The 57,063-nt window shown below is 71.6% G+C and carries 46 protein-coding genes; 21 read left to right on the top strand and 25 right to left on the bottom strand.

Going from position 1 to position 57,063, the window contains the following annotated elements; translation table 11 throughout:
- The first annotated feature begins 551 nt into the window (after positions 1-551).
- The gene (locus tag ACZ5PB_RS19445) at positions 552-1,094 is read left to right on the top strand and encodes a hypothetical protein (RefSeq protein WP_468692650.1); all 543 of its coding nucleotides are present in this window, start codon (positions 552-554) and stop codon (positions 1,092-1,094) included.
- Between the two features lie 12 nt (positions 1,095-1,106).
- Here ACZ5PB_RS19445 and ACZ5PB_RS19440 read toward each other — a convergent pair whose 3' ends face one another.
- The gene (locus tag ACZ5PB_RS19440; RefSeq protein WP_468692649.1) at positions 1,107-2,051 is read right to left on the bottom strand and encodes a TIGR01777 family oxidoreductase; all 945 of its coding nucleotides are present in this window, start codon (positions 2,049-2,051) and stop codon (positions 1,107-1,109) included.
- Between the two features lie 290 nt (positions 2,052-2,341).
- Here ACZ5PB_RS19440 and ACZ5PB_RS19435 point away from each other — a divergent pair, with 290 nt between their 5' ends.
- Positions 2,342-4,423, top strand: coding sequence for a phosphocholine-specific phospholipase C (locus tag ACZ5PB_RS19435; protein WP_468692647.1), 2,082 nt, complete (start codon positions 2,342-2,344; stop codon positions 4,421-4,423).
- Here ACZ5PB_RS19435 and ACZ5PB_RS19430 read toward each other — a convergent pair.
- Positions 4,420-5,196, bottom strand: a complete 777-nt coding sequence (locus ACZ5PB_RS19430; RefSeq protein WP_468692646.1) for a GNAT family N-acetyltransferase — start codon at positions 5,194-5,196, stop codon at positions 4,420-4,422. The genes ACZ5PB_RS19435 and ACZ5PB_RS19430 overlap by 4 nt on opposite strands.
- A 211-nt stretch (positions 5,197-5,407) precedes the next feature.
- Between ACZ5PB_RS19430 and ACZ5PB_RS19425 the strand changes: the two genes are divergently transcribed.
- From ACZ5PB_RS19425 to ACZ5PB_RS19415, 3 genes are all read left to right on the top strand, one after another.
- Entirely contained in the window at positions 5,408-7,051 is a 1,644-nt protein-coding gene (locus tag ACZ5PB_RS19425; protein WP_468692645.1) for a metallophosphoesterase, read from the top strand.
- A gap of 187 nt (positions 7,052-7,238) precedes the next feature.
- Entirely contained in the window at positions 7,239-7,616 is a 378-nt protein-coding gene (locus tag ACZ5PB_RS19420; RefSeq protein ID WP_468692701.1) for a hypothetical protein, read from the top strand.
- Positions 7,617-7,686: 70 nt separating this feature from the next.
- On the top strand, positions 7,687-8,598 hold the full coding sequence (locus tag ACZ5PB_RS19415) for a YihY/virulence factor BrkB family protein (protein WP_468692644.1): 912 nt from the start codon (positions 7,687-7,689) through the stop codon (positions 8,596-8,598).
- On the opposite strand, the gene ACZ5PB_RS19410 is transcribed toward ACZ5PB_RS19415, so the two are convergent.
- The gene (locus ACZ5PB_RS19410) at positions 8,595-9,356 is read right to left on the bottom strand and encodes an alpha/beta hydrolase (protein ID WP_468692642.1); all 762 of its coding nucleotides are present in this window, start codon (positions 9,354-9,356) and stop codon (positions 8,595-8,597) included. The genes ACZ5PB_RS19415 and ACZ5PB_RS19410 overlap by 4 nt on opposite strands.
- Positions 9,357-9,477: 121 nt before the next feature.
- Between ACZ5PB_RS19410 and ACZ5PB_RS19405 the strand changes: the two genes are divergently transcribed.
- Both ACZ5PB_RS19405 and ACZ5PB_RS19400 read left to right on the top strand, forming a co-directional pair.
- Positions 9,478-10,389 carry a helix-turn-helix domain-containing protein gene (locus tag ACZ5PB_RS19405; RefSeq protein ID WP_468692640.1) on the top strand — a complete coding sequence of 304 codons (912 nt, stop codon included), beginning with the start codon at positions 9,478-9,480 and terminating at the stop codon, positions 10,387-10,389.
- Between the two features lie 93 nt (positions 10,390-10,482).
- Entirely contained in the window at positions 10,483-11,373 is an 891-nt protein-coding gene (locus ACZ5PB_RS19400) for a dioxygenase family protein (protein ID WP_468692639.1), read from the top strand.
- A 26-nt stretch (positions 11,374-11,399) separates the two neighbouring features.
- Here the strand turns inward: ACZ5PB_RS19400 and ACZ5PB_RS19395 are convergent, their stop codons facing one another.
- Positions 11,400-12,965 carry a PTS ascorbate transporter subunit IIC gene (locus ACZ5PB_RS19395; RefSeq protein ID WP_468692638.1) on the bottom strand — a complete coding sequence of 522 codons (1,566 nt, stop codon included), beginning with the start codon at positions 12,963-12,965 and terminating at the stop codon, positions 11,400-11,402.
- 86 nt (positions 12,966-13,051) lie between these two features.
- A complete protein-coding gene (locus ACZ5PB_RS19390; RefSeq protein ID WP_468692637.1) occupies positions 13,052-13,864 on the bottom strand; it encodes a PTS sugar transporter subunit IIAB in 813 nt (270 codons plus the stop codon).
- A gap of 122 nt (positions 13,865-13,986) precedes the next feature.
- Between ACZ5PB_RS19390 and ACZ5PB_RS19385 the strand changes: the two genes are divergently transcribed.
- The 3 genes from ACZ5PB_RS19385 to ACZ5PB_RS19375 all read left to right on the top strand — a co-directional run bounded on the left by ACZ5PB_RS19385 (position 13,987) and on the right by ACZ5PB_RS19375 (position 18,060).
- A complete protein-coding gene (locus tag ACZ5PB_RS19385) occupies positions 13,987-15,060 on the top strand; it encodes a glutamate--cysteine ligase (protein ID WP_468692635.1) in 1,074 nt (357 codons plus the stop codon).
- Positions 15,061-15,144: 84 nt separating this feature from the next.
- Entirely contained in the window at positions 15,145-16,416 is a 1,272-nt protein-coding gene (locus ACZ5PB_RS19380; protein ID WP_468692634.1) for a glycosyltransferase 87 family protein, read from the top strand.
- Between the two features lie 195 nt (positions 16,417-16,611).
- The gene (locus ACZ5PB_RS19375; protein ID WP_468692632.1) at positions 16,612-18,060 is read left to right on the top strand and encodes a PP2C family protein-serine/threonine phosphatase; all 1,449 of its coding nucleotides are present in this window, start codon (positions 16,612-16,614) and stop codon (positions 18,058-18,060) included.
- Between the two features lie 43 nt (positions 18,061-18,103).
- Here ACZ5PB_RS19375 and ACZ5PB_RS19370 read toward each other — a convergent pair whose 3' ends face one another.
- The gene (locus ACZ5PB_RS19370; RefSeq protein WP_468692630.1) at positions 18,104-19,600 is read right to left on the bottom strand and encodes a DNA-binding protein NsdB; all 1,497 of its coding nucleotides are present in this window, start codon (positions 19,598-19,600) and stop codon (positions 18,104-18,106) included.
- Positions 19,601-19,834: 234 nt separating this feature from the next.
- Here ACZ5PB_RS19370 and ACZ5PB_RS19365 point away from each other — a divergent pair, with 234 nt between their 5' ends.
- Positions 19,835-20,959, top strand: a complete 1,125-nt coding sequence (locus ACZ5PB_RS19365; protein WP_468692629.1) for an aminoglycoside phosphotransferase family protein — start codon at positions 19,835-19,837, stop codon at positions 20,957-20,959.
- 373 nt (positions 20,960-21,332) lie between these two features.
- Entirely contained in the window at positions 21,333-23,192 is a 1,860-nt protein-coding gene (locus ACZ5PB_RS19360) for an N-acetylmuramoyl-L-alanine amidase (protein WP_468692627.1), read from the top strand.
- 49 nt (positions 23,193-23,241) lie between these two features.
- Here ACZ5PB_RS19360 and ACZ5PB_RS19355 read toward each other — a convergent pair whose 3' ends face one another.
- The 6 genes from ACZ5PB_RS19355 to ACZ5PB_RS19330 form a co-directional block, all read right to left on the bottom strand.
- Entirely contained in the window at positions 23,242-23,739 is a 498-nt protein-coding gene (locus tag ACZ5PB_RS19355) for a hypothetical protein (protein WP_468692626.1), read from the bottom strand.
- A 103-nt stretch (positions 23,740-23,842) separates the two neighbouring features.
- A complete protein-coding gene (locus ACZ5PB_RS19350; protein ID WP_468692625.1) occupies positions 23,843-24,637 on the bottom strand; it encodes an alpha/beta fold hydrolase in 795 nt (264 codons plus the stop codon).
- 622 nt (positions 24,638-25,259) lie between these two features.
- A complete protein-coding gene (locus ACZ5PB_RS19345; protein ID WP_468692699.1) occupies positions 25,260-28,118 on the bottom strand; it encodes an ATP-binding protein in 2,859 nt (952 codons plus the stop codon).
- 146 nt (positions 28,119-28,264) lie between these two features.
- Positions 28,265-28,777 carry a mycothiol transferase gene (locus tag ACZ5PB_RS19340; RefSeq protein ID WP_468692623.1) on the bottom strand — a complete coding sequence of 171 codons (513 nt, stop codon included), beginning with the start codon at positions 28,775-28,777 and terminating at the stop codon, positions 28,265-28,267.
- Positions 28,778-28,846: 69 nt separating this feature from the next.
- Positions 28,847-29,083, bottom strand: coding sequence for a DUF397 domain-containing protein (locus tag ACZ5PB_RS19335; protein WP_468692622.1), 237 nt, complete (start codon positions 29,081-29,083; stop codon positions 28,847-28,849).
- Between the two features lie 88 nt (positions 29,084-29,171).
- Entirely contained in the window at positions 29,172-29,576 is a 405-nt protein-coding gene (locus tag ACZ5PB_RS19330; protein WP_468692620.1) for a DUF1801 domain-containing protein, read from the bottom strand.
- A 264-nt stretch (positions 29,577-29,840) separates the two neighbouring features.
- On the opposite strand from ACZ5PB_RS19330, the gene ACZ5PB_RS19325 reads away from it, so the two are divergent.
- Positions 29,841-30,275, top strand: coding sequence for a hypothetical protein (locus ACZ5PB_RS19325; protein WP_468692619.1), 435 nt, complete (start codon positions 29,841-29,843; stop codon positions 30,273-30,275).
- 353 nt (positions 30,276-30,628) lie between these two features.
- On the opposite strand, the gene ACZ5PB_RS19320 is transcribed toward ACZ5PB_RS19325, so the two are convergent.
- The 4 genes from ACZ5PB_RS19320 to ACZ5PB_RS19305 form a co-directional block, all read right to left on the bottom strand.
- Positions 30,629-31,813, bottom strand: coding sequence for a thiolase domain-containing protein (locus tag ACZ5PB_RS19320; RefSeq protein WP_468692618.1), 1,185 nt, complete (start codon positions 31,811-31,813; stop codon positions 30,629-30,631).
- The gene (locus tag ACZ5PB_RS19315; RefSeq protein ID WP_468692616.1) at positions 31,806-32,891 is read right to left on the bottom strand and encodes a thiolase domain-containing protein; all 1,086 of its coding nucleotides are present in this window, start codon (positions 32,889-32,891) and stop codon (positions 31,806-31,808) included. Before ACZ5PB_RS19315 ends, ACZ5PB_RS19320 begins: the two co-directional genes overlap by 8 nt.
- A gap of 1 nt (position 32,892) precedes the next feature.
- Complete coding sequence (locus ACZ5PB_RS19310; RefSeq protein WP_468692614.1) at positions 32,893-33,915, bottom strand: Zn-ribbon domain-containing OB-fold protein; 1,023 nt, start codon at positions 33,913-33,915, stop codon at positions 32,893-32,895.
- Positions 33,916-34,227: 312 nt separating this feature from the next.
- Positions 34,228-35,040, bottom strand: a complete 813-nt coding sequence (locus ACZ5PB_RS19305; RefSeq protein ID WP_468692612.1) for a crotonase/enoyl-CoA hydratase family protein — start codon at positions 35,038-35,040, stop codon at positions 34,228-34,230.
- Between the two features lie 200 nt (positions 35,041-35,240).
- Here ACZ5PB_RS19305 and ACZ5PB_RS19300 point away from each other — a divergent pair, with 200 nt between their 5' ends.
- Positions 35,241-36,857 (top strand): acyl-CoA synthetase, encoded by a 1,617-nt coding sequence (locus ACZ5PB_RS19300; protein WP_468692610.1) that lies wholly within the window; start codon positions 35,241-35,243, stop codon positions 36,855-36,857.
- A 45-nt stretch (positions 36,858-36,902) separates the two neighbouring features.
- Here the strand turns inward: ACZ5PB_RS19300 and ACZ5PB_RS19295 are convergent, their stop codons facing one another.
- Entirely contained in the window at positions 36,903-37,334 is a 432-nt protein-coding gene (locus ACZ5PB_RS19295) for an SRPBCC family protein (RefSeq protein ID WP_468692608.1), read from the bottom strand.
- Positions 37,335-37,446: 112 nt separating this feature from the next.
- Here ACZ5PB_RS19295 and ACZ5PB_RS19290 point away from each other — a divergent pair, with 112 nt between their 5' ends.
- A complete protein-coding gene (locus tag ACZ5PB_RS19290) occupies positions 37,447-37,956 on the top strand; it encodes a DUF4232 domain-containing protein (protein ID WP_468692607.1) in 510 nt (169 codons plus the stop codon).
- A gap of 113 nt (positions 37,957-38,069) precedes the next feature.
- Positions 38,070-38,276, top strand: coding sequence for a DUF4236 domain-containing protein (locus tag ACZ5PB_RS19285; protein ID WP_468692606.1), 207 nt, complete (start codon positions 38,070-38,072; stop codon positions 38,274-38,276).
- 33 nt (positions 38,277-38,309) lie between these two features.
- On the opposite strand, the gene ACZ5PB_RS19280 is transcribed toward ACZ5PB_RS19285, so the two are convergent.
- The 3 genes from ACZ5PB_RS19280 to ACZ5PB_RS19270 all read right to left on the bottom strand — a co-directional run bounded on the left by ACZ5PB_RS19280 (position 38,310) and on the right by ACZ5PB_RS19270 (position 40,546).
- Positions 38,310-38,684 carry a DoxX family protein gene (locus ACZ5PB_RS19280; protein ID WP_468692604.1) on the bottom strand — a complete coding sequence of 125 codons (375 nt, stop codon included), beginning with the start codon at positions 38,682-38,684 and terminating at the stop codon, positions 38,310-38,312.
- Positions 38,685-38,764: 80 nt separating this feature from the next.
- Positions 38,765-39,940 (bottom strand): alpha/beta fold hydrolase, encoded by a 1,176-nt coding sequence (locus tag ACZ5PB_RS19275; RefSeq protein ID WP_468692697.1) that lies wholly within the window; start codon positions 39,938-39,940, stop codon positions 38,765-38,767.
- A 90-nt stretch (positions 39,941-40,030) separates the two neighbouring features.
- Complete coding sequence (locus tag ACZ5PB_RS19270) at positions 40,031-40,546, bottom strand: hypothetical protein (RefSeq protein ID WP_468692603.1); 516 nt, start codon at positions 40,544-40,546, stop codon at positions 40,031-40,033.
- Between the two features lie 258 nt (positions 40,547-40,804).
- On the opposite strand from ACZ5PB_RS19270, the gene paaK reads away from it, so the two are divergent.
- Complete coding sequence (gene paaK, locus ACZ5PB_RS19265; RefSeq protein ID WP_468692601.1) at positions 40,805-42,091, top strand: phenylacetate--CoA ligase PaaK; 1,287 nt, start codon at positions 40,805-40,807, stop codon at positions 42,089-42,091.
- 34 nt (positions 42,092-42,125) lie between these two features.
- Here the strand turns inward: paaK and ACZ5PB_RS19260 are convergent, their stop codons facing one another.
- Positions 42,126-43,643, bottom strand: a complete 1,518-nt coding sequence (locus ACZ5PB_RS19260; RefSeq protein WP_468692599.1) for a fatty acyl-CoA synthetase — start codon at positions 43,641-43,643, stop codon at positions 42,126-42,128.
- Between the two features lie 163 nt (positions 43,644-43,806).
- Between ACZ5PB_RS19260 and ACZ5PB_RS19255 the strand changes: the two genes are divergently transcribed.
- Together ACZ5PB_RS19255 and ACZ5PB_RS19250 are read left to right on the top strand one after the other, a co-directional pair.
- Positions 43,807-46,227: a penicillin acylase family protein gene (locus ACZ5PB_RS19255; RefSeq protein WP_468692598.1), complete on the top strand. Its 2,421-nt coding sequence runs from the start codon at positions 43,807-43,809 to the stop codon at positions 46,225-46,227.
- Positions 46,228-46,416: 189 nt separating this feature from the next.
- Positions 46,417-48,726, top strand: coding sequence for a terpene synthase family protein (locus tag ACZ5PB_RS19250; RefSeq protein WP_468692596.1), 2,310 nt, complete (start codon positions 46,417-46,419; stop codon positions 48,724-48,726).
- A gap of 84 nt (positions 48,727-48,810) precedes the next feature.
- Here the strand turns inward: ACZ5PB_RS19250 and ACZ5PB_RS19245 are convergent, their stop codons facing one another.
- The gene (locus ACZ5PB_RS19245; protein WP_468692594.1) at positions 48,811-50,397 is read right to left on the bottom strand and encodes an acyl-CoA synthetase; all 1,587 of its coding nucleotides are present in this window, start codon (positions 50,395-50,397) and stop codon (positions 48,811-48,813) included.
- Positions 50,398-50,406: 9 nt separating this feature from the next.
- Positions 50,407-51,510, bottom strand: coding sequence for an NAD(P)H-dependent flavin oxidoreductase (locus ACZ5PB_RS19240; protein WP_468692592.1), 1,104 nt, complete (start codon positions 51,508-51,510; stop codon positions 50,407-50,409).
- A 121-nt stretch (positions 51,511-51,631) separates the two neighbouring features.
- On the opposite strand from ACZ5PB_RS19240, the gene ACZ5PB_RS19235 reads away from it, so the two are divergent.
- Positions 51,632-53,473 (top strand): serine hydrolase domain-containing protein, encoded by a 1,842-nt coding sequence (locus tag ACZ5PB_RS19235; RefSeq protein ID WP_468692590.1) that lies wholly within the window; start codon positions 51,632-51,634, stop codon positions 53,471-53,473.
- Between the two features lie 40 nt (positions 53,474-53,513).
- Here ACZ5PB_RS19235 and ACZ5PB_RS19230 read toward each other — a convergent pair whose 3' ends face one another.
- Complete coding sequence (locus ACZ5PB_RS19230) at positions 53,514-53,915, bottom strand: hypothetical protein (RefSeq protein ID WP_468692588.1); 402 nt, start codon at positions 53,913-53,915, stop codon at positions 53,514-53,516.
- A gap of 38 nt (positions 53,916-53,953) precedes the next feature.
- Positions 53,954-55,561: a phytoene desaturase family protein gene (locus tag ACZ5PB_RS19225; protein ID WP_468692587.1), complete on the bottom strand. Its 1,608-nt coding sequence runs from the start codon at positions 55,559-55,561 to the stop codon at positions 53,954-53,956.
- Positions 55,562-55,727: 166 nt separating this feature from the next.
- Here ACZ5PB_RS19225 and ACZ5PB_RS19220 point away from each other — a divergent pair, with 166 nt between their 5' ends.
- Entirely contained in the window at positions 55,728-56,885 is a 1,158-nt protein-coding gene (locus tag ACZ5PB_RS19220) for a copper resistance D family protein (protein WP_468692585.1), read from the top strand.
- Positions 56,886-57,063 lie beyond the last annotated feature (178 nt).

The raw sequence follows: 57,063 nt of genomic DNA, 5'->3' as shown, positions 1-57,063 counted from the left end.
GCCCAAGGAGGCGGGGCAACGGAGGGGCGGCTCCGCCGCCCAAGAGGGCTAGGAGGGCGGGGTAAGGGCGGCCCCGCTGCCTGAGAGAGCTAGGGCTTAAGGGCGGATGCACCGCTTGAGGGGGCTAGGGCGCAAGGCGGATGCACCGACTGAGGGGGCAGGGCACCGTGGGCGGTTCCGCCGCCCGAGAGGGCGGGGCACCGTGGGCGGTTCCGGCGCCCGAGAGGGTAGGGCAACGTGGGCGGTTCTGCCGCCCGGGAGGGCGGGGCCACGTGGCCGGGCCTGCCCGGCCAAGAGGGCTCGGCGGGGGCGTCGTGCTAGGGGTGGGCGGCGTCCGGACGGGCACCGCCGTGACTGGCTGTGGGCGGTCACGCCTTCGGTCCTCGTCTGGCACACACACTTGAGCCCCGCGGCCAGCGGTGAGGGGCATCCGTCCGCCGCAGGCGCACGCCCCCCGCGGACCCTTCTCCTCGTCCCGGCGCAAGCCCGCTCTGCTTGCTGTGCGACGCTCGGGTACTCCGTTCGTGCAACGACGAAAGGCCCCGACCATCATGTTGGTAACGCTGACCGGCGGTTCCGGGGCCGGGAAGACCACTCTCGCCGTCGCGCTGGCCGCCGCCGCGTCCTTCGGTCCCGTGCGGGTGCTGCATGCCGACGATTACTACTTCCAGGACCCGGGCCAGGGAGTTTGGGCGCCCGATGAGAGCGGCACGCTTCGGCTGGATGTCGGTGATCCTCGGTCCGTCGACATGGTTCGGCTCTGCCGGGATGTTGCGGAGGGCCTCGGCTCCGCCGCCGCCGTCGTCGTGGACGGTCTCTTCGCCCGGCAGGTCGTCGTACCGGAGCGTTTCCCCCGGTTCGACGTGTTCGTCGATCTCGCCGCCGATCTGCGGCTGGCCAGGAAGATCCAGCGCAAGTGTCTGCGCGACGGCTTCCCCCTCGACGTACTCCTGCGGAACTACCTCCTGCACCGGCGCGACGCCCACGAGAAGCACGTCGAGCCGGTGCGCCACGACTGCGACCTGGTCGTGGCGGGTGATGCCGATCCTGACGTAGTGGCCCGGCAGGTGTGGGCCGCGGCTCTCGGCCGCTGACGTCACGCCTGCTCAGCGTTCCGTCCGTGCCCTCCGTACGAGGTCCCCGGCCGCTTCCCGCCACCTCGGGTGCTCGAAAGTGAAGCCCTCCTCCAGAAGCCGGCCGGGGACGACCCGGCGGCTCTTGAAGAGGAGCTCGGTGTCCGTACGCAGGACGAACGCGCCGACCGACGCCATCCACCTCGTCGCAGGCAGCCCCACCGGCATGCCCACCGCCCCGCGCAGCGCCCGCATGAACTCCCGGTGCGGCAGCGGCTCCGGGGCCGCCAGGTTGACCGGGCCCTCGATGTCGTCCCGGGCGATCAGGAACTCGACCGCCCGTACGACGTCCCGGTCGTGGATCCAGGAGAGGTACTGCGCGCCGCCCGCCACCGGCCCGCCGAGCCCGAGGCGCGTCATCCGCCGCAGCACGTCGAAGACCCCGCCCCGGTCGGGGCTCATCACCATGGCCGCCCGCAGGGCGACCTTGCGGGTGTGCGGGGTGGCGGCCGTCTCCTGGGCGCGCTCCCAGTTCCTGGCGATGCGGACGCTGTACTCCCAGTAGTCCGGTACGTCCGGTTCGTTGCCGCCGATGATGCCGGTCGCCTCGTCGTGGGCCGCGTCGAAGCGGTGGGCGTAGACGGTCGCGGTGCTCATCTGGAGCCAGAGCGCCGGCGGCTTCGCGGCGGCGGCGACGGCTGCGCCGACGATCTCGGCGGAGTGCACGCGCGAGTCCATCATGGCCCGCATGTTGGCGTCGGTGTAGCGGCAGCTGACGCTGCGGCCCGCCAGGTTGATCACGACGTCGCTGCCGTCGACCGCCTCGGCCCACGGGCCGAGCGTCCGCCCGTCCCAGGCGATCTCGCCCGGTCTCGACGGGTTCCTGGTCAGTACGACGACCTCGTGGCCTGCGGCGGTGAACGCCCGGTTCAGGATCGCGCCGACCTGCCCGGTCCCCCCGGGAATGACAATCTTCATCGGGCTCTCCCTCGGTCTCGTTCTCCTGAGGGTAGACCGCCCCTGAGCAGGCCGGATCCCCGGTCCCGCGCGGCGCTGCAGGTGCTCCGCGCGGCGCTGGGCGGTGCGCTCCGCGGTGCGCGCGCCCACCTCGGGACAACTCTCGGTAAAGCCGAGGTTATTGATCGCCCAACAGTCGGTACGAAGTGGCCGCCCGGCCCGCACCGGCCCCCCGAACCCCTTCCCTACCTGCGGAACTCTTGGAACACTCCACGTGCTTCTGTCCCCCCACGACAAGGGTTCCCACACTCATGCCAGAACTCAATCGTCGCCGATTCCTCCAGATATCGGGCGCCACGGCAGGTTTCGCCGCACTGTCCGGCAGCATCGACCGGGCGGCGGCGATTCCCGCCGACCGGCGGACCGGCAGCATGAAGGACATCGACCACATCGTCGTGCTGATGCAGGAGAACCGGTCCTTCGACCACTACTTCGGCACGCTGAAGGGGGTCCGGGGCTTCGGTGACCCGCGGCCTGTGGTGCCGTACGGGATGAAGTCGGTGTTCCACCAGCGGGACGGCGCCAAGGAGGTGCTGCCGTACCACCCGGACGCCGCCGACCTGGGCATGCAGTTCATCGCGGGGCTGAACCACGACTGGGCGGGCGGCCACCGGGCGGTCAACAACGGGAAGTACGACCAGTGGATCCCCGCCAAGTCGGCGGGCACGATGGCGTACCTGACCCGGAACGACATCCCGTTCCACTACGCGCTCGCCGACGCGTTCACCGTCTGCGACGCGTACCACTGCTCGCTCATCGGGGCCACCGACCCCAACCGCTACTACATGCTCACCGGTCACACGGGCAATGACGGCAAGGGCGGCGGCCCGGTCCTCGGCAACGAGGAGGCGGGCTACGGCTGGACCACCTACCCCGAGCGGCTGGAGAAGGCGGGGGTGTCCTGGAAGGTGTACCAGGACATCGGCGACGGTCTCGACGCGAACGGCAAGTGGGGGTGGATCGAGGACGCCTACCGGGGCAACTACGGCGACAACTCGCTCCTCTACTTCAACGCGTACCGCAACGCCAAGCCCGGCGACCCGCTCTACGACAAGGCACGCACCGGCACCAACGCCAAGAACGGCGACGGGTTCTTCGACCTCCTCACCGCCGACGTCAAGGCCGGGAAGCTGCCGCAGGTCTCCTGGATCGCCGCCCCCGAGGCCTTCAGCGAGCACCCCAACTGGCCTGCGAACTACGGCGCTTGGTACATCTCCAAGGTGCTGGACGCGCTCACCTCCAACCCCGCCGTATGGGCCAGGACCGCCCTGTTCATCACGTACGACGAGAACGACGGCTACTTCGACCACGTCGTGCCGCCCTACCCGCCGGCCTCCGCCGCGCAGGGCAAGTCCACCGTGGACTCCTCGCTCGACTACTTCGGCGGCAACGCCAAGTACGGGGCGGGGGCGTACGGGCTGGGCCAGCGGGTGCCGATGCTGGTGGTCTCGCCCTGGAGCACGGGCGGCTACGTCTGTTCCGAGACCCTCGACCACACCTCGATCATCCGGTTCATGGAGCGCCGTTTCGGGGTCGCCGAGCCGAACATCTCGCCCTGGCGCAGGGCCGTCTGCGGTGATCTCACGGCCGCCTTCGACTTCTCGCTCGCCGTCCCCGGGCCGGCGAAGCTGCCCGACACCGGTGCGTACGCGCCGCCGGACAAGGAGCGGCACGACAGCTACGTGCCGAAGCCGCCGGCCACCGGGGCACTGCCCAAGCAGGAGCCGGGCGCCCGTCCTGCGCGACCGCTGCGGTACGCCCCGTACGCGGACGGAAAGGCCGACCCCGCGGCAGGCAAGTACACCCTGACCCTCAGTGGCGGCAAGGACGCGGGGGCGGGCTTCTACGTGACCTCGGGGAACCGTACGGACGGCCCGTGGACGTACACCGCCGAGGCGGGCAAGGAGATCACCGACACCTGGAACTCCAAGTACTCCAAGGGCAGTTACGACCTCTCGGTGTTCGGCCCGAACGGTTTCCTGTGCACGTTCCGGGGGACGGCAGCCACCGCGGGCCCCGAAGTGACGGTCCGTCACGACACGGCCAACGGTGGGCAGCTCCTTCTGACCGCGACCAACGCGGCCACCAGCGCGTGCCGCCTGACCATTGCCAACTCCTACGGCGGGCAGCCCGTTTCCTTCACCGTCCCGGCGGGCGGCAAGGTGACGCGCACCGTGGACGTCCGGGGCGGCCAGCACTGGTACGACCTGTCGGTGACGTCCGCGACGGACGGCACCTTCCTGCGCCGGTTCGCCGGACACGTGGAGACCGGCAAGCCGGGTGTGAGCGACCCCGCACTCGCCACGGCTCGGGCCCGCCGAGTGGACGGCTAGAGCGCGTAGTTGTACGGGGTGGTGGTGCTCAGGCGGGTGAAGCCGAGGCGTTCCAGGATCGGCCTGCTGGTGTCCATCGCGTCCACCTGGAGGTACTGGAAGCCGCGCTCCTGCGCGATGCGGGCGCGCTGGGCCACCAGGGCGCGGTAGATGCCCTTGCCGCGCCACTCCTCGACCGTGCCGCCGCCCCACAGGCTGGCGAACCGGGTGCCGGGCGGGTACTCGGCGCGGGCCGCGCTCACCGGGGTGTCCCCCGCCATGGCGACGACCGCCGAGACGGTCCCGGGGGCTTCGGTGAGCTGGGCGAGCAGCCGTGCGCCGAGCTTGGACGAGTCCTCGCCGAAGGCCAGCTCGTGGGCGCGTACGAGGAGTTCGACGCCTGCCGCGTCGGTGACCGGGACCAGGCGGATGCCGTCGGGGAGTGCGGGGCCGGCCGGGAGGTCCGCGATCGCGGCGACCATGACGGCCTCCGGCTCCTCGGGCTCGAAGCCCGCCGCGCGCAGTCGCTCCCCCAGGTCCTGGGGTGCGTCGTGGGAGTAGAGCTTCCACTCGAAGGCGAGGCCCCGGGCGCGGTAGTGCGCCACCTGCTCGGCGATGGCGGCGTCGGCGGTCTCCTCGGTGAGCCCCGACCAGAGGATGCCGTTCCAGTCGTTGGCGCCGCCGGTCTGCCGGACGACCGCGCCGGTGCGTTCCAGGTCGATGCCGGGGCGGTCCTTGGGCACCTCGCGGCGCATTTCCGTGTCGAAGACTTCTCGTACCTCTGCAAGATTCATCCGGTCACTGCACCATGCGGCAGTACGGTGCGCCAACGAGTTTCGGCGCCCGGGTGAGCACCCCGGGTGGGCATCACGGTGAGCTCCGCCGATACCCGCCGCAGGGTATTCATGTGTATGCCATGTATGCGTTGCTCATTGCGCCCCGGCGACCTGATCACGACGCCTAGTGTCGCCGCTGTTCGAACCGGACGACAGACAAGGCAACTTGATGAGATTCGCCCCGCTCGTGACCGCCGCCGCCTCCGCCGCACTGCTGGCTCCGGCAGCGGCCCCCGCCCCGGCGTCGGCCGCCACGCCCGCGCCCGCGCCCGCAGCCGCCTCCACCGGAACCCTGGCTCCGCCGACCGTGAGCAAGCCCGGCGGCCGGTACGAGCGGAGCGTGTCGCTCACCTTCCGGGCGGAGCGCGGGGCCGTCGTGCGGTACACGCTGGACGGGACGACGCCGACGCGCACGAGCCGGCTCGCGATACCGGGTCTTCCGCTGCGCATCACCTCGGACACCAACGTCACGGCGGTCGCCTTCCGGGGGCGGCAGTCCAGCATCCCCCTCTCGTACGGCTATCTGATCAAGGGCACCGAGAAGCCGCTCGCCCGGCTGGTGGTGATGTCCGACGTGCACATCGGCAACCACCGGGACAACGACAAGAAGTACGAGAGCTTCTTCGACACCATCGGCTCGATCTTCCCGAAGCCGGACGCGATCCTGTCCAACGGCGACATGATCAACGACAACGGTGACGGCAAGGGCCCCGACCACCGGATCGTCTCGGAGATCTTCGGGGCGAACCTGAAGCGCAAGGGCATGACCGCTACGCAGCTGCTGCTCTCCCACGGCAACCACGACGCGTCCCTCGCGGACATCCGCGCCCACTACCCGCGCGCCTGGTTCCCCGACTCGGGCGGCGGCTACTACGAGTCGAAGGTCAACGGGCTGAGCGTGCTCACGCTCAACACGGAGACGTACAACTCCAGCACGCAACAGCAGAGCTGGCTGAAGCAGCGGCTCGCGGCCCTCACCGCCGCCGCCCCGAATACGCCCGTCCTAGTGCAGGGCCACCGCCCGGCCCCGGACACCGTGATGGACGGGCAGCAGGCCTCCAACCCGCAGCTGACCAAGGACCTGAGCGCCTTCCCGCAGGCAGTGCTCTTCTCCGGCCACTCGCACCTCAACCTCAATGACGACAGGTCCGTCCACCAGCGGGACTTCACGGCCGTCAACGACGGCTCCATGTCGTACGTCGAGATGGACCACGGCTACCAGGCGATCACCGACAAGGGCCTGGCCGACCGCTTCGAGTCGCCGACCGCGCAGGCCCTGTTCGTCGAGGTGTACAAGGACCGCACCGAGATCGCCCGGGTGAACATGGCCGCCGACAAGCACGACATCTACACCGACGGCAAGTGGTCGGCCGCCTGGCAGCCGCCGTACGCGAGCGCGGGCACGCTCAGCGGCCGGACCTGGACGGTGCGGCTGAAGGGGCGGACCCCGCAGGAGATCAAGGACGGCTTCACCTACACGACGGCCCGTCGCGACAAGGTGGCCCCGGTGTTCACCGACCGCCGTCCGCTGACTGCCGTACGGGCCTCCGGGGGCGGTCTCGCGCTGCGGATCGCGCAGGCGCGCGACGACCGGATGGTGCACCACTACCGGGTGGAGGTCGCGGACGCGGCGACCGGGGCGAAGGCGGTCTCCTCGAAGGTGTTCTCCGAGTACTACTTCGCGCCGCGCCCGAACGTCCTGGACGTTCCGGTTCCGGCCGCGCCCGCCGGTACCCGGTACGTGGCGAGGGTGACCGCCGTGGACGCGTACGGCAACGCCTCCCCGGAGGTCACCCTGAAGTTCCGCCGCTGACGGTCGCCCCCGGCAACCGACCCGCCCGCGAACGCCGGTTGCCCACAGGGTAGTTATGGGGGCTGATCCATTCCGTTCCGCGACGAATCCGGATAGGCGAGACCCTGTGACGACCCCCGTGACGCCCCCCGCGACACCCTCCGCGAAGACCTCCGTGCGACTGCCCCGCTCCCCCTCCGGCTGGACCATGGCGGTCTTCGGGGTGCTCGCCACCTCGCTCGGCGTCGTGGGGCTCGTCGCGCCGGACGCGCAGCTCGCGATGATGGGCTTCGCCCCCGAGCCCGGCACCGTGCGCGCCGCCGGCGACCACACCCTGACGTTCCTGACCGCGTCCTCCATGGCCGCGGTCAACATGGGCGTGTACTACGTGCTGGCCTCGCTGGCCGACTGGAAGGCGTTCTTCCGCTGGACGGTGCCGTTCCGGCTGCTGACCTTCACGGTCTTCACCGTCGCCGTCCTCACCGACCGTGCTCCGGCGGGATTCCTCGGGGTGGGCATATGGGAGGGGGTCGGCGCGGTGGCGACCGGAATCGCGCTGCGGGTGGAGACCCGGCGCCATCGGTGAACATAGGTGAGAAGGTGGGGCAAAGCCGAATGCCCGCCGAATGCCCGATCGATGCACGGAAGAACGCGCCATGCCGAGTGAGCCCCCCGCACCGCCTGCCGACCGGAGCGGCCCTCCTCCCGCCCCCGGCGCTCTCGCGCGCTACCGCAAGGCCCTCCGGCGCACGCCGGTCTCCGTGTGGAACGACGACGTGTCCGACTGGGCGGCGGCGCTCACCTACTACGCCATCCTGGCCCTGGTGCCCGCCCTGCTCGTCACCGTCACCCTGATCGGTCTGGCCAACCCCGACGCGACCCAGTCCCTCATCCAGGACATCGCGTCGGTCGCCCCGGCCGAGTCGGGCGCGGCGCTCCAGGAGACGCTGGAGCAGGCGGTGAGGGGCACCTCGGCGCTGTGGATCCTGCTGGTGACCGGCACCGTCAGCTCGCTGTGGTCGGCCTCCAGCTATCTGGCGGTGTTCCGGCGGGCGATGCACTCCATGCACCAGGAGAAGGACTCCCGCCCGGCGCTGCGCAAGGCGCACCTGAACGTGGTGACCGCGATCTTCCTGCTGCTCCTGCTGCTGACGAGCGCGGTGGCCCTGGTGCTGACGGGGCCGATGGCGCGGGGCCTGGCCGACTGGCTCGGGATGGGGGCGGTGGGCGAGGCGGTGTGGTCGGCGCTGAAGTGGCCGCTGCTGCTGTTCCTGGTCGCCCTGCTGATCATGATCCTGTTCCATACGGGGCCGCGCGTCGCGCGGGGGGTGCGGCGGGCGCTGCCGGGCGGGGTGCTGGCCGCGTTCCTGTGGCTGACGGCCTCGGCCGGGTTCGCCTTCTACGCGACGAACATCGCCAGTTACAGCAGGCTGTACGGGTCGCTGGCCGGGGTCGTGGTGTTCCTGGTGTGGGTGTGGTTCGCGAACCTGTCGTTGCTGGCGGGCGCCCAGTTCAACGTGGAACTGCGGCGGCTGGCGGGCCGGGGGCCGGCTCCCCGTAATCCCTAGACCCGGAATCCCGCTTCCTCGGTGCGTCCCAGCGCTGCCGCCACCGCGTCCGGCAGCGGGGCGAGTCCGAGCAGTCCGAGGGTGACGGACGTGGTGAGGGAGTGCCAGGTGACGGCCCGTCGCAGCATGGCGTGGTCGCCGCCCCCGACGGTCACCACGCAGGTGCGGGCACCGGCCCGCCCGGCGCGTGCCGCCAGTTCGCGGGTGGCCGAGGGGCTGGTCGTACGGTCCTGGTCGCCGTGCAGCAGTACGAGGTCCCGGCCGTCGAGGTGGGCGACGGGTTCGCCCGGCGGGCACCACGGGGCGAGCCCGACGACGCCCCGCACCTGGGGGTGTCCGGCGATCCGCAGGGCGGCCCGGCCGCCCATCGAGTGGCCGACCAGAACCACAGGGACCGGGCGGCCGAACTCGGCGACCAGGCGTTCCAGGGCGTCCCGCGCGTCGGGCACGGGGTCGGCGCGGGCACCGTTCCAGCCCCGGTGCCGGTAGGCGGCCGTACGCACGACGACGCGGTCGCGGCCTGCCGGCCGGGCGGTGAGCGCGCGGGCGAAGGGGCGCATGCGCAGGCCGGGGAGGTTCAGTCGCGGGGGCGGCTCCAGGCCGTTCTCGCGTCCGCCGTGCAGGAGCAGAACGGCGGCCTCGGGCGCACGGGGCGGACCCGACGGACCTGAAGGGCCTGACGGGCCGGACTGGCCCGACGGACCGGACTGGCCCGACGGGCCGGTGGGGCTTGGCTGGCTGGTGGGTCGGCTGGTCATCCTGCCTCCGGGTCGGTGACTGCCGAGTCTGCCCTGTCGGTGGCGGTCACGGCATGGCATCGTGCATTGGTCCGGACCAGTTCTGCCCCGACGGGTGCGTGAAGTGAGGAGTGCGGTCGCGATGGAGACCGTGGAGAGCGCCGTTCCACTGCACCGGTTGGAGGTGCCCGCAATCCAGCAACTTCCTTTCGCCATGGGCTCGTTCGATGCCATCGGGCCGATGTCGCGGGCCTCCTTCCCGCACCGGCACACCTTCTACGAGATCGTCTTCGTGACGAGCGGCCGGGGCGGGCACGTCATCGACCTCTCGCGCTGGGAGCTGCGCCCGCCTCATCTGTGCTTCGTGGTTCCCGGGCAGGTGCACTACTGGGAGGACGTCACCGACCTGCACGGCCGGGTCATCCTCTTCGCCGAGGACTTCCTGCTGGACCACCCCGGCGACCGGGAACTGCTGCGGGGCCTGGGCGAGCGGCCCTGGTTCAGCCCCTCGGGCGAGGACGCGTCCGCCTTCGCGCGGCTGATCGCGGACATGGAGCGCGAGTACCGCACCGGGCAGGACGGGTTCGCGTCCGTGCTGCGGGCCTATCTGCACGTGCTGGTGGTACGGGCGTCCCGGCTGGCCGGGCCCGCCCCGCGGCGGCCCGATCCGGCCGGGCGCCCCGCGCTGGTCACCGAGGAGTTCGTCCGACTGCTGGCGCGGCCGGGGCCCGAGGTGTGGTCGGTGCGCTCGTGCGCGGCGCGCATCGGGGTGACCGTGGGTTATCTCAACGAGGCGGTGAAGCAGACCACCGGCCGCACCCCGGGCCAGCTGGTGCGCCAGGTCCGCACCCACGAGGCCAAACGGCTGCTCGCCCGGACGGATCTGACGGTACGGCAGGTGGCGGCGGGGGTCGGGTTCGCGGACGCCGCGTACTTCTGCCGCTTCTTCCGCCGCGAGACCGGGCTCAGTCCGGGCGGCTTCCGGCGCGGCAGCGGTGCAATGCACCACGACTACCGCATCCCGTCCATCGAACACGGCGATCCGTCGGCCTAGGTTCACAGGGGAGCGGGCCCGGGGGTGAGCCGGAGCACACCCGAGCACCGCTCAACTCCGCCTCCCCTGAGCCGACTTGGAGTCGCCCCCACCATGGACACCACGGACCAGCCAGACCCCTCGGACGCCGCCTCCCCCGCCTCCCCCACGGCCCCCGCCTCCCTCACCGACGCCTCCCCCACCCCCTACCGCCCGTCCCGCAAGACCGTCCTGAGAGCCGCCCTCGCGGTGGGTGCGGCGGTGCCGGTCGCGCTCATCGGCGTACCGGCACTGGCCAGGACCGCGCGCAGCGGCGACGTACCGCTTGAGCTGACGCCCGAGTGCGACGACGGGGACGACCCGACCCCGGCGCAGACCGAGGGCCCGTACTTCAAGCCGAACTCACCGCGGCGCACCTCGCTCCTGGACGGGAATCCGCCGGGGACCCGGCTGACGGTCACCGGGTACGTCTTCGGGCTGGCCTGCCGGCCCATCGCCAACGCCCTGCTGGACTTCTGGCAGGCGGACGTCAACGGCGCGTACGACAACACCGGTTTCCGCTTCCGGGGACACCAGTTCACCAACGCCCAGGGCGCGTTCACCCTCACCACGATCGCGCCGGGCCTCTACCCGGGCCGCACCCGGCACATCCACGTGAAGGTGCAGGCGCCGAACCGGCCCGTCCTGACCACCCAGCTGTACTTCCCCAACGAGCCGCGCAACAACACCGACACCATCTTCGACCCGCGCCTGCTGATGACGATGCGCGACAACGGTCCCGTGCGGGAGGGCAGTTACGACTTCGTCCTGAACGTCCCGCAGGGTCCCGGCCCCACCGATCCGCCGACCACCCCGCCGCCGTCCGGCACCTGGAAGGCGGGCACCGCCTACCGGACCGGCGACCGGGTGACGTACGGCGGCCGCACCTACTCCTGCCTCCAGGCCCACACCTCGGGCCCCGGCTGGGAGCCGCCGAACGTCCCGGCACTCTGGCGGGTGGTGTAGCCGCCTCCCACGGTCGCCCGGTCCGTTTACTCGCTGCCGGGCCTCGGCGGCGGCGCCGGGGCACCGGCGGGCGGGGCGATGCGGGCGTACGTCCCGGAGGGCGCGGCGGCGTCCTCCGGGGCGGGCGCCGCCTTGGCCTGGACGCCCAGGGCGGCGTCGCGCCGGGCGCCCGGGTCCCAGCCGGTCTCCACGACCCGCTTCTGCATCAGGATCGCGCCGCCGAGGAGGACCGCGCCGACCAGCAGCATCAGGACGATGGCGGTGCCGCCGCCGACCTTGGCGACGTTGCCGACGATCGAGCCGAACCAGCCGAAGTCGGCGTCGCCGAAGGTGGTGTTCTCCTTGCCGAAGGCGCCCAGCACCTTGAGGAGGAGGGCGGGCAGGAAGGTGATCAGACAGCCGTTGAGGAACGCGCCGACGACCGCGCCGCGCCGGCCGCCGGTGGCGTTGCCGTAGACGCCTGCCGCGCCGCCGGTGAAGAAGTGCGGGACCAGGCCGGGCAGGACCAGCGCGAGGCCGAAGGCCGGATTGAAGATCCAGGTGAGCAGGCCGAGGCTGATCAGACCACCGATGAAGCTGGAGATGAAGCCGATGAGCACGGCGTTCTGGGCGTACGGGAAGACGATCGGCGCGTCCAGCGAGGGGACGGCGCCGGGGACGAGCTTGTGGGCGATGCCCTGGAAGGCGGGGACCAGTTCGCCGAGGATGGTGCGGACGCCGAAGAGGATGACGGCGACCGCGATGCCGAACTGGAGTCCCTGCATCACGGACTTCATCAGGTAGTTGCCGACGTCGCTGGCGGCTGCCGCGTCGACGCCGAAGGCCTTGAAGGCGGTCTCCTGGCCGGCCTTGGCGAGGAAGACGACGGACATGATGACGTAGATCAGGACCATCGACAGGGCGGTGGCGACCATCGAGTCGCGCAGGAAGCGCAGCCCCTCGGGGAGGTTCATCTCCTCGGTGCTGCGGCTGCGCTTGCCGACCAGCTGTCCGGCCGCGCCCGCGGTGATGTATCCGGCGGTGCCGAAGTGGCCGATGGCGACGCTGTTGTTGCCGGTGACGCGTTTGGTCCAGGGGTGCGCGAAGGCGGGCATCGCCACGAGCAGGATGCCCAGGAGGACGCCGCCGACGACGACCACGGCGACCGAGCCCTGTCCGGCGGTGGCCAGCACCATCGTCAACAGGGTGGCCATGAACAGCATGTGATGGCCGGTCAGGAACACGTACCGGAGCGGGGTGAAGCGGGCGAGCAGCAGGCTGACCGCGAAGCCGACGATCATCAGCCAGGCCACCCGGGCGCCGTACTGCGCCTGGGCGATGCCGACGATGGCCTCGTTGGTGGGGATCACTCCGTGCGCGCCGGTGGAGCCCTGGATCATCTCGCCCAGCGGGGCGAGGGAGTTGACGACGAGCCCGGCTCCCGCCCCGATCAGCAGGAAGCCCAGCGTCGCCTTGATGGCGCCGCCGACGACCTGGCCCGCGGACTTGCGCAGGGCGATCAGACCGACGGCGGTGATGATGCCGATGAGGTAGGCGGGTTGGCTGAGGATCTCGTTGACGAGGAACTTCGCGAAGGAAACGAGCCAGTCCATGTGTGCGGCCTCCGTGCGGTGGGGCGGTGACGTGCGCGGACGTCACAGGAACTCGGACGTCGTAGGTGTTCGGGCGGCGAAAGCGGTCAGACGTCGTAGGTGTCCCGGAGTACGCCGTCGACCTCCGCGGTGCTGGTGAAGTCCTGCACCACCTTCACCGGCACCCCCACGTCGCCGAGCGTCCTGGCGATCTCGCGGGAGGTGAGGATGGCGACCGCCTCGGAGGCCTTGCCCTTGGCGGAGATGGTGTCGGTGGCCTCGACGTTGACGTACTTCGACCAGTTCCAGCGGTCCAGGACCTGTTCCAGGGTGTTCTTGAGGAAGAGGCTGGTGCCGACGCCGTTGCCGCAGACGGTGAGGATCTTGTGGACGGCGGGTCCCGCGGTCCGGCCGGCCGGGGCGGGTCCCGCGGGCGCGGCAGACGCGGCCTGCTGCGGAGTACGCACGTCCTGCTGCCCGGCGAGTACGGCGTGCAGTGCCTCCGGCGTAGGGGCTTCGTGCAGCGCCCGCGAGGATTCCGGGTCGCCGAGCAGCCTGGCCAGGGACGCCATCGCGACGGTGTGCGCGGCGGCGTCCTCGGCGGCCAGGGCCACCACCAGATTCACCGGGTCGTTGCTCTCGTGCCCGAACTCCACCGGCTCGGCCAGCCGCAGCCAGGACATTCCGGTTCGCAGCACGGCGGGTGAGGGGCGGGCATGCGCGAAGGCGAAACCGGGCGCGATGACGATGTACGGACCGTTCTCCTCCACGTTCCGGATCATCTCCGCGGTGTACTGCGCGGTGGTGGCCCCGGTGGCGACGAGGAGTTCGCCCGCGTCCCGGACCGCTTCCTTCCAGTCCGACGCGTGGACATCGAGTCGTACCGCTTCCGACGGAAGGAGATCACTCAGTGCCGACATGGAGTCGATATTTGCACAGTCGTGAACATGCGGCGCGACCAGAACACCTGGGTAGAGAAAGAGAGCACTCGTACCGCCACCGCCGTATTCGCGACGTATCCACCTTTCGAGAAGGGCCACGCATGCGAAGTGTGGGAGTGGAAGAGGAGCTTCTGCTGGTCGACAGCACCGGGCAGCCACGGGCCGTGTCCGGTGTCGTCCTGGCAGCACTGCCTGACGGATCCACCCTGGAGAAGGAGTTGCACCGGGAGCAGCTGGAGATTGCGACCCGGCCACGGCACACCATCGAAGGACTGGCCGCGGAGGTACGTCGCTGGCGCGGCGAGGCCTCCGCCGGGGCGCGCCGGGCGGGGGCCGAACTGGCGGCCCTGGCGACCTCCCCGCTGCCGGTGGATCCGTCGATCAACTCGGGGGACCGCTACCGCAGGCTGGAGGAGGAGTTCGGGCTGACCGCGCTGGAGCAGCTGACCTGCGGCTGCCACGTGCACGTCTCGGTGGACTCCGACGACGAGGGGGTGGCGGTCCTGGACCGGATACGGCCGTGGCTGGCCCCGCTGGTGGCGCTGAGCGCCAATTCGCCGTTCTGGCAGGGGAAGGACACCCGGTACAGCAGTTACCGGAGCCGGGTGTGGGGGCGGTGGCCGTCGACCGGGGCGACCGGGCTGTTTGGCACCGCGCAGAATTACCACGCCCAGGTGCAGGGGATGCTCGCGACCGGCACCCTCCTCGACGAGGGAATGATCTACTTCGACGCCCGGCTGTCCCGCCACTACCCGACCGTCGAGGTGCGGGTGCCGGACGTCTGTCTGGAGGCGGACGACACGGTCCTGATCGCGGCCCTGGTCCGTGCCCTGGTCGAGACCGCGGCGCGCGAGTGGGTGCGGGGCGACCCGCCGGACCCCACCGGGGTGGGGCTCCTGCGCCTGGCGTCGTGGCGGGCGGCCCGCTCCGGGCTGTGCGGCGAACTGGTCGACCCGCGCACCCTGACGCCCGCCCCCGCCGAGACCGTCGTACGGGCACTGCTCAGCCATGTGTCGGAGGCGCTGCGCGACAGCGGCGACTGGGACCTGGTCAAGCAGCATCTGGACGCGCTGCTGGCGCGGGGGAACGGCGCACATGTGCAGCGCGAGTTGCTGCGCAGGACGGGGGACCTGCGGGCAGTGGTGGAGGAGTGCGCGCGGCGGACGACCTCGTGACCGGCCCCCGACCGGGCGGACGGGCGCCGCCGCCCGGTCCGACCTGGCGATATGCCGTCCGCGCCGGGCTCGTAGAGTGCAGGGATGCCCACCCCCTCCCCCCTCACCAGCAGCACCGACACCGGCGGCGCGCGCCGCCCGGCCTTCGCCAGGCTCGTCCGCACCCCGTGGACCGTGGTGGCCGTCTGGGTGCTGACCCGGCTGTGGCTGGTGCCCGCCGCGCTCAAGCTGCCGCCGCTCGACGGGGACGGCACGCTCGACCCGTCGGTGGACAAGGTGTACCGGGGCTGGTTCGAGGTGCTGTCCTCGGGGACCTTCCCCGCGCACGACGTGAGCTGGCAGTACCCGCCCGGGGCGGCGCTGCCGATCCTGGCGCCCGGGGTGCTGCCCTCGCTGGACTACGGGACCGCGTTCATCGTGACGGCGGCGCTCGCCGACGCCCTGGTGGTGGCGGGGCTGCTGTGGCTGGCGGTGCGGTGCGGGCGTTCGCTGCGCGGGGCGTGGCTGTGGACGGTGGCGCTCGCGGTGCTGTCGACGATGCCGTGGAACCGGTTCGACCTCCAGGTGACGGCGGTGGCGATGGCGGCGCTGGCCGTCGCGGCGTCGTCCCGTGGCTGGGCGGACAAGGCCTTCGGTGCGCTGGTCGCGCTCGGGGCACTGGTCAAGGTGTGGCCGGCGCTGCTGCTGGTGGGCACCGAGCGGGGCCGCCGCACCCGGGTGTCCTGGCTGTCGGCGGCGGTCGCCGGGGTCGTACTCCTCGCGGTCTTCGCCCTGTCCATGCCGCACGCGCTGTCCTTCCTCACCGCCCAGAAGTCGCGCGGCATCCAGATCGAGTCGGTGGGGGCGCTGCCCTTCCACGTGGCCCGGCACTTCGGGTGGAGCGGGACCTGGAAGGCCAAGGACGGGTCGCACGAGTTCGTGGGCCCGTACGTGGAGACCGTGTCGCTGGTGATGCAGTGCCTGACCGTGCTGGCGCTGGCCTGGCTGCTGTACTGGCGGCTGCGCTCGACCCGTCGTGCGCCGTGGCTGCTGCCGGACGCCGCGCTGACCGCCGTACTGCTGTTCGTGGTGACGAGCCGGGTGATCAGCCCGCAGTACCTGGTGTGGCTGGTCGGGCTGGCCGCGGTCTGTCTGCTGCGGCGGGAGACCTCGCAGCGGCCCACGGCCTGGCTGATCCTGGCGGCCTGTCTCTTCACGACGCTCGGATTCCCGTTGCTGTACCGGGAGTTGAGGGACGACGCCGACTGGCTGGCGATCGGCAACCTCTTCGTCCGGGACCTGCTGCTGGTCACGGCGGCGGGCCTGTCCGCCGTACGGCTGTGGCGTGCGGGACGCGTGGGGCACACGGGGCGCTGAACCCGGCGGCCGATGGCATATGCCAGATGCACCACCGGATCGAGTGTTGCCAAACGGCTTACGGGCCCCCGCCTCCTGTGCCAGAGTCTTAACGGTCGACTACCTCCCACCCGCGCACGCGTAAGTCACCACGAGGACCCGCCAGCCCGGACACCGACAGCCAGCCCCCGGCCGCGCCTGCCCACGGAGAACGCCATGCCGTCCCCACTGTTCGCGGACCGTTCCGCGCCGCAGCCTCCCGAGCGGGGCATGGTCGACGCACTGATCACGCAGACCCGCCGGCTGCGCGGCGACATGGACGCGGTCCGCCGGGACGCCCCGCTGGACGAGGACGACGCCGAGGTGCGCTGGCAGCGGGCGCTGTGCGATCTGGCGGTCCATCAACTCGACGACCTGGGCGCCCACTTGGGGCAGCTGAAGGACGGCCTGCCGTCCGTCCCGGTCGAGTCGCCGGTCACCACCCCGCTCACCGCCCCCTCCTCCCCCTTCCCTGGCACCGGCCCGGCCCCCGTCTCCCTGCTCACCCGGGTCGGCAGCGCCGAGTGGAACCTGCTCACCGACCAGGTCAGCTGGTCCGAGGAGCTGTACGAGATCTTCGGCCGCGCCCCGTCGAGCGGCCCGCTCTCCCTGGACGAACTGCCGTCGATGCTGCTGCCCGAGGACCAGTGCCTGCTGACCGCGATGGTCACGGACTGCCTGGTCGACGGGAAGCCGCTGGACGGCGAGTTCCGGATCGTCCGGGCCGACGACGCCGAGGTCCGCACCCTGCACATGATGGGCGAGCCGGTCCTCGACGCCGACGGCTGTACGGCCTCGATGTGGGCCGTACTGCGCGACGTCAGCACCCTGCGCCGCACCCAGCGTGCCGTACGGGAGAACCAGGACTCCTTCCAGCAGGCCCGCAGGGTCGCCCAGGCCGAGCGCAAGGTGGCCGTCCAGCTCCAGGAGGCCGTCCTGCCGTCGTGGCGCGGCGCCGCGCCCCTCCCGGCGGGCGGGGCACTCGACCTGGCCGCGTACTACCTCCCCTCGGCCAGCGGTGAACTGGTCGGCGGCGACTGGTACGACGCGATGGAACTGGCCGACGGCTCCTCACTGCTGACCGTCGGCGGACTCAGCGGGCACGGGGTGACCGCCACCTCCTCCATGGCGATGCTGCTCGGCGCACTGCGCGGCATGGCCCTGGCCGGCGTACGCCCGGGCGCGCTGATGGGACACCTCAACCAGCTCCTCGAATCGTCCTCCGTCCATCCTTCGCTGGGCAGTGCGGTGTGCTGTCAGTACGACCCGAAGAGCCGTCTCCTCACCTGGGCGCAGGCCGGACACCCCGCCCCGCTGCTGTTCCGGGACGGCGAGGGCCGCGCGCTGAACTCACCGCGCGGCATGCTGCTCGGTGCGACACCTGGCGCGGCGTACGAGCAGGCCGAAGTGACGCTCCGCCAGGGCGACTTGCTGGTGCTGCACACCGACGGGCTGTCGCGGCGCAGCGTGACGGATCACGAGAGCCGGAGCAGGCTGCTGTCCCTCGCCCCTCGGCTGGCCGACGCCCGCAGCGCACGCGACTGCGTACGGCTGGTGCTGGAGGAGTTCGGCGAGACGGAGCGCGAGGACGACGCCTGTGTACTGATCGCCAGGATCGGCGAGTAGCGGTACGAGTAGCCGTACGAGTTGCAGTAACGGACAGGCGGCCTCAGATCGCCTTCACCCCCTTGCCGGCTCCGCCCGCCTTCTTCGGCATCACCCGCTCCAGCTCCCGGCGCAGGTCCTCGATCATGGGGTAGTTCGCGTACTGCGCGGTGAGCCGGTACATGTCGCGCAGCCGGTCCCAGGTGCGGTGCGAGGAGGTCTCGCCCATGGAGTTGAGGGCCAGCTTGGCGTAACCGGCGGCCTGGTCCGGGTCGTTGCCGATGAAGCAGGCCGAGGCCATCGAGATGTGGTCGAACAGCTTGGAGCGCTGACGCCCCTCGGGACGCAGTTGCAGGGCCAGCCTGGCATGGCGCTGCGCCATGGCCACCGCGGACGGTTCGTGCTCGGCGAGCGTACGGAACGCGAGGGCCTGCATGCCGTGCAGGTCCGCCTCGTCGAACATCTGCATCCAACTGGGCGGATCCACATCGCCCTTGTCGGAGACGAACAGCTCCTCGGCCTCGCCGAGGGTGCGCCGCATCGCCTGCCCCTGCCCCATCGACGCCTGCGCCCAGGCCTCGATGGTGTGCAGCATGGCACGGGTGCGCGGCAGCGTCTCTTCGCCGGAACCCGACTTGGCGAGCTTCATCAGGTCGAGTGCGTCGTCGGGCTTGCCGAGGTGCACCATCTGACGGGCCGCCCGGGAGAGCGCTTCGCCGGCCCGGGGGCGGTCGCCGCCCTCGCGCGCCGCGTGCGCGGCGATGACGAAGTACTTCTGGGCGGTGGGTTCCAGGCCGACGTCGTGCGACATCCAGCCCGCCAGGACCGCCAGGTTGGCGGCGACGCCCCACAACCGCCTCTGCAGGTGGGCGGGTTGACGGTAGGCGAGCATGCCGCCCACCTCGTTGAGCTGGCCGACGACCGCCTTGCGCTGGAGTCCGCCCCCTCGTGAGGCGTCCCAGGCGCGGAAGACGTCGACCGAGCGCTCCAGGGCGTCGATCTCCTGCGACCCGACGGGGGCCGCTTCGTACAGGTCGTACCCGGCGCGTTCCACGTGCAGGGGGTCGTTGATGCGCGGTCCGTCGGCCGCGAGTGTGGGGTCGGAGTGCAGCCAGTCGTGCATGGCGCTGGTCAGTGCGGAGCCGGCGGCGAGCGCGGCGCCCGCGCCCACCAGGCCGCGTCGGTTGAGCATGAGGTCCATTCCCGTGAATTCGGAGAGGATCTCGGCCAGTTGCTCGGACGTCCACGGCATGCCGTCGGGGTTCTCGGACTTTCCCGTGAGTCGGCGGCGTCCCGTGCGGCCAGTGCGAGTGAACCCGAGGTCCTCGATGGTCACGACACGGCCGAGCCGCTCGGTGAACAGAGCTTCCAGCACTTTGGGCACCGGATCGCGGGGTGATTCCCCCATGTCGATCCAGCGGCGGACCCGCGAGGTGTCGGTGGCCAGTTGCGGATGGCCCATGGCCGCCGCCTTCCGGTTCACCATTCTGGCGAGTTCTCCCTTGGACCAGCCGGTCAGACCGAACAGGTCGTTCAGGCGGGTGTTGGGTTCTCCGGTCACGTCAAGCCCCCAGGTTCTCGGCTGACTTGACACTAACCCGCTGCGATATGCGGTGCGACTATTCGCCATGGTTCGCCAGGGTGCGCCACGTGGTGTGCCACGGGCAGCCGGTGGTCAGGTAGGAAAGCGCCACCCCGGCCCGGCAGCCGGCTCGTACTCCCCAGGGTGCGGACCGTCCGCCGGGGCGGGGAGCGCAACGCAACTCGTCGGCGCACGAAGGGACCTGTACCGCTCATGTACACAGCATCGTCCTCCGTGTCCGCCCCGCCCCGGCCGCACCGTCCGCTGATGGCGGGCAGCGGCCCGTACCTCGACCCCAACCACGCCGCGGCTGCGGTGGGCACCGGCCGGGGGCGGCGTGCGGCGGGTCCCGGATCCCCACCGCTCAGCGGGAGAATCGACTTGTCCGGCCCCCAGGGCGCGCAGCTGCGGATGGCGCTCCAATCGGTGCACCGGATCTGCCCGGAGTTCCAGCCGGTACAGGTACTGCGACGCAGCGGACGTTCCGTACTGCTGGTCGGCCAGACCGGACGCACGACCGCGGTCGCGAAGTGTTTACTCGACCATTCCGAACAGTGGACCGAGCGGTTCAGGCACGAGATAGCTGCCTATCGCGCCTTCGTCCGGCACCGCCCACCGGTGCGGGTCCCCCGGCTGATCGCCGCGGATCCCGACAACTGCACACTGGTGATCGAGCGGATGCCGGGCCGGGCGGCGGCCCTGACGCGACACCCGGCCGAGGCTCCCCCGCGTGCCGACGTCCGGGCCGCCCTCGGCGCGATCGACAGGCTGAACCACTGGCGGCCGCCGGGCGAGATGTTCGGCCAGCCCCTCAACTACGGCAAACGGCTCACGGACTTCCACGCCCTGGGGCTGCTCACCGACCGCGACCTGGGTGACCTGCAGAAGCTGCTGCACGGCATCGGAAGGTCCTCGCTCCCCTGGCAGTTCTGCCACGGCGATGCCCTGCTCTCGAACATCCTCCTGTCGCCGGCCGGTCCAGTGCTGGTCGACTGGGAACACGCGGGCTGGTATCTGCCGGGGTACGACCTGGCGACCCTCTGGATGGTCCTCGGTGACGCCTCCCCGGTCGCCCGCCGCCAGATCAGCCAGCTGGCACAGGCCGCGGGGACGGCTGCCAGGGATGCCTTCCTGGTGAACCTGATGCTGGTGACGACCCGTGAGGTCCGGTCGTACGAGGCGAAGGTCCAGCGCACCATCCGCGAGGCCCCGCCCGTCTCCGCGCTGACCCCTGCGGGTCTTTCCCCCGGCGAGGAGCAGCGGCTGCTGCTGCGGCGGCTGCACGACGACTGTGCGCTGGCCCGGAGGGCGGTGCGCGCGGCGGTGGGCACCCGCTGACGCTGTCGGCGGGGTGGAGGGGAAACGCGGAGGGCAGTACCTGGGCGCGGGTACTGCCCTCCGCGTTGTCCGTGCTGTTCCGTGCGGTTCCGCGCTGTTCCGTGCTTCCGTGCGGGTGCGGGGGCTGTTCTCGTACGGGGTACAAGGGGGCGGCCCGGCGTGCGGGCCGGTCGCCCGATCAGGTGGCCGGGCCGGTCGGGCACCGGCGCCACGGACCACGCCAACTCACCCACGTATCAGGGACGTTGAGGACGCCCCCTCCCCTCACTCCTCCGCCGCCACGCGCACCGCCCGATAGCGGCTTGCGCGGTCAGGGGCGGCTGGATGGGCATGATGTGCGGTTCCGGTTGCCCGACCCGTCCCGGAGGACGCCTTGCACCTTTCCGCCATCAGGACGGGGGGCGCCGCGGCGTCCGCCGCCCTCCTGCTGCTGCTCGCCCCGCTCCCGTCCGCCGCCACGGCCGCGCAGGATCCGCCGCCACCGGGCAGCACTCTCCAGGAGGAGTTCGCCGCTGCCGCCGCCCGCTACCGGGTGCCGCCGAGCGTGCTGCTGGGGGTGTCGTACCTCCAGTCGCGGTGGGACTCCCACGCGGGTGCGCCGAGCGTGACGGGCGGGTACGGACCGATGCACCTCACCGACGCCAGGACCACGTCCCCCCGGTTCGCCGCCGGGGAGGGAATGGTGGGGCAGGCGGCCACGCTGACCGGGCTGCCCGTGGAGCGGCTGCGCACCGATCCGGCGGCCAACGTACAGGGCGGGGCGGCGCTGCTCGCCGCGTCGCAGCGGCGCCTGGGCCGGGAGCCGAGTCCGGATCCGGCCGACTGGTACGGGGCGGTGGCCGCGTTCTCCCATGCCGACGACCCGGCGGCGGCCAAGGCGTACGCGGACGAGGTGTACGAGGTGATCCGCTCGGGCCAGCACCGTACGACCGACACCGGGGACCCGGTGGTGCTGCCCGCCACGCCGGCCGTCACCACTCCGGCCGGGCCCCCCGGCAAGCCCGCCGCGTCCCCGGTCGACTGTCCGGTCGGCCTGTCCTGTACGTGGGTGCCCGCCGCGTACCAGAAGATCCCCGGCACCGAGGACGACTACGGCAACCACGATCTCGCCGCGCGCCCCGACGACGCGGACATCGACTACATCGTGGTCCACGACACGGAGGGGTACTGGGAGCCCGCGCTGAGCGCGGTGCAGGACCCGAAGGGGGTGTCCTGGCACTACACGCTGCGCCCGTCGGACGGTGCGGTCGCCCAGCACGTACCGACGAAGGACGTGGCCTGGCACGCCGGGAACTGGTACATCAACGCGAAGTCGATCGGCCTGGAGCACCAGGGCTTCCTGACCGCCCCGGACGCCTGGTACACGGAGGCGGTGTACCGGGCGTCGGCCCGGCTGGTCCGCCACCTCGCCGACAAGTACGACATCCCGCTGGACCGTCAGCACATCCTCGGCCACGACAACGTGCCCGGTGCGGTCCCCGGCGCGGTGCGGGGCATGCACACCGACCCCGGCCCGTACTGGGACTGGGCGCACTACTTCGAGCTGCTCGGCAAGCCCTTCGCGGCGACGGCGGGCCCGGACAGCCCGGTGGTCACCGTCAGCCCGGACTACGCGGCGCACCGGCCGCCGTACACCGGCTGTACGAAGAAGCCCGCGAACGCGCCGTGCCCGGCGCACGGCTCGGGTGCGGTCCGGCTGCACACGGCGCCCTCCCCGGACGCCCCGCTGGTCAAGGACATCGGGCTGCGCCCCGACGGCAAGGACTCCACGTCCGGTGTGAACGACACCGGAGCCCGCGCCTCGACCGGCCAGAGCTACGCGGTGGCGGAGCGGCGGGGCGACTGGACGGCGATCTGGTACCTCGGGCAGCGGGCCTGGTTCCACGACCCGGCCGACGGCCGGACCGCCGTCGGCACCAGTGCCCCGCTGATCACCCCGCGCGAGGGGCTCACCGAGATCCCGGTGTACGGCAGGGCCTACCCGGAGGCGTCCGCGTACTCGGAGGGGGTGCCCGTCCAGCCGGTGCAGCCGCTGCCGTACCGGATCCCGGCAGGGCAGTGGTACGTGGCCGGGGAGCGCACTCCGGGCGAGTACTTCTACGCGGCGGAGTTCGGGAAGCCGGGCAGGGTGGTGCGGGGCAAGGACGTCTACTACGAGATCCAGTACGGACACCGGGTCGGCTACGTGAAGGCCACGGACGTGGACCTGGTGGAAGACCCGGACCTGCACTAGGCCACGCCTCTGTGCCCCTTGCCCCTTGCCCCTTGCCCCTTGCCCCTGACTATCCCTGGAACATCTCCGCGGGCAGCGGCTTCAGCAGTGCGTAGAGGTCGTCCGTGATCGGACGGTCCCAACTGGCAATGGTGACCAGGACGTTGTCGCTGCGGTCGAACTGCACGCAGGAGATCCGGCTCTCGGAGAGCTTGAGGCGGCGCACGATCAGCAGGTTGTCGCCCTGCATGACGGGCACGTCCTCGGTGGAGACGACCTCGACCTCCTCGTCGTTCTCCAGCGCCAGGAGGAGCTGGGCGACCTCGAAGGGAACCTGTCCTTCGGCGAGCTCGCGCGCCGGGGAGCCCTCGGGCAGGTTCCCGATGATCATCGAGGGGCCGCGCCCGCCGAACAGGTCGTACCGGAGGAAGACGCCCTGGCAGCTGCCGTCGGGGGCGGGCAGCAGCCCGGCCCCGAGGTTGCCCGGCCAGTCGCCCGGGTCCATGGCGAGGACGTCGAATTCCGGGCCCGCGGGCGTGGCGGAGGGGCGGCGGCGGAGGAAGGACATGCCGACATGGTACGTGGCCGGGACGGCCCGAGGAAAAGCGGTAGGGGCCTACCGCCCCGACCCCCATGCTCCTCCGCCCTCCTCCGATCACCCCTCACTCACCTCAGGTGTGCACGGGCCCCGGAGTGATCCGGTGCCCCTCGCCCGAGGCCGCGCGGACGAGGAGACCGGCGAGGTCGTCGGGGCGGGAGAGCATCGGGTAGTGACCGGTGTCCATCTCGAAGAAGGCGGTGGTGGGGTCGGCCAGCCGCTGGAAGCGGGGGTGCCCGGTGGCGACGAGTGCTTCGACCGCGGCGATCGAGGCGCGGCCGTCGCTGGTGCAGAGGATGCCGGTGAGGGGAGGCGGTACGGCGCCCTCGACGGGCTGGGACGGCTGGGTGAGCACGGCGAGGGGCAGGGGCGCGGCCAGCTGTTCGAGACGCTTGAGCGCCTCGTCGCCGACTCCGTCGAGGGACCCCCAGAGCAGAGTGTCTGAAAGATCAGGCACCGGCAGCCGCCACCCGTCGTTGTCGACGGCCCGCCGGACGATGCGCTCGCGCCACGCGGGATCAGGAACCTGGTCGAGTACGGACTCACCGCTCGCGGGAAGGGGCGCGTCGAGACAGACGAACCGCACGACCCGCCCGGAACGCCGGAGGGCGGCGCCGAAGGCGGGATTGACGCCGTAACTGTGCCCGACGAGAACACAGTCGGGACTGTCCAGATGGTCGAGGACCTGGGCCACGTCCTCGGTGTGGGTGGCCAGGTCGGTGGCGCGGGTGGCAAGGTGCCGCCGGTCCCCGAGCCCGGTAAGGGTCACGGAGTCCACCTCGTGCCCATACCGCCGCAGGACCCGCACGGTATCCCGCCAGATCCAGCCACCGGTGTAACCGCCGTGAACGAGAACGAAGTGGGTCATGTCTAGGCTCCTTGGGTGGGGGTGAGTGGGCCGGTGCGGACGGTGCGGACGGTGCGGGGCGGGACGGAGCCCGGACGGGCTGCGATTCGGCAGGGGAGGCCATGCCGAGCGGGCCGGTGCGAGGGGCAACACGGGGCGATGCGGTAGGAGGGAAGTGCCTGGCCACGCCTACGGGAGCAATGCCCGGCCACGCAGTACGAGGGGCGATGCCCGACCACGCGGTACGAGGGCAACGCCTGGCCACGCGTACGGGAACATTGCCCGGCCACGCGGTACAGGAGCGATGCCGGGCGGGGCGAGGGACGATGCCCGGCGGTGCGGTACGAGGGCGCTGCCGGGCGGGGCAGCGCGAGGCAGTCTGGTGCAGGGCCGTATTGGGGCGCCCGGAGGGCGCATTCAGGGGCGCGGGGAACTGCGCGACCAGCCACACTCGACCCGCACGTCACACCCCACCAGCCCCGCGGCCAGCGGTCTAGGGAAGGGGCGGGGAGGGGCAGAGCCCGCCGCAGGCGCACCCCACCCGCACGAACCCACCCCACCGGGGTGCAAACCGGCACCGCACCCGCACCCGCACCGGCCCCCACCCCGGCCCCGCCACCAACCCGCACCCCCAAGTCCCCCCTCACTCCCCCATCGCCGCCCCCAGCCCCACCCTCCCCGTCCCCAACTTCCGGTACACGGACGACAGCAGCCTCCGCACCTCCCGCACGTCCTCGCCGAGGACACCCGCCACCGCCACCACCCCCTCCCCCCGAACCGTCAGCTCCGCCACCGCCCGCTCCCGCCCGGTCAGCGTCGCCGTGTCCGCGTCCGCGTCCCTGAGCCTCCTCGGCCGCAGCCCCGCCGCCGTCAGCTCCTCCCGCGCCCGCTCGGCCAGCCCCTCCGCCCCGCACTGGAGCGCCCCCTCCAGCCCCCGGTACAAGTACTCCGCCGCTTCCTTCTCCCGTGCGGTCCTCCGCAGCTCCCGCCCCAGCGCGTACCACGACACGGCCAGCTCGTACGCCGCCGGCGAAGCCTCCAGACAGGTCACCGACTCCTCCAGCAGCTTCACCCGCTCCGCCGGCCCCGCCGAGACCTCCGCCGCCACCCGCAACGCCTGCCCGATCGCGGACGGCGTCCCCGTCTGCCGCGCCCTGGCGACCGCCTCCCGCGCCGTCCGCGCCGCGGCCTCCGGCGCGTCGTGAGCCTGCGCGAGCGCGAGGTGCAGCTGCCACGGGCACCACCACGGATTGCGGATGCCCCGGGGCTCCAACCTCCGCCCCGCCGAAGCGAGTTCGGCGGCGGCCTCCTTGTGCCGCCCCTGCGCCAGCAGCAGCGCCCCGTACACCGTCTGCGAATCGGGGAAGGTGACGGCGGCCGGGAACGGTTCCCGGAACCCGTACTTCTCGACCACCTCCACCGCCTCCTCCGTACGCCCCCGCGCGAGCAGCACCTCCACCAACGCCCCCACCCCGTACCACTGCACGGGAGTGCGCACCCCGGTGCGCTCCGCCAGCCGCACTCCGGCGCGGATGAAGTCCTCGGCCTCGACGAGCCGGCCGCGCCGCAGCCTGATGTAGCCGAGGAGGGTGTACGCGAAGGAGAGGTGCGCGCCGCGCCACCCCTGCGTCTCGAACTCGGCGATGCCGGGCGCGAAGAGCTCCTCTGCGCGGCCGGGCCGGTCGGCGTACATGAAGACGAGCGCGGAGAGCACCGGGACTTCGAAGCCACGGGTGTCGTCGGCCCAGCTCAGGCCGCCCGCGAGGGCACGTTCGGCGTGCCGGGTGGCGACCTCGGCGCTCTCGCCGCGCAGCGTGGCGTCCCAGGCGCGCAGTCCGATGATGTACCGCTCGGTGACGTCCCGGCCGGTGAGCCGGTCCGCGAGGCGGGCGAGTCTGCGCGAGCGGGCGGGCGAGTCCGGTTCGTCGCCCCGGAAGGCGTCCCACATGAACTTCTCCGCCTGCATACGGAGCCGGGTTCTGGCATCGATGGCGGTACGCGCCTCGTGGGCGAGGGTCTCACAGGCCTCGGCGAGGCGGTCGCTGTGGGCGAGGACCTGGGAGAGCCGGTAGACGATGGCCTGCCGGAGCGCCGGGTCGGCGATGGGCTCCTCCAGGGCGGCGCGCAGGTGGTTGACGGTGGTGGCGGGCTCGGTAAGGAGCGAGGCGCAGCCCAACTCATAGAGGACGGACGCCCGTTCGTCGATCGGCGGAGGTTCCCGCAAAGCGCGGGCGAGCGAGCGCCTGGCGGCTTCCGGGGCTCCGGCGCGCAGGGTTTCGCGGGCGGCGGCGCGCAGGTGCTGGACGGTCCAGGCGTCGCCCTCCGGATGGGTCTCCTGGAGGTGGCGGGCCGCGGCGGCGGAGCCGAGCCCGGCGTCGACCACGCACCAGGCGGCCTGCCCGTGCAGGGCGACCCGGAAGGCGTCGGGGATGGCGCGGTATATGGCTGTGGCGATCAGCGGGTGGACGAACTCCATTGAGTCCCCGGGGAGTTCGAGTCCGGTGAGGATGCGTGCTTCGCGGAGCCGGTCGGCGGCGTCGGCAGCGGCCCCGGTGCCGAGTCCCGCGAGGTCGGCGGCGAGGTCGGGCGCTATCTCCGTACCGAGGACGGCGCAGGCCCAGGCGTAGCGGACGGTCGACGGGCCGAGGCGTTCGAGCCGGGCGACCAGCCCGCTGCCCTTGACGGCGGCGGCGATGTCACGCACCAGGTGGACGGCGGCCTCTGTGGGCGAGATCCCCCGGTCCAGGCACTTAGCGGCGAGCTCCACGGTCTCGAAGGGGTTTCCGCCCGTGACGGACCAGCACGCATGGCAGAAAGCGTCGTCGGCCTCCGCCCCGAGCCACTCGCGGACGACCCGCCCGGTGGCGGCCGGGGTGAGGGGTTCCAGCCCGAGCGGCCGGTGCCCGGCACGGCCGGGCAAGGACCTCAACTGGTCGGCGTGATCGGGGAGTTCCTCCGGCCGGTAAGCGACGACGAGGAGCATCGGCAGGTCCTCGACACGCGGGGCGAACGCGGCGAGCCAGCTCAGCGACTCGGGATCGGCCCAATGGGCGTCGTCCAGGACGACGGCCAACGGGGCGCGCTGCACGGCGAGATGGGTGAGCACCCAGTCGAGCCCGTCGCGCAGCCCCTGCGGGTCGGGCGGCGACCCTCCGGCCGACGTGCACAACCCGAGCGCGGGGCCCACGATGTCGTACCAACTGCCCAGCCTGGAACGGAGTTCGGTGTCCGACTCCCCGGCCAACTGCGGCTGGAGCAACTGCCGGGCGACATGAAAGGCGACGGTCTGTTCCTGCTCACCGCCACGCCCGGACAGTACGGTGCACCCCTTGGCGGCCGCCCTGCGGCGTACTTCCGCGAGCAGTGTCGTCTTGCCGAGTCCGGCGTGCCCGGCCACGGCGACGAGCCCGCCGCGCGGGGGCTCCCGATGCCCGTCAGCCAGCCCGGTGAGTGCGCTCAACGCCACGTCCACCGTGGCGAGTTCGTCCTCGCGCTCGAACATCCTGCGCCCGGACACGCCGGAACTCCGCGGCATGGTGCCACCCCCCAAGCTCCGGGTGTGCGCCCGGCGCGGAGCGGCGTCGGCACGGTCACGGCCGGAGGCGTTCCAGCATATGCCCGTGGGTCCGGGAGGGTACGCGATCCGAGTCAGCCGTCCCCGCGCAGCAGCCCCCGCACGTACGCCGCCTGCCCCGCGTGCTGGAGGTCGTCCGACAGGACACTGATCAGCCGCACTCCCAGGGTGACCGGCGGGTTCCACGCCTTGTCGACGACCCGGTCGAGGTCACCGTCGTCGACCGAGGCGACGAAGTCGAGGGTGCGGGCCTGTACGGCGTCGTAGTACCCGAGCAGCTCGGCCGCCGAGGACACCCGTACGGACGCCATCTGCTCGGCCGAGTGCCCGTACCCGATGTCGGCGGTGTCCAGCGGCAGCCCGAACCGGTCGGCCCAGCCGTCCTGGGTCCACGCCTGCTCGCACCCGGCGACCTCGCTGACGTGGTCGTCCTGCACCCGCGCGAGGTGCCAGACCAGCCACCCGACGGTGTTCGCCCCGGGCCACGCCTGCCGCGACAGCTCCTGGGCCGACAGCCCGTCGACCGCCTCGTGGACCACTTCCCCGATCCGCCCGAATCCCTCGGCGAGCAGGTCACTGGTACGCATCGAAAGCCTCCGTCGCATCAACCGGAACCACCGGAACCACTGGAACCAACCGTCCCGAGCCCATCATCCCTAGGTCAAATCAAAAGCACCATTCCGGGCATTGAGTACGAACGCCCGCCATTCGGCCGGATTGAAGATCAGCGAAGGCCCACCGGGACTCCCCGCGTGCCGCATGGCGATGAACCCCTCCACGAAGGCGACCTGCGCCCCGCCGGCCCCCCGACCGCTGGACTGCCAGTCCGCCTTGCTGAGATCGAGCTCGGGCTTGTCCCAACCCACCAGTCCCTGCTGCGTACTTGTCGCCACGTCGCGCTCCTCCCGTTACGTCGTCGTCCCCGAGCCACACTAGCGAGCACACCCGGTGACCGACAGGCCACGACGGTCTCTGCGCTCCCTACGTACGGCCGAGTTGGTCGCGTCGGCGGGCGGCGGCTGCTGTCAGTAGTGCGGAGACGTGCGGGTCCTCGGCGTCGGCCGTGGAGCGGAGCTTGATGTGGCGGGCCAGTTTGCCCGTGCCGTCCAGCAGGCCGGCCTCGTCCAGTGGGAGCAGGGCGACGCCCTCGCTGAACATCAGGTTCACGTGCTTCGCGTGCAGGACGAGGCTCGCGAACATTCCCTTGTACGTTCCCGGCTCGAACGTGAAGCCGAGCATTCGGGCCGGTGTGTCGACGTCCTCGGCCGCGTCGGGCACCGCCTCCCGCACGACCTCCCGGCCACGCCGCGCGATCTGCGCGACCCCGGGCTCGGCCGCGCCGAGCAGTTCCTGCCAGCTCTGTGGTCCCGCGCCTTCCGATGTCATGCCCGGAGCCTAAGCGCCCTCGACGCAACGGCCGCCCGCACTCGCCGCCACAAACTTCTCGGGAAGCCGTAACCCCGGACCGACCAGGGCCGTTTGGGTGTCGAAGACCCCCATTACCCGACCGGGCAGGCCCCTCCGATCCATGGTCACCTGCTCGCAGCAACGGCTTTTCGGCGGCGGGCGGGGGGAGCGTGCGACACCAGCTTGCAGGCACAGCCGCACACCGCCCCCCACCCGTTCGAAGGGAAGCCAGAAGGACTAGAAATGACCCCCTTCAAGGCGCAACTGTGCCGGATCAAGAAACCGGTTGTTGACACCTTCCGAAAAGTCCAGATCCGATCAGGAAAAGTCGTTAAGATCCTCCGGCCCCATTTCCGGAAGATCGGCGTCTGGTTGTCGATCGCCATGTTCTGCAGTGCCGTCGGATTGCTCTGCGCGGGGCTCACCCCTGAAGCGGCAGTCATGACGACGATGGCGACCTTTGTCATCACGCCGACGCTCGTGGTCAAACCGTGCTCCCACCCGCCCGCTTCTTCGGCGGAGGCCTCGACGCCCCGGTCGGTGGACGGAGTCCCCGCCCCGGACATGCCCAGGGAGACACCGCCCGCGCCCCCGGACGGGAACTGCTCCCACACCGTTCCGCCGCAGGCCTCCGGCAAGCAGAGCCGCACCCGACGGCGGAACCGGACCGCGAAGTAACACGCCTGTTGGCCCGCGTCCCGCTTCGGACCGCCAGGCGTCAGCTGTCTCCGGCCGGCGGTCTCCGCCTCACCACTGGGGCGGAGCGTCCGCCACCCGCGATCTACAGATCGGGCACCGCCCTTTCCGCCAGGCCACGAACAAGTGCCGGAACAGGTCCGTACGACCTCTCGGTATGCCGCAGAGTGTCCTCTCGCCCGCCAAGGCGTGCTCCGCGTCCGGGGCACGCTTGTCACGGCACGCGGTGAAAGTGGTCATCACGAGCCCGTGCGAGAGGCCGTAGGCGCGGACACGGCGTTTCAGGGAGTCCATGGCGCCCACTGTCGCACCGCGCCGCGGCGAGTCCGTCCCCGTCAGCGGGTCGGTGGTTCCGCGCCCACCACCCACATCGCGAAGAACTGCGACCCTCCCCCGTACGCGTGTCCCAGGGCCGTGCGTGCGCCGGCCACCTGGTGTTCGCCTGCCTGGCCCCGGACCTGGAGGGCGGCCTCGGCGAAGCGGATCATGCCCGAGGCGCCGATGGGGTTGGTGGAGAGGACTCCGCCGGAGGGGTTCACCGGGAGGTCGCCGTCGAGTTCGGTGACGCCCGACTCCGTGAGTTTCCAGCCCTCACCCTCGCCCGCGAAGCCGAGGTTCTCCAGCCACATGGGTTCGTACCAGGAGAACGGCACGTACATCTCGACCGCGTCGATCTGGCGGCGCGGGTCGGTGATGCCCGCCTGGTGGTAGACGTCGGCCGCGCAGTCCTTGCCGGCCTGCGGGGAGACGGAGTCCTTGCCCGCGAAGAGGGTGGGCTCGCTGCGCATCGCGCCGCCCCGTACCCAGGCCGGGGGGTGCGGGGAACGGGCCGCGCCCGTGCGGTCGGTGAGGATCATCGCGCAGGCGCCGTCGGAGGAGGGGCAGGTCTCCGAGTAGCGGACCGGGTCCCAGAGCATCGGGGCGGACTGGACCTTTTCCAGGGTGAGGGTGGGGTCCTGGAGGTGGGCGTACGGGTTCTTGAGGGCGTTGCGGCGGTCCTTGTACGCGACCAGGGAGCCGATGTGGTCGGGGGCGCCGGTGCGGCGCATGTACGCGCGGATGTGCGGGGCGAAGAAGCCGCCCGCGCCCGCCAGGAGCGGCTGCTGGAAGGGGACGGGGAGGGAGAGGCCCCACATGGCGTTGGACTCGGACTGCTTCTCGAAGGCGAGGGTGAGGACGGTGGTGTGGACCCGGGCCGCGACGAGGTTGGCGGCGACCAGCGCGGTGGAACCGCCGACGGAGCCCGCCGTGTGGACGCGGAGCATGGGTTTGCCGACCGCGCCCAGGGCGTCCGCGAGGTAGAGCTCCGGCATCATGACGCCCTCGAAGAAGTCGGGGGCCTTGCCGATGACCACCGCGTCGATGTCCGACCAGGTCAACTCGGCGTCCTGGAGTGCTCGTTGGGCCGCCTCGCGGACCAGTCCGGCGATCGAGACGTCGTGGCGGGCGGAGACGTGTTTCGTCTGGCCGATGCCGACGACCGCCACCGGCTCCTTGCCGCTGCTGCTGTGGTCACTCATCGCGATCTCCCTCCAGGACGGCTACGAGGTTCTGCTGCAGGCACGGGCCCGAGGTGGCGTGCGCGAGGGCCCGGTGGGACTCGCCCCGGTGGATGCGGGCGGCGGCCTCGCCCAGGCGGATCAGTCCGGCGGCCATCACCGGGTTGGCGGCCAGCGCGCCGCCGGACGGGTTGACCGTGACGTCCTCGCCCAGGTTGAGCGCCTTGCGCAGGACCACCTCCTGGGAGGTGAAGGGTGCGTGCAACTCGGCTGTGTCGAGGGGGTGTTCGTACGCGCCCGCCCGTTCGGCGGCCAGCCGGGCGGACGGCGAGTCCGTGAGGTCTCGTACGCCCAGGCTGTGCGCCTCGATGCGGTGGTCCATGCCCCGGATCCAGGCCGGGCGCTCGCACAGGTCGCGGGCCCGGTCCCCGGCGGCGAGGATCACGGCCGCCGCCCCGTCGCCGATCGGCGGGCAGTCGCCGGTACGGAGGGGATGGACGAGGTACTCGCCTGACGGGACGTCACCCTTGAGCTGTGCGTGGGGATTTGCGGTGGCGGCCGTGCGGCTGCGGGCCGCGATGCCCGCGAGGGCCGGTTCGTCCGTGTGACCCCCGTCGATCAGTGCCTGCGCCTGGAGCGCGGCCAGCGACACGGAGTCCGGCCAGAGCGGGGCCAGGTAGTACGGGTCGAGCTGGCGGGTCAGTACGTCGCGGACCTCGCCGGGCGAGGACTTGCCGTACGAGTAGACCAGCGCGGTGTCCGCCTCGCCGGTGAGGATCTTCACCCAGGCCTCGTACAGCGCCCAGGCCCCGTCCATCTCGACGTGCGACTCGGAGATCGGCGGCCACGCGCCGACCCCGTCCAGCGCCATGGTGAAGGAGAAGGCCCGGCCCGCCAGGTAGTCGCTGGAGCCGGAGCAGGTGAAGCCGATGTCGCTGGTCCTGAGGCCGGTGTCGGCGAGCACCCGGTGCAGTACCGGCATCAGCATCTCGACCTCGGAGAGGTCGTCGGTGCGGCGGCGGTGGTCGGTCTGTGCGAAGGCGACGATCGCCACGTCGCGCACCGGCCGGGGCCGGCCCCCCTCGGGCTGCCGTCCCATGTCAGATCAGCTCCTTGTACACGTCGTAGTCGGCGTCCGGTTCGCCGGTCGGGCGGTAGTGGTCGGGGTAGCGGCCGTCCCCGGTCCATACGGGTTCGACGCGCAGGCCCATCCGGACCTGGTCGTACGGGATGCCGGCGATGCGGCCGTGCAGGGCGAGGTCGGCGCCGTCGAGCGCGATGTGGCCGTAGACGTACGGCACTTCGATGTCGAGGTTGCGCGCCTTGATGTTGACGATGCAGAAGGTGGTGACGGTGCCGTGGGGGCCGACCTCGACCTGTTCGGTGGTGGCGACCCCGCAGGTGGGGCAGGCGCCGCGCGGCGGGACGTACACCTTGCGGCAGGACGGGCAGCGTTCGCCGACGGTGCGGTGGTCGGCGAGGGCGGTGAGGTAGTCGGTGGGGGCGCGGCCGGGGCTGTAGGTGTAGTCAAGGCGGGCGGGGGCGGTGAGGAGGGTGAGCATTTCGTCGAACTCGCCTATGTGGGCAGGGGGTTCGTACTCGGATCCGTTCTCGCCGTTCTCGCCGTGCGGCTGTGCTTCGAAGCAGGCGATGTCGGTGATCGCACCGGTGCGCTCCTCGGCCCAGCGGATCCGGACCCGCATCCCGGTCCTGACGTGGTCGGGTCCCGGCGCGTCGAGTGCGTGCAGCAGGGCCGTGTCGGCGCCGTCGAGCTTGACGAGCACCCAGGCGAAGGGGGTGCCGAGGGGCTGGTAGGGGCGGGGGGCGGGGTTCCACGCCCAGGTGGTCACCGTTCCGGTGGGCGCCACTTCGACGAGGTCGCGGATCTCGTCGGCGGTACGGGGGTCGTACTCGGTGGGCGGTACGAGGACCTGCCCGTCGACCGTCCGGACACCCAGGACCGTCCGGTGGCGCAGCCCGGTCAGGAAGGCGGACTGGACGGGACCGAGGGAGCGGGTGAAGGGGAACTCGACGGTGAGGGGGGCCTTGAGCGGGGCGGCCGGGGTGCCAGGAGAGGTGCCGGGAGAAGTGCCGGGTGAGGCACCGGGAGTGGTGGTGGCCATGGTGGGAGGACTCCAATTCTCGTGCGGCGATGGCGGCGATTGCGGCGATCACGGGAGGGGCGCGGGCGGACGCGGGCCGGGCCCCGGGGCGGGACCCGGGCCAGAACCCGGAGCAGGACCCGGGCCAGAACCCGAACCCGGGCCAGAACCCGAACCCGGGCCAGAACCCGAACCCGGGCCAAAACCCGAACCCGAACCGGAACCCGGGGCGGGACCCGAGCCAGAACCCGGAGCGGGACCCGAGCCAGAACCCGGAGCGGGACCCGGGGCGGGACCCCGTCCCGGAACGCGTTCCGGGGCGGGGGGCGGGTTCTACGTGCGCCGGTAGGCCGGGGCTCGTTTCTCCGCGAAGGCCCGCGCCCCCTCCTTCGCGTCGTCCGTGTCGAAGATCGGCCAGCCCCTCTTCAGTTCCGCCGCCAGGCCCTCCGCCTCGGTCATCTCGGCCGTCTCGTAGACCGAGGCCTTGACCGCCTCCACCGCCAACGGCCCGCAGGCGTTGATCTGTTCGGCGATGGCGAGCGCCTTGTCCAGTGCCGTTCCGTCCGGGACCACGTGGCCGATCAGGCCGATCCGGGCCGCTTCTCCGGCTCCGTACGGCCGTCCCGTCAGCAGCATCTCCAGTGCGTGCGTCCGGGCGATCTGCCGGGGCAGGCGCACCGTCGAGCCGCCGATCGGGAAGAGCCCCCGCCGCACCTCGAACAGGCCGAAGGTCGCGGACTCCCCCGCGACGCGGATGTCCGTGCCCTGGAGGATCTCCGTCCCGCCTGCCACGCAGTACCCCTCGACCGCCGCGATCACCGGCTTCCGGGGGCGGTGGTGGCGCAGCATCGCCTTCCAGTGCAGGTCGGGGTCGGCCTTCATCCGCTCGCGGTACGCGTCGTCGTCGCCGCCCATGCTCCGGCTGCCGGCCAGTGCCTTCAGGTCCATCCCCGCGCAGAAGCTGCCGCCCGCCCCGGTGAGCACGACGGAGCGGACCGAGTCGTCGGCGTCGGCCGCCACCCAGCCGTCGTACAGCCCGACCAGCATCGGCAGCGAGAGCGCGTTCTTCGCCTCGGGCCTGTTCAGGGTGAGCACCAGCGTGGCGCCCTCGCGCCGCACGCCGAGATGTTCCGTACCAGCGGACATGACCGTCCTCCCGTCGTGGGACCTGCCGTCGGACCTGGAACAGGTTGCAGGAGAGCCGTCACCACTTCAAGAGTTTTCTGACAGTCAGTCAGATTTCTTCGGTGCGCACTCTTCCCACTTGAAGCGCCCTTTGCTGTGATGGCCGACACACCAAACGGCACAGCAACTAATGCGCAGCCAACCGGGGTTCAGGAGGAACGGTGGAGTACAACCTTGCCGACCTGTTCGAGTCGGTCGTCGACGTGGTCCCGGACCGCGAGGCACTCGTGTACATCGACCACCCCGGTACGGGAGCCGAACGGCGCCTGACCTACGCCGAGCTCGACGCCGCCGCGAACCGGGTCGCCCACCATCTGATCGACGCCGGTCTGAAGCCGGGCGAGCACCTGGGGCTGCATCTCTACAACGGCATCGAGTACCTCCAGACGGTGCTCGGCTGCCTCAAGGCCAGGATCGTCCCGGTCAACGTCAACTACCGGTACGTCGAGGAGGAGTTGGTCTACCTCTACCGCGACGCCGACCTCGCCGCGCTGGTCTTCGACGCCGAGTTCACCGAGCGCGTGACGGCGGCGCTGCCGAAGACGGAGAAGCTGCGGCACCTGGTCCGGGTGGGGACCCCACCGGCCGGCGCGCCGCGCCTGGACTGCGTCGCCTTCACCGACGCGGAGGCCGACGCCTCCCCCGGCCGGGGCTTCGGGCCCCGCTCCCCCGACGACCTGTTCATCATCTACACGGGCGGCACGACCGGCATGCCCAAGGGAGTGATGTGGCGTCAGGAGGACCTGTTCTTCGCCGGGTTGTTCGGCGGCGAGCCCACGGGCGAGCCGGTGAAGCGGCCCGACGAGCTGGCCGAACGGGTCGCGGCGGGCGGTGCGGGACTGACCTTCTTCCCCACTCCCCCGCTGATGCACGGCACGTCCACGCTGACCTCGTTCATCGCGTTCAACTACGGGCAGCGGGTGGTGATCCACCGCAAGTACGTGCCCGAGGAAGTGCTCCGTACGATCGAGAAGGAGAAGGTGTCCAGCGTCTCCCTGGTCGGCGACGCGATGCTCAGGCCGCTCGTCGACGCGCTGCACGGGCCGCTCCGGGGCACCGACCTGTCGTCGCTGTTCAGCGTCTCCTCGTCCGGCGCGATCATGTCGGACACGGTCCGGGCCCAGTTCCAGGAGCTCGTGCCCAACGTCATCCTGCTGAACAACTTCGGCTCCTCCGAGTCCGGTTCGAACGGCAAGGCGACGGCCGACTCCGGCCCCGAGAAGGGCTTCCGGCTGGAGGTCAACGAGCGCACCCGGGTGGTCGACCCGGCCACGTACGCGGAGGTCCCGGTCGGTGAGGTGGGCCGGCTCGCGCAGCGCGGCCACGTACCGCTCGGCTACTACAACGACCCGAAGAAGACGGCCGAGACCTTCTTCCAGCGCGACGGCGAACGCTGGGTGCTGCTCGGCGACATGGCGACCGTGGACGCCGACGGCATCGTCACCGTCCTCGGCCGTGGCTCGCAGTGCATCAACACCGGTGGCGAGAAGGTCTATCCGGAGGAGGTCGAGCAGGCGCTGAAGTCGCATCCCGATGTGTACGACGCTCTGGTGGCCGGGGTGCCGGACGCCAAGTGGGGCAACCGGGTGGCGGCCGTGGTGCAGCTGCGCGAGGGCGCGGGCGAACCGGACCTGACAGCCATTCAGGAGCACTGCCGCACCCGGCTCGCCGGGTACAAGATCCCCCGGAAGCTGGTGATCACCGACCGGATCCGGCGCTCCCCGAGCGGCAAGGCGGACTACCGGTGGGCGAAGGCGACGGCCGCGCAGGAGGAGTAGAGGGGCCGCGGGACACGGGCCCCCGGAGGCCCACCGGATGCACCCTCACCTCCCCCGCAGCAGCGCCCGCATCGCCCGCCCGAACACCACCCGCCCCGCCGCCGCCAGCAGCGGGTCGCACACCCGTGGCAGCCCGCGCAGCCGCAGGTCCTCGGTCCACAGCACCCGCGACCCGCTCCCGCCGTCCGGCTCCTCCCGTACGTCGATCTCGGCCCAGCCCGTGACCACCCTGCCGTGCTTCTCCAGTCGGCAGTGGTACGGCGGCTGCCAGTCGGTCACCTCCATCGGGTCGTCGAACCCGAGCCTGCCGATCCTGGTACGGGCCACGAAGCGGGTGCCCTGCCTGGTCGGCGGTTCGGTGGTGACGGTGATGCGGGTGAAGGGCACCTGGGCGGCGTGCCGTTCCCAGGCGGTGAGTCGGCGCCAGGCCTCGGCGGGTGCGAGGGGCGTGCGGTCTGCGATACGGAAGAGGGCCACGGGACAGACGTTACGGGGGCAGGTCACGTGCGGCACGTCGATGTGTCACGGGCCGGTGACAGAGCACGCGGCGCACTCGCCCGCCCTGCATATACACCCCCACCATGGACATATGCACACGCACCAGCGGTCCTCCGTGACCGTCTCCGCGCTCGCCGCAGCGCTCCTGCTCGCCACTTCCACGACCGCGCTCGCCTGCGTCGTACCGCCGCCGGGGAACGCCCCGGTCCCGCGCTGCGCCGAGCGGCACCTCACGGTGAAGGCGACCGCCGCACCGACCCCCGACGTGCTCGGGATCAGTTTCACCAACACCGGTCGGGCCGCCTGCACGGTGGACCGGATCCCCACGGTCACCTTCGGCGACCTGGACGGGGCGGCCCGCCCCGAACCCCCGGCCGACAGCGCCCCGTACACGGTGCGGGCGGGGGCAACGGCGTACGCCACGGTCCGTACCGTGCTCGCCCCGCCCACCCCCGCCGACGTACGGATCGTCCGCGACATCGGGGTGGCGGCGGACCCGGCGCACCACGGGCGGCGCATCACGGCGGCGGACCTGGGACTGCCGAAGGGGGTCAGGGTCTACGACCCGGTCACCTCCCTGTGGGGACCGCACAAGCCCTGACCCCAGCCCCAGCCCACCGCGCCACAGCGCACAGGCATTGACCCGCCGGATTCGGAAACACGTACGGCATCGCCATCCACCGACCGCGCGTCGACACACCACGGAGGCAGACGATGCCGCTCACCTTCCGCAAGAGTTTCCGGATCCTGCCGGGCGTACGACTGAACATCAACCGCCACTCGTGGTCCATCACCACGGGTGGCGGCCGACACGGGCCCCGGCACACCCACAGCAGCACCGGCCGCCGCACCACTTCGATGGATCTCCCCGGCCCCTTCGGCTGGCGCAAGACCACCACCAAGCGGCGTCGCGGCCACTGAACTCAGCCTGGGGGCAAGGACATTGACGCCTGGTCAGCGACCGGCGTCGCGCCCCACCTTCGCCGCCCAGAGCACCAGCGGCACCTGGAGCGGGATGCGGGCGTAGACGCCCGCCTTCAACGCCTTTGGCTTGTCGCGCCAGTTGTGCGCCATCTGGAAGTGCGCGGGGAGGATGCCCGCGAAGTACCCGGCCGTCGCCAGCGCACCCACTTTCCTGGTCTGCGGGACGGCGACGGCTGCGGCCAGCAGCAGTTCGGCGACGCCGGTCGCGTGCGTCCAGGTGCGCTGCTTGCCCGGCAGGAACTCCGGGACCATGGTGTCGAACAGCTTGGGCGCCACCACGTGGGCGGCGCCCGCCCCGGCGAGCAGGCCTACGAGCAGGCGGGCGGATCGGTCGTTCGCGGTCAACGCGGCCTCCGTGTGGACGGGTCAGGTAGGGAAAGGGGTGCGGGGAGCGGGGCTCAGGGGCGGGGGCTAGAGCCGAGCTGTCAGTACATGCCGAAGCCCTTGAGTTCCGCCAGGAATCCGGCCGGGTCAGTCGCGTGGATCAGGTGCCCCACGGGGATCGTGACCGTGGTGCTGCCCGGGATCAGCCCCGCCATCCGCCGTACCTCCGCCTCGGCGAGGAAGCTCTCCGGTCCGCCGGACAGCACCAGGGTCCGCGCGGTGATCGTTCCCAGCTCCGACGCCCAGGCGGGGTCGGGGTGGCTGACACCCGCGTCGGTGTCCGGGAGTACCTCCCAGTCGAAGGAGAGCGCCTCGATCTCCTCGGGCGACGGTCGCTGCTCGGGCTCGCGCGGTACGGCGAGCGGGAACGGCGGCGGCGGGTCCTCCAGCACCATCCGGACCACCCGCTCCGGCTCCGCCTCGGCCACTTGCAGCGCGACCCCGCCGCCCATCGAGTGGCCGATCAGGTCGACCCTGTTGAGGCCGAGCGCGTCGAGGAAGTCGCGGGTGTCGCGGGCGAGTTGGCCGTACGTGTAGCCGCCCGGCCAGTCGCTGAGGCCGTGACCCCGGAAGTCGGGGGCGTACACCCGGCGGGTGGGGGCGAGCGCTTCCGCAACGGCGCGCCAGTTGGTGCTGTCGGAGGTGCGCCCGTGCAGCAGGACGACGGGCGGGGCGGCGGGGTCGCCCCAGACGCGGTAGGCGATCCGGTTCCCGGCGGGCAGGCGGACGTCGTACACCTCGGGGTCGAGGAAGGCGGTGACCGTACGGATGAGGGCGCGCGGGTCATCGGGCTCCTCCTCCAGCACCAGGACGGGGATGTCGACGGCCTTCAGCGCGGCACTGAGGGCGTCCGGAGCGATCAGGACCAGGCTGCGGACGCGCCCCGGGTGGGCGGCGGCGTAGCGGATGGCGAGGTGGCCGCCCGCCGAGTGGGCGAGGACGTCCATGCGGTCCAGCCCGAGGTGTTCGCGCAGGGCCTCGACGTCCTCGACCTGGTGTGCGGAGCGGTACGTGGCGGGGTCGGCCGGCGCCTCGGAGTCGCCGGTGCCGCGCGGTTCGAGGAGGACGAGCTGCCGATGGGCGCCGAGCCCGCCCAGTTCCCCGAGGGAGGCGGCGGAGTCGCGCGTCGCGTCGCCGGGCAGGCAGATGAGGGGCTCTCCCTCGCCGGCCAGGTGGTAGGCGAGGCGGGTTCCGTCAGGGGCGGTGAAGATCGGCATGGGGTTCATCCAAACAGGTGAACGCCCTGAACGCACGCCTCACTTCCGTGGCCCGCCCACGGGGACCCGCCACGGGGACCCGCCCACCGGCTACAGCGCCTCGCCGGTCGCGTTGGCCGCCTCCCAGGCCGCGACGCCCTCCGGGGTCCAGCCGCCGCCCGGTGCGATGTAGCCCTTGCTCAGCCATCTGTCGAACTGCTGGAGCGTGGTCACCGGATCGTCCGAGTACTCGACCTTGTTCGGGTTCCACCAGCCGGTCGCCCTCAGCCGGGCGAGTTCCTTGGTCGCGGTGGCGGCGTCCCCGGTCAGTTCGACGGTGGGCCGGCCCCCGTTCTGCTGCTGCGGGGGCGTGGCGCTCGGTGCCGGTACGGGGGCGGTGGCCGGGGGGACCGGCGGGGTGGACGCGGGCACCGGCTCGTCCGGGGCGGGCACCACGGCGGGTGCGGTCACCGTGACGGTCGGGGCCGGGGCGGTCACGGTCACGGTGACGGCGGGGGCCGCCTTGGTGGCACCGCCACCGCCGCACGCGGAGAGCATCGATGCCCCGGTCACCGTCAGCATCACGGCCAGTGCGGTCCTGCCGGTTCCACGCTTTCCACGCTGCATCTCTGCCGTCCTCGTACTCGTTCCGGTACTTCCCTGATCAACCGATACCCCATAGTTCGACCTGATTCGCCCCGCCAGGGGTGCGCGACCACTCGAAAGGGCGCCGACCGACCTCGCGCTACCCCTTGTCAGGACCCCTCGCGCCCTGAATTACTGACCTCTGACGGAGGGCGACCGAATGATCGGTAGTCCGCTTTGGTGGTACCTGCCGTGCACGTCGCACGCGTCGTGCAGGCGCACGGAACGGGAGAGTGAACCATGAAGGCTCTGCTCGACGCGGCCGAGCGGCTCAGCCGCGAGGAGCTCCAGGTCCTGCAACTGGAGCGCTTGCGGAGCAGCCTGCGACACGCGTACACGAACGTGCCGCACTACCGGGCGGCCTTCGACAAGGCGGGGCTGAAGCCGGAGGACTGCCGGTCGCTCGCCGATCTCGCCCGGTTCCCGTTCACCGTCAAGGCGGACCTGCGGGAGAACTACCCGTTCGGGATGTTCGCCGTACCGCAGGACGAGATCCGCCGTGTCCACGCCTCCAGCGGCACCACGGGCCGCCCGACCGTCGTCGGCTACACCGAGAACGACCTGTCGATGTGGGCCGACGTGGTGGCCCGTTCCCTCCGCGCCGCCGGCGGCCGGCCCGGCCACAAAGTCCATGTGGCGTACGGGTACGGCCTGTTCACCGGCGGGCTCGGCGCGCACTACGGCGCGGAGCGGCTCGGCTGTACGGTCATCCCGGCGTCCGGCGGGATGACCGTACGGCAGGTCCAGCTGATCCAGGACTTCCGGCCCGAGATCATCATGGTGACGCCCACCTACATGCTCACCCTCCTCGACGAGTTCGAGCGGCAGGGCATCGACCCGCGCACCACCTCCCTCAAGGTCGGCGTCTTCGGCGCGGAGCCGTGGACGCAGGAGATGCGGCGGGAGATCGAGGAGCGCTTCGCGATCGACGCCGTGGACATATACGGGCTCTCCGAGGTGATCGGCCCCGGCGTGGCGTCCGAGTGCGTCGAGACCAAGGACGGGCTGCACATCTGGGAGGACCACTTCTATCCGGAGGTCGTCGATCCGCTGACCGGTGAGGTGCTGCCGGACGGCGAGGAGGGCGAGCTGGTGTTCACCTCGCTGACCAAGGAGGCGATGCCGGTGGTCCGTTACCGGACCAGGGACCTGACCCGGCTGCTGCCGGGGACGGCGCGCAACTTCCGGCGGATGGAGCGGGTCACCGGGCGCAGCGACGACCTCGTCATCCTGCGCGGGGTGAACCTCTTCCCCACCCAGATCGAGGAGATCGTGCTGCGTACGCCCGCGCTGTCGCCGCACTTCCAGCTACTTCTGACCCGGGAGGGCCGGATGGACCGGCTGACGGTACGGGCGGAGGCGCGCGCCGGGGCGAGCGCCGAGCAGCGGGAGGCTGCCGCGCTGGCGGTCGTGAAGGGGGTCAAGGACGGCATCGGGGTTTCGGTGGGGGTCGAGGTGGTCGATCCCGAGACGCTGGAGCGGTCGGTGGGGAAGTTCAAGCGCATCGTGGACCGGCGCCCCAGCTGACGTCGGCCGACCGCTGCCCCGATGCCCCCGCAGCTCACTCCGCGGGCGTGCCGAACCGGTCCCTGAGCTCCCGCTTGAGGATCTTCCCGCTGGCGTTGCGCGGCAGCTCGTCCACGAACAGGACCCGCTTGGGCGCCTGGAAGTGGGCGAGCTTCTCGCGTGCGTACGCCATGAGTTCGGCCTCGGTGACCTCGCCGGTGCGCGGGACGACGATCGCGGTGATCGCCTCGATCCAGCGCGGGTCGGGCAGTCCGACGACGGCCGCCTCCGCGACGCCGGGGTGGGTGTAGAGGGCGTCCTCGACCTTGCGGGAGGCGACGAGCACTCCCCCGGAGTTGATGACGTCCTTCACCCGGTCGACGACGGTGAAGTAGCCGTCGCTGTCGCGCACCGCCATGTCGCCGGAGCGGAACCAGCCGTCCCGGAAGCCTTCCGCCGGGTCCTTCCCCCAGTAGCCCTCGCACAACTGCGGTGACCGGTAGACGATTTCGCCCACGGTGCCGTCCGGTACGTCGCCGCCCTCCTCGTCGACGACACGTGCTTCGACGTGCCGTACGGGCCTGCCGGCGGAGTCCATCCGGCCCTCGTGCTCCTCGGGGCGCAGCACGGTGGCGAGCGGGCCGATCTCGCTCTGGCCGAAGCAGTTGTAGAAGGCGAGGCCGGGGAGTCGGGCGCGCAGCCGCTCCAGTACGGGGACGGGCATGATCGAGGCGCCGTAGAACGCCTTGCGCAGTGCGCCCAGTTCGCGCTTCTCGAACTCGGGGTGGTTGGCCAGCGCGATCCACACGGTCGGCGGGGCGAAGAAGCCGTCCGCGCGGCCCGCTTCCACCAGGTCGAAGACGGCGGTGGCGTCGGGTCCGTCGAGGAGGGTGTTCTGTGCGCCGACGGCGAGGTAGGGCAGCAGGAAGACGTGCATCTGCGCGGAGTGGTAGAGCGGCAGCGCGTGGACGGGTCGGTCGGTCTCGGCGAGGTCGAGTGCCTCGACGGCGCTGGCGTACTCGTGCACCAGGGCGCGGTGCGTCATGATCGCGCCCTTGGGGTCGGCGGTGGTCCCGGAGGTGTAGAGCAGCTGGACGGGTTCGCGCGGGTCGCGGGGGCTTCCGTCGTACGGGACGGGATCGGCCAGCGCGTCCAGGAGGGAGCCGGGGGCGTCCCGCAGCGGCAGGGTCGCGAGGTCCGCCGGGACGCGCTCGGCGAGGTCGGGGTCGGCGAGCACCAGAGAGGCGCCGGACTGCCCGAGGATGTACGACAGGTCGGCGCCGGTGAGGTGGTGGTTGACCGGGACGTGGATCAGTCCGGCGCGGGCGCAGGCGAGGTAGGCGATGAGGTACGTGTCGGAGTTGTGGCCGTAGGTGGCGACCCGGTCGCCCTCGGCCAGTCCCCGGTCCCCGCGCAGCAGGGCGGCTGCGGTGCCGACGGCGGCGTCCAGTTCCGCGTAGGTCCAGGTGCGGTCCCGGTAGTGGAGGGCGGTGCGGTCCGGGACGCGCCGGGCGGTGCGCCGCAGGAGTCCGTCGACGGTGCTGTCGAGGAAGGCTGTCCCTGGTGTCGTCATGGCGTGATCCTGCGTGGGGTGATGAATCAGGTCAAGAGTGGTGCGCGAGAAGTGCATACCGCGCGGGATGTTGACAGGTACCGGACGGTAATGACTGAGTGGCACGTGACACCTCGGAGACCCTTCACAACTGCTGTGTTGTGACGCCCTGTTGGGAGGCACGTTGTCCCTCCGGACCCGTACGAGAACCTTCGCCGTCGCCGGTATCGCCCTGCTCACCGCGGCGGGCACGCTCGCTCCGGCCGCTTCCGCCGACCCGCGCGGCCAGGAGAAGCGCCCTTCGCACGGCGACCTGTCGGCCGTCGTGCGGTACACCGAGTACGGCATTCCGCACATCGTCGCCAAGGACTACGCCAACCTCGGGTTCGGCGGCGGCTGGGCACAGGCCAACGACCAAGTGTGCACCCTGGCCGAGGGCTTCGCGACGGTACGCGGCGAACGCTCGCGCCACTTCGGCGCCGACGCCAGACCGGACGGCTCGCTGTCCTCCGCCTCCACCAATCTCGCCAGCGACCTCTACTTCCGGGGCGTGCGCGACAGCGGCACGGTTGCCCGGCTGATGGCACGGCCCGCCCCGGTGGGCCCGAGCCGGCAGGTGAAGGAGCTGATGCGGGGCTTCGTCGCCGGTTACAACACCTGGCTGAAGCAGAACCGGGTCACCGATCCCGCCTGCGCGGGCGCCCCCTGGGTGCGCCCCGCCGCCGTCGAGGACATCCACGCCCTGAGCTACGCCTTCGCGGTGCTGGGCGGCCAGGGACGCGGCGCGGACGGCATCATCGCCGCCCAGCCGCCCGGCGCGGGAGCGCCCCGTACCGCCGCAGCCCCGAAGCGGTCGGAGCCGTCGGCGCCGGAGCAGCCGGGCCCGGGGGTCGATCCGGGTGAGGCGGCCCGGCAGCTCTTCGACACCTCGGACGCCGCGATGGGCTCCAACGCCGTTGCCTTCAGCGGGCGTACGACCGCGAACGGGCGTGGGCTGCTGCTCGGCAACCCGCACTACCCGTGGTCCGGCGGCCGCCGCTTCTGGCAGTCGCAGCAGACCATTCCGGGCGAGCTGAACGTGATCGGCGGTTCGCTGCTCGGCGCGGTGACGGTCTCCATCGGGCACAACGCGCGCGTTGCCTGGTCCCACACGGTCGCCACTGGCGTCCCCATGAACCTCCACCAGCTCACCCTCGATCCCGCCGACCCGACGGTGTACGTGGTCGACGGCAAGCGGGAGCGGATGACGAAGCGGACCGTGACCGTGCAGGTCAAGGACGGCGCCCCGGTGACCCGCACTCAGTGGTGGACCAGGTACGGGCCCGTGGTGAACGGGCTCGGCGCCCAGCTGCCGCTGCCCTGGACGGCGACGACCGCGTACGCGCTGAACGATCCGAACGCGACGAACCTGCGCGCCGGTGACACGGCGCTCGGCTTCAGCAAGGCGCGCGACGTGTCCGGGGTCCAGGACTCGCTGCGCCGCAGCCAGGGCCTGCCGTGGGTGAACACGGTCGCCGCGGACTCCCGGGGCGGTTCGCTGTTCACCCAGTCGCAGGTGCTGCCCCGCCTCACCGACGAGCTCGTGCAGCGCTGTTCGACCCCGATGGGCAAGGTCACCTACCCGGCGGCGGGCATGGCGATCCTGGACGGGGCGCGCGGTGACTGCACGCTCGGCCGGGACGGGGACGCGGTGGAGCCGGGCATCTTCGGCCCGTCGAGGATGCCGACGCTGCGCGACGCCCCGTACGCCGAGAACTCCAACGACAGTGCCTGGCTGGCCAATGCGGACCGGCCGATCACCGGGTACGAGCGGGTCTTCGGCAACATCAGCACCCCGCGCACCCTGCGCACGCGCGGGGCGGTCGAGGACGTGTCGGCGATGGCGAAGAAGGGCCGGCTGACCGTCGGCGACCTCCAGAACCAGCAGTTCGCGAACCGGGTCCCGGCGGCCGACCTGGCGCTGCCGGAACTCCTCAAGTCCTGCGGCACCGGCGAACTGGCCGCCGCCTGCGCGGTGTTGGCGAAGTGGGACCGGAAGACGGACACCGGGAGCCGGGGCGCGCTGCTCTTCGACCGGTTCTGGCGCAAGGCCGTGGCCTCGGTCCCGGCGGACCAGTTGTGGAAGGTGCCGTTCAGTGCGGCCGACCCGGTGCGCACCCCGAACACCCTCAACACGGCTTCCCCCGGGGTGACTTCGGCGCTGCGCGCTGCGGTGGCGGAGCTACGGGCGGCGGGCATCGCGCTCGACGCACCGCTGGGCGATAACCAGTTCGTGGTGCGCAACGGCAAACGCATCCCGGTCCCCGGCGGCACCGAGTCCCTCGGCATCTGGAACAAGATCGAGCCCGTGTGGAACGCGGCGGGCGGGGGTTACACCGAAGTGACGACGGGCTCCAGCTATATCCAGGCGGTCGGCTGGGACGGCGGGCCGTGCCCGGTGGCGAAGACGCTGCTGACGTACGGCCAGTCCGCGAACCCCCACTCCCCGCACTACCGGGACCAGACCGAGCTGTTCTCCGGCGAGAAGTGGGTGAAGTCGCGGTTCTGCGAGCGGGACATCCTCACCTCGCCGAAGCTCAAGGTGCTGTGGGTGCGCGAGCGCTGACCGGCACCCGCTGACCGACACCGGCCGAGCGGGCCGTCCCCTGGCCCACGTACAAGATCATTAACCGGCTCCGGGCGTGAATTCACCACTTCGGTGATGATCGTCCGGGGCCGGGGTCGGATCCGGGACCTTCCTGCCTAGCGTGACAACGGTCCATGCCGTCGAACTGGGAAGGCGAACCCCGGAACCATGCCCCAGCCCTTCACCCTGCCCGAGTTCTACATGCCGTACCCGGCCCGGCTCAATCCCCATCTGGAGCACGCCAGGGAGCACTCCAAGGCGTGGGCGCGCGAGATGGTCATGATCGAGGGCTCGGAGATCTGGGACGAGCACGACTTCGACAGCCACGACTACGCGCTGCTGTGCGCGTACACCCATCCCGACTGCACCGCCGAGCAGTTGGCACTGGTCACCGACTGGTACGTGTGGGTGTTCTTCTTCGACGACCACTTCGTGGAGCTGTTCAAGCGCAGCCCCGACATGAAGGGCGCCAAGGCGTACCTGGACCGGCTGCCGGCGTTCATGCCGGTGGAGGCCGGAGCGGCGATGCCGGAGCCGACGAACGCGGTGGAGGCGGGGCTCGCCGATCTGTGGACCCGTACCTGTCCGTCGATGTCCGAGGCGTGGCGGCGGCGGTTCGCGGTGTCCACCGAGCACCTGCTCGAAGAATCGATGTGGGAGCTGATGAACATCAGCGAGGGGCGCGTCTCCAACCCCATCGAGTACATCGAGATGCGCCGCAAGGTGGGCGGCGCCCCGTGGTCGGCGGGTCTCGTCGAGTACGTGGCGGGGGCCGAGGTGCCCGCCAGGATCGCGGCCTCGCGTCCGATGTGCGTGCTGCGGGACTCCTTCTCGGACGGGGTGCACCTGCGCAACGACCTGTTCAGTTACGAGCGCGAGATCCTCGACGAGGGTGAACTCTCCAACGGCGTCCTGGTGATGGAGACCTTCCTCGGCTGCTCCACGCAGGAGGCGGCGGAGGCCGTCAACGATTTGCTGACCTCGCGGCTCCAGCAGTTCGAGACGACGTTCCTCACCGAACTGGAGCCGCTGTTCGCGGAGTTCGCCGTCGGACCGCAGGAGCGGCTCGACGTGCTGGCGTACGCGAAGGGCCTCCAGGACTGGCAGTCCGGCGGACACGAGTGGCACATGCGCTCCAGCCGCTACATGAACGGGGCGGGCGACGACGCGCACGACCCCGCCTCGTACGCGCTCGGCGGCCCGACCGGGCTCGGTACCTTCGCCTCCCAGCTGCTCTCCTCCCTCGCCGTCGGCGTCCCGGCCCGGGAGAAGAACGTGGCGGTGCACCGCTTCGAGAAGGTCGGCCACCTGGAGATCCCGGACCTGGGGATGCCCTTCACCACCACGCTCAGCCCGCATCTGGGAGCGGCCAGGGAGAACGTGGTCCGGTGGGCGCACAGCATGGGCATCCTGGAGGGCATCCCCGGAATCCCGGCCTCCGGCGTCTGGAACGAGGAGAAGATCCGGGACTACGACCTGCCGCTGTGCGCGGCCGGCATCCACCCGGACGCGACGCTGCGGGAGCTCGACATCAGCTCGGCCTGGCTGGCCTGGGGGACGTACGGCGACGACCTCTTCCCGGTGATCTACGGGCGGACGCTCGACCTGGCCGGGGCCAAGGCCGCCAACGACCGGCTGTCGCTCTTCATGCCGGTGGAGGACGAACCGATGCCCGTGCCGGTGACCCCGCTGGAGCGGGGCCTCGCCGATCTGTGGGTGCGGACGGCGGTGCCGATGGCGGTGGAGGCGCGGCGGGCGTTCCGCAGGACCGTCGAGGACATGCAGGCGAGCTGGCTGTGGGAGCTGACGAACCAGGCGCAGGACCGGGTGCCCGACCCCGTCGACTACATCGAGATGCGCAGGTACACCTTCGGGTCCGACCTGACGACGAGCCTGGCGCGGATCACACAGGGGGACACACTGCCGCCGGAGATCTACGGCAGCCGCCCGTTCCTGTCGATGGTGCGCTCCGCGATGGACTACTCGGCGCTGATGAACGACGTCTACTCGTACCAGAAGGAGGTCGAGTTCGAGGGAGAGCTGCACAACGGGGTGCTGGTGGTGCAGCACTTCTTCGGGTGCACGGTGGAGCAGGCGCGGGACGTGGTGGTCGATCTGATGAAGTCGCGGATGGCCGAGTTCCAGCATGTGGTGGAGTTCGAACTGCCCGGCTTGTGTGCGGAGTTCGAGCTCGACGCCGCTGCCAGGGAGGCGGTGGAGAGCTATGTGCAGGGGCTCAGGAACTGGATGGCGGGCATCGAGACCTGGCACCAGGGCTGCAAGCGGTACAAGGAGTCGGACCTGGTGCGGCACCACGCGCCGCAGGGGTCGGAGACGGGTGTGGTCGCGGCCGGGCGGGAACTGCCTGCGGGTGCGCCCGGGTTGCCGTCGTACGGGCCGACCGGGCTCGGCACCTCGGCGGCGCGGATCGGGGAGCTGTGGTCGCGGTCTCCCGGCGCGGGTGCGGCGGCGGGGTAGCACCGTCGGCCCTCCCCCGGGTCGCGGTTCCGTGGCCGGGCCGATCCGCTTCGGGGATCGGCCCGGCACCCCTGCCTGCCGGGGTCACAGAGCCCGGTCGTGTCCTTCCCAGTAGGGCTCGCGCAGGCGGCGTTTGTAGAGCTTGCCGTTGGGGTCGCGGGGCATGGCGGTGATGAAGTCGAGGGTCTTGGGCCTTTTGTAGCCCGCGAGTTGGCGTTCGCAATGGGCGAGGATGTCGGCGGACAGCGTTTCTGACGGGGGGTGACCTTCGGCGGGTTCGACGACGGCCTTGACCTCCTCGCCCCAGTCCGCGTGCGGGATGCCGAAGGCGGCCGCGTCGGCGACGGCGGGGTGGGACAGCAGGGCGGCCTCGATCTCGGCCGGGTAGATGTTGACGCCACCCGAGATGATCATGTCGATCTTGCGGTCGCGGAGGAAGAGGTAGCCGTCCTCGTCGAGGATGCCGAGGTCGCCGACGGTGAAGAAGTCGCCGATGCGGTTCTTCCGGGTCTTGCTCTCGTCCTTGTGGTAGCTGAAGCCGCCGGTGCTCATCTTCATGTAGACGGTGCCGAGTTCACCGGGCGGCAGCCGGTTGCCGTCGTCGTCGAACACGGCGAGTTCGCTGATGGGCCAGGCCTTTCCGACGGTGCCGGGCTTCTTCAGCCAGTCCTCGGCGGTGGCGAAGGCGCCGCCGCCCTCGCTCGCCGCGTAGTACTCCTCGACGCAGTGCCCCCACCAGTCGATCATGGCCCGTTTGACGTGGTCGGGGCAGGGTGCGGCGCCGTGGATGGCGTGCCGCATGGAGGTCACGTCGTAGCGCCGCCTGGTCTCGTCGGGGAGGGCGAGCAGCCGGTGGAACTGGGTCGGCACCATGTGGGTGTGGGTGCAGCGGTGGGTGTCGATGAGGCGGAGCATGTCCTCGGGCGTCCACTTGTCCATCAGGACAAGGGGGTGCCCGATGTGCAGTGCGGCGCCCGCGAACTGGAGCACGGCGGTGTGGTAGAGCGGCGAGCAGACCAGGTGGACGTTGTCGTCGAAGGGCCGGATGCCGAAGATGCCGAGGAAGCCGCCGAGATGGGATTCCTCGGGGAGCTTGCCGGAGAGCGGACGGCGGATGCCGCGCGGGCGCCCGGTGGTTCCCGAGGTGTAGTTCATGACCCAGCCCAGCGTGCGGTCCGCAGGGGCCGACTCCGGCTGTCCGTCCAGGAGTTGGGCGTACGGGCGGAACCCGGGCACCGTGCCGACGGCGTAGCGGTGGGAGGCGGGCAGGCCCGCTTCGTCGGCGGCGGCCGTGGCGGCGTCGGCGAAGCGTTCGTGAGCGATCAGGGCCTTGGCGGCGGAGTCGGAGACGATCCAGGCGATCTCGGGTCCGGTGAGGTGGTGGTTGACGGGGACGAGGTAGAGGCCGGCCTGGACGGCGGCGAGGTAGGCGGTGAAGAACTCGACGCCGTTGGGGAGGACCACGGCGAAGGAGTCGCCCTGCGCCAGCCCGGCGGCACGCAGCCCGTGCACCAACTGATTGACGGCGGCGTGGAGTTGACCGGCCGGCCACTCCTCCCCGCCGGGGGCGACGAGGACGGTGCGGTCGGGGTCGGCGGCGGCCTGGGCCCAGAAGCCGTTCGGGGGCGTGCCGTTGGGGTGCGTGCCGTTGGGGGGCTGGTGGTCGCTCATGCGGTGTCCCTAGTCCCTTCCCGCTATGCGGTTGATACGGGTCACGGCGCGCTCGAAGTCCCGGGTGAGGTCGTCGAAGACCGCCTGGACGCTGCGCCGGGAGTTCATCCGGCCGACGATCTGGCCGACCGGGGTGCCGAGGAGCGGTCCCACCTCGTACTTCTGGATGCGGGAGTTGGCCTCGGCGACCAGCAGCCCTTGGAGGGGCATGGGCAGGGTGCCGGGGCCGTTCGGGTCGTCCCAGGCGTCCGTCCACTCGGTGCGCAGCTGGCGGGCCGGTTTGCCGGTGAGGGCGCGGGAGCGGACGGTGTCGCCGGAGCCCGCGGCGAGGAGCTTCGCGGTGAGGGCGGCGGAGTGCAGTTCGGCCTCCTCGGTGGTGAGCCAGAGCGAGCCGAGCCAGGCGCCCTGCGCACCGAGGGCGAACGCGGCGGCGATCTGGTCGCCGCTGCCGATGCCGCCGGCGGCGAGCACCGGCAACTCCCCCACGGCTTCGACGACTTCGGGCACCAGGACCATGGAGGCGATCTCGCCGGTGTGGCCGCCCGCCTCGTACCCCTGGGCGACGACGATGTCGATGCCCGCCTCGGCGTGCCGTCGGGCGTGCTTGGCGCTGCCCGCGAGAGCGGCGACCAGTACGCCGTGGTCGTGGGCGCGGGCGACGACGTCGGCGGGCGGTGAGCCGAGGGCGTTGGCGAGCAGCTTGATCGGGTAGTCGAAGGCCACGTCGAGCTGGTTGCGGGCGACCTGCTCCATCCAGCCGGTGATGCGCCAGCCGGAGGCCTCGCCCTCGGCGAGTTCGGGGACGTTGTGCTTGGCGAGGATCTCCTGCACGTACTGGCGGTGCCCGGCCGGGATCATGGCCTCCACCTCGGCCTCGGTCACGCCCTCGACCTTCTTGGCGGGCATGACGACGTCCAGGCCGTACGGTTTGCCGTCGGTGTGCTCCTGCATCCAGTCGAGGTCGCGGGCGAGGTCGTCGGGGGCGGTGTAGCGCACCGCGCCCAGGACGCCGAAGCCGCCGGCCCTGGTGAGCGCGGCGGCCACCGCGGGGAACGGCGTGAAGCCGAAGATGGCGTGTTCGACTCCGAGTTTCTGGCTCAGCTCCGTCTTCATGGGCGGCAGGATGCCGCAGGTCGGCTGCGAGGGGAAGAGCATTTCTGATGCTGCGTCAGATTCTTTGCCCGAGGTGCCGGGGCTGTTGACACCGGGGGTTCACTTTGGCCTGCTGGTGCCCATGACTGAGGATGGTGCGCACAGAGGGTTCAGTTGCTCGGATGTGAGCCGAAGGCACTTCGCGGGCGGGGCTCTGGCTCTGGGAGGTGCGTTGATGCTGGGACCGATCCCCGCTGCCGGTGCGGCGGAGACGGAGGGCGCGGAGGCGGACGCGGGTGGCGGCGGAGGTGGGGGTCGGCCGACGCTCCGGTACGGTTCCGCCGCGCGTGCCGGGCTGCTGCCCGGGCCGCTGGAGAAGCTCGTGGCGGACGCGAGGAAGTTCCTCGGGCCGTCCCCCAAGTACCCCTGGTACGCGGGCGCGGTGCTGCTCGCCGGGCGCGGCGGTACGGTCGCGCTGCACGAGCCGATCGGGATGGCCGTGCGCTACGCGGCGTACGACGAGAAGACGGACACGGCGGTGGAGTTCCCGCCGGACCAGCAGATCGCCACCGCCCGGGACACCGTCTTCGACCTGGCGTCGGTGTCGAAGCTGTTCACCTCGATGCTGGCGGTGCAGCAGATCGAGCGGGGTGCGCTGGAGCTGGAGGCGAAGGTCGCCTCGTACCTGCCGGAGTTCGGGGCGGCGGGCAAGCAGGACATCACGGTGCGTCAGTTGCTGACGCACACCTCGGGCTTCAGGGCGTGGATTCCGCTGTACTCGCAGCCGACCCGCGAGGGCAAGCTCAAGATGCTGTGGAACGAGGCCCCGGCCAGCCCGCCGGGCACGGCGTACCTGTACTCGGACCTGAATCTGATCTCGCTCCAGCTCGTGCTGGAGAAGATCACCGCTCTCCCGCTGGATGCACTGCTCCACGACGAGATCACTGCTCCGCTGGGGATGCACCGCACTCGTTTCAATCCGCCGGCCTCCTGGAAGCCGAAGATCGCCGCCACCGAGGACGCCCGCAAACCCTGGTCGGGCATCGACCGCGGCCTCGTCTGGGGCGAGGTGCACGACGAGAACGCGTACGGTTTCGACGGAGTGGCGGGCCACGCCGGGGTCTTCTCCACCGCCTGGGACCTGGCGATCCTCGCCCGGACGCTGCTCAACGGCGGGGTGTACGGCCGGGCCAGGATCATGCGCCCCGAGTCGGTGGAGCTGATGTTCACCGACTTCAACACCGCGTTCCCCGGCGACGAGCACGGCCTCGGCTTCGAGCTCTACCAGCACTGGTACATGGGCGCGATGGCCACTCCGCGCACCGCGGGCCACACCGGTTTCACCGGCACCAGTCTGGTCATCGACCCGACGACCGACTCCTTCCTGATCGTGCTGGGCAACTCCGTTCACCCTGTGCGCAGTTGGCGCTCGGGTTCGGCGCCCCGGGTGGCGACGGCCGACGACATGGCGCGCGCGGTCGCGGTGCGGCCGGCGCACGGACGCACGGCCTGGTTCTCGGGGATGGCGTCCGCCTCGACGGCGACTCTCGTGCTGCCCGCGCTGCCGGTGGGCTCGGACCGGGCGGTGTTCCACTGCGATCTGTGGTGGGACACCGAGCCGGCCGGCGACACGCTGACCCTGGAGGCTTCGGCTGACGCGGGGACGAGTTGGACGGCCGTGCCGTTCACCACCGTAAGAAAAGGGGCGAAGCCGGACGAGGAGAAGCCGGTGCCGCATCCCGGCGGGGCGGTCTCCGGCTGGTCGGGGCGGGTCTGGCACCGGGCGGGCGCGGATCTCGCCCCGTACCGGGGGAAGGCCGTCGCCCTGCGCTGGCGGTACACGACGAACACCCGGTACGTCGGGCGCGGGGTGTACGTCGACGGGCTGCGGGTGACGGACCGGGGCAGGACGGTGTTCGACGAGGCACGGCCGACGGACGCCGCCCGCATCGCGGCGACGGGCTGGACGGCGTCCGCGGACTGAACTCCCTTACACGGCCAGGGCGTTGACTGTCGTGGCCCGCTCAGCGGTGGCGGCGCAGGAGCAGTACGGCAGCTCCCGCCGCCACCGCTGCCGCCCCCGCACCGGCCACCACGCGGCCCCCGGCCGGTCCGTCGCCACCGATGGCCCGCACGCTGTTGCGGGAGCGGAGCGAGAAGGCGGACCACTGGGACTGGGCGGACAGCAGGGACCCGGTACTCATCCAGGAGGCCATCGACACCCGCGACAGCGCCGAGCCGATCGACCCGACCGACAGCGCGCTGCCCACCGAACCGATGGACAGCACGGAGCCGACCGAGCCGATCGACAGGATGGAGCCGACGGAGCCGATCGAGAGCATCGAGTCCTGCGAGTAGAGCGAGAAGGGCGAGTTGATGGCCTTCGGCGCGGGGTGCTTCGCTGCGTACTTCCGGGATTTCGCCATGCGCTCCATCCTGCCCCGGAATGCCACGGTCCGTCCGGCTAGCGTCCCAGTACCGCCATCGCAGCGTTGTGCCCGCCCACCCCGCTGACGCCGCCGCCCCGCACCGCTCCGGCCCCGCACAGCAGGACATTGGGGTGCGCGGTCGCCACGCCCCACCGCTCGGCGGCGCTGCCCTCGGCGGCCTCCGCGTAGGGGAAGGACAGGTCGCCGTGGAAGATGTGGCCGCCGGGCAGCCGTAGCTCGCGTTCCAGGTCGAGCGGTGTCTTGGCCTCGATGCAGGGGCGGCCCTCGGCGTCCACGGCGAGGCAGTCGGCGATCGGCTCGGCCAGTTGGGCGTCGAGCTGTTCGAGGGTGCGGCGCAGGAGTTCGGCGCGGGCGGCCTCGTTGTCGGCGGCGAAGAGCCTGGCGGGGGTGTGCAGGCCGAAGAGGGTGAGGGTCTGGTAGCCCCGGTCCACCAGGTCGGGGCCGAGGATCGACGGGTCGGTCAGGGAGTGGCAGTAGATCTCCGAGGGCGGTGCGCCGGGCAGCCGCCCGGCCGCCGCGTCGCGGTAGGCGTCGGCCAGTGCCGCGTACCCCTCGGCCACGTGGAAGGTCCCGGCGAATGCCTCGCGCGGGTCGACGCCGCTGTCGCGCAGCCGGGGCAGCCGTCGCAGCAGCATGTTGACCTTGAGCTGGGCGCCCTCGGGGGCCGGGGCGGGCGGCTCGTCGCCGAGGAGCCCGGCCAGGTGCTGGGGCGAGGCGTTGACGAGGACGTGGCGGGCGGGGACGAGGGCCTCACCGTTCTCCGTACGGTACGAGACCTCGGCGCGCGCTCCGTCGGTGTCGACGCGCGTGACCTCGCACCCGGTCACGATCTCGGCGCCCGCCGCGCGGGCCGAGGCGGCGAGGGCGTCGGTGAGTGCGCCCATGCCGCCGACGGGGACGTCCCAGTCGCCGGTGCCGCCGCCGATGACGTGGTAGAGGAAGCAGCGGTTCTGCGTCAGCGAGGGGTCGTGGGCGTCGGCGAAGGTGCCGATCAGGGCGTCGGTCAGGGCCACGCCCCGTACCAGGTCGTGGCTGAAGGTCTCCTCGATCGCGGTGCCGATCGGCTCCTCGAAGAGCATCCGCCAGGCGGTGGCGTCGTCCGTGCGGTGGCGGAGCGCTTCCCTGGTGGGGAGGGGTTCGGTCAGGGTCGGGAAGATGCGTTCGGCGACCTGCCGGAGCCGCCCGTAGAAGTCCTCCCAGGCCCGGAACTCCTTGTCTCCCCCGGTGAGTTCCGCGAAGGAGGCCCGGGTGCCGGAACCGCCGACTAGCAGCCCACCGTCCCCCTTAGGGGTGTACGAGGAAATTGTCCGCTTCCGTACGGCGAACGACAGTCCGAGGTCCCGCACAATAGTGCGGGGGAGCAGTGACACGAGATACGAGTAGCGGGAGAGCCTGGCATCGGTACCGGCGAAGGGGCGGGTGGACACCGCCGCTCCCCCGGTACCGGCGAGCCGTTCAAGGAGCAGCACCGAGCGGCCGGCCCGGGCGAGATAGGCGGCGGCGACCAGTCCGTTGTGGCCGCCGCCGACGATGACGACGTCGTACGAGGAACGCTTCGGGACGGCCGGGGCGGCCGGGGCGGCAGTGGCGGCCGGGGCATCAGGTGCGACAGGTACGGGCATGGCGGGACCTTATGCGCTGCGTCGCAGGTCCGACAGGGGGGAAGGCGGGGACATGGCGATCGGCTGGAGAAGTGCGGACCAGGACGAGGGGCGGGAGGGGAGCCGGGGCGGGGGCCAGGTGGGGGGCCGCTTTGTGCCATCTCGTCCGTATAGGGAAAATCAGGAGGTGACCTACCCGGAGCCTTCCACCCAGCCGACCCCTGTCGACGGGCGCCTCGACTTCCCTCGGGCGGACCTTCCGCACGCGGACCTTCCGCACGCGGGCTTCCCGCACACGGGCTTCCCGCAGACGGACTTCCCGCGGGCCGAGCCGCCGCGGGCGGACCCGCCGCAGGCCGATCCGGCACAGGCCGAGCCGCCGGATGCTTGGCGGCGGCGCGCCAAGGCCTATGCCACTCCGGCGGCCGCCGTGGCCGTGCTCGTCGTGGTCGCCCTGCTCGGCATGGGCATCGTGTCCCGCGACACGGGCGAGCTGAACATACCCGGGGCCGGGACCACGACGCTGCTGCGTTCGGTGTTCCTGGCCGCACTCTTCCTGCACCTCGGCGAGATCGTGGGGCACCGGATGGCGCGGACGGTGCCGGGGGCCCCGGATGTCCGGCCACCCAGGTGGGGGATCGCGCTGTCGCTGGCCGGGGCCGCGGCGTCGTTCGGCCAGATCGTCCAGCTGGCGCAGCTGGGCAACATGACCTTCACCGACACGTACGCGACGGAGCCCGGAGGCATGCTCCTCCTCCAGGCCAACGCGTTCCTCGCGGCGGCGGCGTGCACCTGGCTGAAGCGGCCGTCCTGGGCGGTGCTGCCGCTCGCGGCGGTGATCTTCTCCGAGGCGGTACGGGCGCACCCGGAGCTGGACACGCCCGAGATCGGCATCGCCCTGACGACGATCCACCTCACGGCCTCCGCCCTGTGGACCGGCGGCCTCGTCTACGCACTGCGCGCGATGCACCTGTGGCGGGGCCACGAGGGACGCGGGGTCCCGGGACGGAAGCTGCTCGCGAGGTACGCGCGGATGGCCGCTTTCCTGTACGTGGCACTGGCGGTGACGGGCACCTTCAGCACGCTGCGCCGGCTCCCCCTGGACGACATCTTCGTGACGGCCTACGGCCGGACCCTGCTGGTGAAGCTGGCGCTGTTCGCGGTGGTGAGTGTGCTGGCGCTGGTGGCGAGGGCCCGTTTGAGGAGGTCACTGCGGCGGCAGTCGGCGCACGGGCGGGTGGATCCGGGTGGGGCGGAGCGGGCGGCGAGGGCGGAGGTGGTGATGCTGGTGGGGGTGGTTGCGGTGTCGGCACTGCTGACGGTGGTCCCGACACCGAGTTGGTAGCCGTCCGCGCGACCCTCGGACTACTGAACGGTGTCGCGCCTGCGGCGGGCGAGGCCCCTCCCCGCCCCTTCCCTAAACCGCTCCGCGGGGCCAGGGGTTCGCACGCGCGGGCCGGTGTGTGGTGGCTCGTGTGGGTGCCCCCGGCCTCTCGCCCCCCTGCGAGCCGGGGACGCACACA

The organism is Streptomyces sp. NPDC032721, from assembly GCF_055579625.1.
Note: the sequence above shows the minus strand (reverse complement) of the source record. Positions and strands in the feature narration are given on the sequence as shown.

Excerpts from the sequence above, each read along its gene's own strand:
- ACZ5PB_RS19445 (WP_468692650.1), top strand. The coding sequence starts at position 552 with ATGTTGGTAACGCTGACCGGCGGTTCCGGGGCCGGGAAGACCACTCTC.
- ACZ5PB_RS19440 (WP_468692649.1), bottom strand. The coding sequence starts at position 2,051 with ATGAAGATTGTCATTCCCGGGGGGACCGGGCAGGTCGGCGCGATCCTG.
- ACZ5PB_RS19435 (WP_468692647.1), top strand. The coding sequence starts at position 2,342 with ATGCCAGAACTCAATCGTCGCCGATTCCTCCAGATATCGGGCGCCACG.
- ACZ5PB_RS19430 (WP_468692646.1), bottom strand. The coding sequence starts at position 5,196 with ATGAATCTTGCAGAGGTACGAGAAGTCTTCGACACGGAAATGCGCCGC.
- ACZ5PB_RS19425 (WP_468692645.1), top strand. The coding sequence starts at position 5,408 with ATGAGATTCGCCCCGCTCGTGACCGCCGCCGCCTCCGCCGCACTGCTG.
- ACZ5PB_RS19420 (WP_468692701.1), top strand. The coding sequence starts at position 7,239 with ATGGCGGTCTTCGGGGTGCTCGCCACCTCGCTCGGCGTCGTGGGGCTC.
- ACZ5PB_RS19415 (WP_468692644.1), top strand. The coding sequence starts at position 7,687 with ATGCCGAGTGAGCCCCCCGCACCGCCTGCCGACCGGAGCGGCCCTCCT.
- ACZ5PB_RS19410 (WP_468692642.1), bottom strand. The coding sequence starts at position 9,356 with ATGACCAGCCGACCCACCAGCCAGCCAAGCCCCACCGGCCCGTCGGGC.
- ACZ5PB_RS19405 (WP_468692640.1), top strand. The coding sequence starts at position 9,478 with ATGGAGACCGTGGAGAGCGCCGTTCCACTGCACCGGTTGGAGGTGCCC.
- ACZ5PB_RS19400 (WP_468692639.1), top strand. The coding sequence starts at position 10,483 with ATGGACACCACGGACCAGCCAGACCCCTCGGACGCCGCCTCCCCCGCC.
- ACZ5PB_RS19395 (WP_468692638.1), bottom strand. The coding sequence starts at position 12,965 with ATGGACTGGCTCGTTTCCTTCGCGAAGTTCCTCGTCAACGAGATCCTC.
- ACZ5PB_RS19390 (WP_468692637.1), bottom strand. The coding sequence starts at position 13,864 with ATGTCGGCACTGAGTGATCTCCTTCCGTCGGAAGCGGTACGACTCGAT.
- ACZ5PB_RS19385 (WP_468692635.1), top strand. The coding sequence starts at position 13,987 with ATGCGAAGTGTGGGAGTGGAAGAGGAGCTTCTGCTGGTCGACAGCACC.
- ACZ5PB_RS19380 (WP_468692634.1), top strand. The coding sequence starts at position 15,145 with ATGCCCACCCCCTCCCCCCTCACCAGCAGCACCGACACCGGCGGCGCG.
- ACZ5PB_RS19375 (WP_468692632.1), top strand. The coding sequence starts at position 16,612 with ATGCCGTCCCCACTGTTCGCGGACCGTTCCGCGCCGCAGCCTCCCGAG.
- ACZ5PB_RS19365 (WP_468692629.1), top strand. The coding sequence starts at position 19,835 with ATGTACACAGCATCGTCCTCCGTGTCCGCCCCGCCCCGGCCGCACCGT.
- ACZ5PB_RS19355 (WP_468692626.1), bottom strand. The coding sequence starts at position 23,739 with ATGTCCTTCCTCCGCCGCCGCCCCTCCGCCACGCCCGCGGGCCCGGAA.
- ACZ5PB_RS19350 (WP_468692625.1), bottom strand. The coding sequence starts at position 24,637 with ATGACCCACTTCGTTCTCGTTCACGGCGGTTACACCGGTGGCTGGATC.
- ACZ5PB_RS19345 (WP_468692699.1), bottom strand. The coding sequence starts at position 28,118 with ATGTTCGAGCGCGAGGACGAACTCGCCACGGTGGACGTGGCGTTGAGC.
- ACZ5PB_RS19340 (WP_468692623.1), bottom strand. The coding sequence starts at position 28,777 with ATGCGTACCAGTGACCTGCTCGCCGAGGGATTCGGGCGGATCGGGGAA.
- ACZ5PB_RS19330 (WP_468692620.1), bottom strand. The coding sequence starts at position 29,576 with ATGACATCGGAAGGCGCGGGACCACAGAGCTGGCAGGAACTGCTCGGC.
- ACZ5PB_RS19325 (WP_468692619.1), top strand. The coding sequence starts at position 29,841 with ATGACCCCCTTCAAGGCGCAACTGTGCCGGATCAAGAAACCGGTTGTT.
- ACZ5PB_RS19320 (WP_468692618.1), bottom strand. The coding sequence starts at position 31,813 with ATGAGTGACCACAGCAGCAGCGGCAAGGAGCCGGTGGCGGTCGTCGGC.
- ACZ5PB_RS19315 (WP_468692616.1), bottom strand. The coding sequence starts at position 32,891 with ATGGGACGGCAGCCCGAGGGGGGCCGGCCCCGGCCGGTGCGCGACGTG.
- ACZ5PB_RS19310 (WP_468692614.1), bottom strand. The coding sequence starts at position 33,915 with ATGGCCACCACCACTCCCGGTGCCTCACCCGGCACTTCTCCCGGCACC.
- ACZ5PB_RS19305 (WP_468692612.1), bottom strand. The coding sequence starts at position 35,040 with ATGTCCGCTGGTACGGAACATCTCGGCGTGCGGCGCGAGGGCGCCACG.
- ACZ5PB_RS19290 (WP_468692607.1), top strand. The coding sequence starts at position 37,447 with ATGCACACGCACCAGCGGTCCTCCGTGACCGTCTCCGCGCTCGCCGCA.
- ACZ5PB_RS19285 (WP_468692606.1), top strand. The coding sequence starts at position 38,070 with ATGCCGCTCACCTTCCGCAAGAGTTTCCGGATCCTGCCGGGCGTACGA.
- ACZ5PB_RS19275 (WP_468692697.1), bottom strand. The coding sequence starts at position 39,940 with ATGCCGATCTTCACCGCCCCTGACGGAACCCGCCTCGCCTACCACCTG.
- ACZ5PB_RS19270 (WP_468692603.1), bottom strand. The coding sequence starts at position 40,546 with ATGCAGCGTGGAAAGCGTGGAACCGGCAGGACCGCACTGGCCGTGATG.
- paaK (WP_468692601.1), top strand. The coding sequence starts at position 40,805 with ATGAAGGCTCTGCTCGACGCGGCCGAGCGGCTCAGCCGCGAGGAGCTC.
- ACZ5PB_RS19260 (WP_468692599.1), bottom strand. The coding sequence starts at position 43,643 with ATGACGACACCAGGGACAGCCTTCCTCGACAGCACCGTCGACGGACTC.
- ACZ5PB_RS19250 (WP_468692596.1), top strand. The coding sequence starts at position 46,417 with ATGCCCCAGCCCTTCACCCTGCCCGAGTTCTACATGCCGTACCCGGCC.
- ACZ5PB_RS19245 (WP_468692594.1), bottom strand. The coding sequence starts at position 50,397 with ATGAGCGACCACCAGCCCCCCAACGGCACGCACCCCAACGGCACGCCC.
- ACZ5PB_RS19240 (WP_468692592.1), bottom strand. The coding sequence starts at position 51,510 with ATGAAGACGGAGCTGAGCCAGAAACTCGGAGTCGAACACGCCATCTTC.
- ACZ5PB_RS19235 (WP_468692590.1), top strand. The coding sequence starts at position 51,632 with ATGACTGAGGATGGTGCGCACAGAGGGTTCAGTTGCTCGGATGTGAGC.
- ACZ5PB_RS19230 (WP_468692588.1), bottom strand. The coding sequence starts at position 53,915 with ATGGCGAAATCCCGGAAGTACGCAGCGAAGCACCCCGCGCCGAAGGCC.
- ACZ5PB_RS19225 (WP_468692587.1), bottom strand. The coding sequence starts at position 55,561 with ATGCCCGTACCTGTCGCACCTGATGCCCCGGCCGCCACTGCCGCCCCG.